Below are 57,671 nucleotides of genomic sequence, written 5' to 3' on the forward strand. Positions count from 1 at the left end.
ATAGTCCTCGCGCGAGACGCGGATCAGGTCGCTGCGCGAATGCAGCGCCGGCCACAGCGCCGAATTGGCAAAGCCTTCGTAGTATCCGCCGTAATGGGCCGCCGGCAGATCCAACGTCGCAATCGCGCCTGTCCCGAGCGCCTCGATCTCGGCGAACGGCTCCTTCTGGTGGCCATCACGCACCCGGCCGGAGGAACCGACCCAGATCGCACCAGAATGTTCCACAACGGGAAGCAATGCCGCCGCAAGGCCGCCCGTCATGGGCTCGTTGGGTTTGCCGCGGGCGACGCGATTTGAAACGACGATCAAGTTCACAGGTCGTCCCCTCCTGTTCATTCCGCCCCATTTAACTGCCGTTCATCAATATGGTTCCTGATCATCGTTTCAACCAATTGAAACCAAAATCGGGCGTGCGCGTTGGAACTGGTTTCGCTCGTGGAACCCAGTCATTTCGCTGCAAAGACAGCGTTTCCGGTCCTGTTGCGCAGCATGCATTGCAGCGCGCAATGGCGCTGCGATGGAAGCCTTTGTGTCTGCGAGATGACGCTGCCTTGGTTTCACCTGGGATCGAGCAGATGTGCAAGGAACGCACGCACATCCGCCGGCGCATCGAAGTGGCCATTCACGCCCATGGCGCGGCGGCCGACCGAGAACGCCAGCCCGTCCATGTCGGGCATGATCGCGAACACGGTCTCATCGGTGACGTCGTCACCGATGAACAGCGGACGACGTCCTTTGAACGGCGCGCGCTTCATCAACTCGCGCACGCCGCTCGCCTTGGTGAATCCGGAATGCTTGATCTCGCAGACGAACTTGCCCGGCAGCACCTCGATCGGCGCATTGGGCAGATCGGCGCGGATCAGTGAGACGGATTCGTAGATCGCCTTCTCCGCATGCGGCGCCAGGCGGTAATGCAGCGCGAGCGAATAGCCCTTGTCCTCGAGCAGGATTCCAGGGCTGAGCTTGGCGATGGCGGCGAGGCGCCGCTTCAGCTCCTTGTCGAGCGGCGGCGCGTGCAGGGCATCCGCTTCACTGTCCACCGCCAGCCGCATCTCCGCGCCATGACCGGCGACGGCGCGGAACACGTCGGGCGCGAAGATCAGGTCGATGTCGTTGAGCGAGCGGCCGCTGACTAGCGCCAGCGCCCCCGAGGTGCGCTCGGTCAAAGCTTTCAGCGTTTCCGACAGGCCCGGCGGCACCCACACCTCGCGCGGCGTCGGCATCAGCTCAAGCAGCGTGCCATCGATGTCGAGCAGAATGGCGATTTCATCGAGATGCGGCACCAACGCATGCGGCACCGGCACCGTTTCCGGCGTCTCGTCGTCATCAGGTATGGTGAGCTTCTGGTCCAACGCCATTTCCGCAAGTTCCGATTTCATCAGTCTACTCCATAAAGGCGAGCGGCCGCGCGATGTGTTCGAGCGATTTGCGCTCGGCGGCGACGGCATAGCGCCACGCCACGATCGCAGCCGCGATCATCAGGACGGCCCCCAGCAGATAGCCGGCGAATACGCTGGTGCGCGATCCCGTGTCGATCAGCGCGCCGAACAGCGCCGGCCCGATCACGCCGCCGATGCCGGTGCCGACCGCATAGAACACCGCGATCGCCAGCGCGCGAACCTCGAGGGGAAAGGTCTCGCTGACGGTGAGATAGGCCGCGCTCGCGGCGGGCGAGGCGAAGAAGAAGATCACCATCCAGGCGATGGTCTGCCCCTGCGCGCTCAGGACACCGATCGAGAACAGATAGCCTGATAGCGCCAGCAACAGGCCCGATGCGCCATAGGTGAACGTGATCATGGTGCGGCGTCCCAGCGTATCGAACAGGCGGCCGAGCAGCAGCGGCCCGAGGAAATTGCCGGCCGCGAACGGCAGCAAGTACCAGCCGACGTGGTCGGCCTTGATGCCGTAGAAATCAGTCAGCACCAGCGCGAAGGTGAAGAAGATGGCGTTGTAGAAGAATGCCTGCGCGCTCATCAGAACGAGGCCGACCAATGCGCGCCGGCGATAGACCGAAAACAAGGTGTGGACCACCTCGGGGATCGGCGTGTGATCGCGCATCTTCAGGCGGATCTTGGTGAAGCGTCCGTCGCTCGTATCCTGGTCGTGCCCGATCACCGACCGCTCGATCCCGTCGACGATGGCATGGGCCTCGTCGGGACGACCATGAATCATCAGCCAGCGCGGACTTTCCGGGATCCACATCCGCATCAAGAGCACGACGAGGCCGAGGGCGGCGCCGATCAGATAGGCCAGGCGCCAGCCGAGATCGGGAGCGAATACTGCGGGATCGAGCAGCACGATGGCCGCCACTGCGCCCATCGCAGCCCCGATCCAGAAGCTGCCGTTGATCACAAGATCGGTCCAGCCGCGATAGCGTGCGGGCACTAACTCCTGGATCGTCGAGTTGATCGCTGTGTACTCGCCGCCGATGCCGGCGCCGGTGAGAAAGCGGAACAGCGCGTAGCTCGCGACATCCCATGACAGCGCGGTTGCGGCCGTTGCCGAGAGATAGAGCGCGAGCGTGATGAAGAACAGCTTCTTGCGGCCGATACGGTCGGTCAGCCAGCCGAAGCCGAGCGCACCGAGCACGGCGCCCGCGAGGTAGGCGGAGTTGGCGATGCCGAGATCGAGATTGGAGAACTGCATCGATGGGCTTTGCTTCAGCGCACCGGAGAGCGCACCCGCAAGCGTCACCTCGAGGCCGTCGAGAATCCAGGTGATGCCCAGCGCGAGCACGACGCGGGTGTGAAAACCGCTCCACGGCAGCGCATCGAGCCGCGAGGGAATGCTGGTCTCGACGATGCGGTCGGTCACGGCCGCCGCCGAGACTACGGGTGCATAGTTCAGCGCTGGGCTCTGCTGCAGTTCCATCGGATTGTTGCGTCTGATCAATGGAAGCGGCCCCGGCTCACATGACGTGGACGGGGTCGATCCGATCATCGGAGTGCGGCATTCTGCCTGCCACCTGCGACAACGTTTGCGAGGGGGCCGGGTTCCCGCGGGAACGCCAGCGAGCACCGCTCGTTTCCGCTGGACCCGCAAGGAGTTGGCGCATGGCTCAGGTCAGAAAGACGACACATTCTCGAAACAGCAGCTCGCGCAAGACGGCACGCAAGGCAAACACCCGGCGGAGCGGGACCGCGCACAAGAGCACCAAACGCGCCACAAGGCGCTGGTCGCAGCGCGTGACGGAGGAGAGCGATGCGCTCGACCTCAAGCAAGGGGTGTTCAAGCTGACCAGCGCGAAGAGGATTGCGGCCTCGCTGAAGCGCTCGGCCGAGCACAGCTCGCGACGCAAGACTGGCGCCTATCGCTCGGCGCTGTCGATGCTGACCTTCTACATCAACCGCGCCGGCAAGACGCTGCCCAAGACGCAGCGCACGCGACTGGAGCGCGCGAAGGTCGAGCTGAAGCGGGCGTTCGGAAGGGAATGAACTCACTCCGCTGTCGTTCCGGACAGCGGAGTGTAAGGCGATAGCGCGGCCCTTCGGGGCCGCGAGCTACAGGAGCAGCGAACCTACGCCGCCCTGATGTTCGCCATGAAGCGGTCGAGCTCGGCGCGAAGGCGGGTGCTTTCGCTCGATAGTGTCTTGGCCGAGTTCAGCACCTCTTCGGAGGCCGAGCCGGTCTCGGCGGCGCCGCGGTTGACCTCGCCGATATCGGTGGCCGCGGTCTGGGTGCCCTGCGCGACGGTCTGGACGCTGCGGGCGATCTCCTGCGTGGCCGCGCCCTGCTGCTCCACCGCGCTCGCGATCGAGGTCGAGATCGACGAGATCTGGCCGATCGTCGCGCCGATCTCCTTGATCGCGGCAACCGATTCGGCGGTGGCGCCCTGCATGCCCGTGATGTGCGAGGAGATCTCGTCGGTCGCCTTCGCGGTCTGGCTTGCCAGCGATTTCACCTCGCTCGCAACCACCGCGAAGCCGCGGCCGGCTTCACCGGCGCGGGCGGCCTCGATGGTGGCGTTGAGCGCGAGCAGATTGGTCTGCTCGGCGATGGCGGTGATCAGCTTGACCACCTCGCCGATCTGCTGGGCGGCATGCGAGAGCTTGCCGATGCGGCCGTCGGTCTCCTTGGCCTGCATCACGGCAGCCTCTGCGATGCGGCTGGAATCGCGCACCTGGCGGCCGATCTCCTCGACCGAAGCCGAGAGCTCTTCGGTCGCGGTCGCGACCGACTGCATGTTGGAGGAGGCTTGCTCGGAGACGCCGGCGACCTGGCTCGACAGGCTCTGCGTGGTCTCGGCGGTGCGGGTCAGCGTCGAGGCGGCCGATTCCAGCTGCACGGCCGAGGCCGAGACGTTGGAGACGATGGCACCCACCGCGCTCTCGAAATCGTCGGCAAAGCGGATCAGTTCGGCGCGGCGGCTTGCGGCCTGCTCGCGGTTCTGCACTTCGCTGGCGGCGGCATCGCGCTCGGCCTTAGCGACGGCCTGGATCTTGAACTCCTCGACCGCGCCGGCCATCTCGCCGATCTCGTCTTTGCGCCCCAGGCCCGGCAACACGACATCGAAATTGCCCGAGGCAAGCTCGCGCATCGCCTTGCACATCGCAATCATCGGCCGCGAGATGCCGGTGCCGAGCAGGAAGGCGAGGACCGCGCCTAACAGCGTGCCGCCGACGGCCAGCATCAGCACCAGCTGCTCGGTCTGCCCGATGGTCGCCGCCGACTCCGAATCCAGCCGCTGCTGCTCGGCGACGAGGTCCGCCTTCATGGCGGTGGCGCCTTGCTGGATCGCGCCGGCCGAGCCGCTCATCTCCGTGACGAGGCCATCGACCAGCTTGGCGTTGGCGATCAACTTCTCCAGCGCCTCGCGATAGGCGCCGAGGATGGACTTGGCCTCCTTCAGGCCAGCGACAATCTTGTCGTCCATGGAATAGACCGCGCCCAGCGAGTTCTCGACGAATTTCAGCCGCGCCAGGGCGCTGTTCGCGATCGCCTGATCGGACGTCAGCACGAACTGGGTGGCTGCAGCGCTTGCGGTCTGGAATTGGGCGTTGACCTGCTTGGTGCCGAACTCGATCGCCTGCGCTTCGGCGTCGGAGGCGTTGTTGCCGATGTCGTCGAGCTTGTACTTCAGGAGATTGGCTTGGCGCTGGAGCTGGTTCTGCACCAGCAGCGCGCTGTCGCGCTTGGCCTGGAGCACCTTGGCGAAGGTGGCGGAGAAGTTGGAGAACTCCTTGGCGAGCTTGCCGAGGCTTTCCTGCCGCGGCGGCTTGGTGGCGGCCTTGACGGCCTGGTCGATGGCATTCTTCAGGCTGGCCTCGGCATCGAGCGCCGCCTTGGCGTCGTCTTCCTTGCCGGTGACGACGAAATATTTGACGGCCGAACGATAGGCGAGCAGCTCGCGATCGATGTTACGCGCGAGATCGGCCTCCGACACGCTGCTGCGGTACGATCCGACCCCGTCGGCGACCCGCTCGAAGCCGAAATAGGAAAACGCCATGCTGCCGGCGGAGATCACCAGGACGGCGGCGAAGCCGAGTATGATCTTTGCGCGGAACTTGAGGGTCGGAAATAGTGCACGCTTCGACGGCGACGCGGTACGCCCGGACATTCCCAACCCCCAGCTCATGTGATTCTGCGGCCCGGAAGCAGCCCTTTCCGAACGTTGCGGAAAATTAGGGCAGAATCCTCAAGGGGTGGTAAATCCGTCCGGGCTTGCGGGGAGCGGCTGCCGTGTTGCGGCTCACCGGAAAACGCCCTACTCTCGATAATTATCAGGCACTTGGCATCAGACCGAGCCTTAAGGGAGAAACGGAGTGGGGCAAACCGATTTTCGGTTTGGCGGTGCGTCTGGCGTTGCCGTGGCCAAGTCGAAGGCCGCGAGCGTCGATGACGCCGTGGCCGAGCTGGCGGCCCAGCTCCCGTCCGACGGGCTGGCGCTGATCCTGGTGTTCCTCTCCCCCAGCTACGACCCCCATCGCTTCATCGCGGAGATCAGCCGCCAATTCGACGACACAGAGGTCTGCGGTTGTACCACCGCGGGCGAGCTTGCCCCCGATGGCTGGGACGAGAACAGCGTCGTGGCGCTGGCGTTCAGCCGCGCCGACTTTTCCGCGGTGGTGCGGCCCATCTTCAACCTCGACAGCTTCCGCGTCGAGGACGGCCGCAGGATCGGCGGCGAGCTCCGGCACGAGCTGTTGCGGGCCACGCCGCAGGTCGAGCGCGGCAGTCCCTTCGGCCTGGTCCTGATCGATGGCCTGTGCCGCCGCGAAGAAGCGGTGATGTCCGCGATCTATGCATCGCTGGACGACATTCCGGTCGTCGGCGGGTCGGCAGGCGACGGGCTGCGCTTCGAGAAGACGTTCGTGTTTTTCGACGGCAAGGCACACAGCAATGCCGCGCTGTTGATCCTGCTGAACACCTCATTGCCGTTCCGCGTCTTCAAGTGCGACAATTTCGAGCCGCAGGCGCAGAAGATGGTGGTGACCGAGGCCGACATCGAAAACCGCATGGTCCGGGAGTTGAACGCAGAGCCTGCCGCGCAAGAATATTCGCGCGTGGTCGGCATCATGGATGCCAAGCTCGATCCGTTCTCCTTCGCCTCGCATCCGGTCCTCGTGCGCGTCGGCGGCGCCTATTACGCACGCTCGATCCAGCGGGTCGAGCCGGACGGCTCCTTGCATTTCTTCTGCGCCATCGACGAGGGCATGGTGCTGACCGCCGCGACCTCGCGAAGCCTGGTCGGCGCGGCCCGCGAGACGTTCGCCGACATCCGCGACCAGATCGGAGACGTCTCGCTCTATATCGGCTTCGAATGCCTGCTCCGCCGGCTCGATGCCGAGCAGCATCAGCTCGCCCGCGACATGTCAGAACTGTACCGGCAGAACCGTGTGATCGGCTTTCACACTTACGGCGAGCAGTTCGGCTCCATGCATGTGAACCAGACCTTCACGGGAGTTGCGATCGGAAGGCGCCCGTCGTGACGGACATGTGGCAGGGCCCCGATGCGGTCGACCAGCTCAGGCGCGAGGCCGCCAAGCTGAGGAAGATCAATGCCGCGCTGATGTCGCGCGTCGAGCGCTCGATGGATCAGCAGCTCAACGCCTTTTCATTGTTCGAAACCGCCATCGCGCTCGACCACAAGGTTCGCGACCGGACGCACCAATTGCGCGAGGCGCTGCATTCGGTCGAGCGTGCCAATGAGGGACTCTACCGCGCCAAGCAGCAGGCAGAGGCGGCAAGCTCGCTGAAATCCTCCGTGCTGATCTCGGTCACCCACGATCTGTTGCAGCCGCTCAACGCGGCGCGCCTGACCCTGTCCGCACTGACGGAGATGATGGAGTCGCAGGAAGCGGGCGTGCTGATCGACCAGGCGAGCCGCTCGCTGGTGATGCTGGAGGACCTGCTGCGCTCGCTGCTGGAGATCGCCAAGCTCGATTCCGGCGCGCTCAAGCCCGACGTGCGCGCGATCGCGCTGGCCCCCCTGTTCGAGCAGCTCCGCAACGAGTTCGAGCCGATCGCCGCGCGGCAAGGCCTGTCCTTGCGCATCCGCCCCTCTCAGCTCGCGGTGATGTCGGATGCGATGATGCTGCGGCGGATCCTGCAGAACCTGCTCGCCAATGCCATTCGCTATACCCGCAGCGGCGGCGTCGTGATCGGATGCCGGCCGCGCAGCGGGCAGATCTGCGTCCAGGTCTCCGACACCGGACCCGGGATCGCGCAGGCGCAGCAGGAGGCGATCTTCCGCGAATTCCAGCGCGGCGATGCCAATACGGCCGACCAGGCCGGCTTCGGACTCGGCCTCTCCATCGTCCGCCGCTTCGCCAGCGAGCTCGGGCACGAGGTGCGGCTGTCGTCACAGCTCGGCAAGGGATCGACCTTCACCCTGGAGCTGGAGCCGGCCGACCTCGCTGAAGTCGCCGACGAGGCGCAGGAGGTCGCGCCCGCCGCGCGGCACTACGATTACAGCGGGCTCGAAGGCGCCAAGATCCTGCTGATCGAGAACGATCCGAACGGCTCGGAGGCGATGGCCGCGCTGCTGGAGGGATGGGGCTGCGACGTCGCGACCACGCGATCGGGTGCGGACGCGCTCGTGCGCCTCAGCGAGCTCGGTGGCGCGCCCGATGTCGTGATCGCCGACCTCCATCTCGACCACGGCGAAAGCGGCCTGTCGGCCATCACCGACGTGCGGGAGCATTTGAAGCTCGACACGCCCGCCATGATCATCACCGCCGACTATTCCGAACAGGCGGCGAAGCAGGCGAGCCTGCAGGGCCTCGAAGTGCTGAAGAAGCCGATCAAGCCGGCCGAGATGCGGGCGCTGCTGTCGTTCCTGCTGAGCTGAAGCGCGGATGATCTTCGCCTCGTCTTCCTTGCGGCGGGGCTATCGGACGTAGCCAAGACAAAAATGTCGAAAACAACCCCATGCAAAGTAGACAGGGGCCTGTCACTCCTCCTCCATCGCCTTGATTAGATTGTCGCGGAGCTTGACGACGCTTTTCTGCAGCCGCGCGAACTCATCGGGCTGTAGTCCGCTCGACTTCACGAGATTCATGTGCATGCCTTTCTCGCGGAGGCGTCGGCCGGCGTCGGTGAGACTGACGCGCACCTGCCGCTCGTCGGCGGGATCGCGCTGGCGGCGCAAATAGCCCGCCGCCTCGAGCTTTTTGAGGATCGGCGTCAGGGTGTTGGATTCCAGGAACATCTTGTCGCCGAGTTCGCTGACGGTTTGGTCGTCCTGCTCCCACAGCGCCACGATCGCGATCCACTGGGGGTAGGTTAGGCCGAGCTCATCGAGGCCCGGCTTGTAGGCTCGTCCGTAGGCGAGGTTGGCCGAATAGATCGCGAAGCACAGGAAATCGTCGAGGCGCCGGTCGCCCTCGGCCGGTTTCGGCTGATTGGTCGTTGAATCATCTCTGGAATCGTCTCTGAATTCGGCTCTGGGACCGTTCTGCAGGCTCATGGGGGTGCCCTTTCCAACACGGACATGTGAAACTCCGCGTGCATATATATCGTGTCCGATTAAATCGAAGGTTGGCATTGAGGCTCCAAGGTACTTTATATCGCGCACACGATTATATCGTAAACGCTATAATTCAGGAGAGAAGCAATGCTTGCCCCCGATGCAAATGAAACCACCCAAGCGCCAACGATCGACATGAAGCTCGAAGTCGTCGTCATCCCTGTTTCGGACGTCGATCGCGCCAAGAAGTTCTATGCGAACCTCGGATGGCGGCTCGATGCCGATTTCGCCGGGCCTGACGACTACCGCGTCATCCAGTTCACACCTCCCGGCTCCCCCTCCTCGGTCATTTTCGGCAAGAACGTGACCGCGGCGGCGCCCGGCTCCGCCCAGGGTCTGTACCTGATCGTCTCCGACATTGAAGCCGCGCGAGACGATCTGCGCGGTCGCGGCGTCGAGGTCAGCGAAGTCTTCCACGCTGAAGGCGACGACCACACCGGACCCGACGAGCCTTATCTGTTCGGGCGCCGTCGGATTGCTGGTCTGGATCCCGCACGCGCCAGCTATCGCTCGTACGTCTCGTTCAACGATCCCGATGGCAACGGCTGGCTGTTCCAGGAGATCACCACGCGATTGCCGGGACGCGTAGAGGCAGCAGGAACAACATTCACCTCCTCGTCCGAGCTCGCGAGCGCGCTCCGACGTGCGGCTAAGGCACACGGTGAGCACGAGAAGCGGAACGGCGGTCAGTACGATGCGAACTGGCCGGAGTGGTACGCCGACTACATCGCTCGCGAGCAAGCCGGCCAGCCGCTACCGGCTTGAACCGCGGCTCGCCTCGTTCCGACGAATGACACCGGATTATCCTGAGGGCGGATCGGCCTGCGAACGCTCCCCCTTCAGGCCGGCGCCTTCGCCGGCCAGGGTCGCGAAATCGATCCGGGACATTTCGACGATGGCCTTGGTGCGGCTGAGCACGTTGAGCTTGCGCAGGATGTCGGAGACGTGGACCTTCACCGTGGTCTCGGAGATGTTCAGCTCGAAGGCGATCTGCTTGTTCTGCAGGCCGCGCTTGAGCATTTCGAGCACGCGCAATTGCTGCGGCGTCAGCTCGTGCAGGCGTTTCAGCAGATCCTGCGCCGGGCCGGCGGCGCGTTGCGGGCGGACGAGCCCGCGATAGGCGGCTGGGACACAGACCGCACCGCGCAGCACCTCGCCGATCGACTGCGCCAGCTCCTGCTTGGAGGACGATTTGAGGATGTAGCCGGAGACGCCGAGCGACAAGGCGCCGGCTATGATCTGCGGATCCTGATGCCCTGATACGATGACGACGGGAATCCTGGGAAAGGCCTTGCGGATGCGGATGATGCCGGAAAGGCCCGTGGTGCCCGGCATCGACAGATCGAGCAGGATGAGGTCGAGCTCGGCAGCCGCCGCGGCCTGCTCGAGCGCACCGTCGATCGACGTCGCCTGAAGGATCTCGGCCGCCGGCGCCGCCATCTGGAGCGCGCCCTCCAAGGCTTCTCGAAACAACGGATGGTCTTCGACGATCAGAAATCGCATCACGCGTGAGCCATTCCCGGTTGATTGGCCAGATGATCGACGGGTTCGACGCCGAAACGAGAATGTCGCAGCCGGACCAGACCGGCTTGATCCAGGTCAAGCGGGACATCGCGCGTCATTGCGGCCGCCCGCGGTCGGCCCGCGCATAAGGCCGGGCCTTGGGATCCGGCAGGTCCACCTTGCCGATCTCGATGATCGCCTTGTTGCGGCTGAACAGGCCGAGTTTGCGCAGAATTTCGGTAATATGCGCCTTCACCGTGGATTCGGCGAGCTGAAGCTCCTGGCCGATCTGCCGGTTCGGATAGCCGCGCCGCAGCAGATCGAGCACGCGAAGCTGCTGCGGCGTGAGCTCGCGCAGCTTGACCTCGAGCGCCTTGCTGGCCTCGGCCCGGCGCCGCTGCGACGTTGCCACGAAATCCTTCGGCACCGACACCGATCCGTTCAGCACGCCCTCGATCGACTGCGCCAGCTCGCGCTTCGACAGCGACTTCGGCAGAAAACCCGCGGCCCCGAGCTCCAGCGCCTCGCGAACGACGCGCTGGTCCTCCTCGCTCGACACGATGGCGACGGGCAGGCGCGGATGGGCCTCGCGCAAGCGCAGAAAGCCGGAGAAGCCGGTCGCATCGGGCAGCAGGAGGTCGAGCAGCGCGAGGTCGATGCCCTCGCCCTGCTCGGCCGTCAGGATGTGAAGGGCGTCCTCGATCGACATCGCTTCGACAATCCGCGCCTCCGGCAAGGCCAGCCGCACCGCATTACCGAGGGCCTCGCGAAACAGCGGATGATCGTCGATGATCAGGAAGCTGGTCATGGCGCCTTCACAGGACTGCACCGCCGAATGCTGCACCGTACGGGCATCCGCCGCCGCAGCGGAAGAGGCGGAACTATCCGGCATCAATCCGGCACCGGGATGGCGCCGGATGAACGCTACCACATCCTCCCGATCGGGTTCGGTCAAGACCGTTCAATCGTTCGATTCGACCTGGACCGTCAGCAGGAAGGAATAGATGCTGTTGACCTGGTCCTCGGTATAGACCTCCTTCCAGGCCGGCATGCCCTTGTTCGGCCGTCCCTCCTGCACGGTGGTCAAATATTTCTCGCGCATCTCGTCGCCGTAGCGGTGACGCAGCAGCCGCAGATCGATCTTGCGCTCGCTCTGGATCGCATCGGGACCGTGGCAGTGGGCGCAGGTTCCGTTGAAGATCTCCTTGCCCGCGCCGACGGCCTCAAGGCCCGGCGCGACCGCATCGCCCTTGGTCTCGGTCGCCACGACATTGGCGACCTGGGCGACGCCGGCTCCACTTCCCGTACCCGTCGTCACCGGCGCTGGCGTCGGCGCTGCGCCGAAGCGAACCGGCGCGCCGCCCGGCAAACCGTATTTCACGGCGAGCTCGCCGATCTTGCCCTGAAGCTGCGGCAACACGGCATTGACGCGGTCGCGCAACTTGGTCGAGGCCTTGGCAAAGCCGATGGCGGCGTCCCATGACAGGCCCTCGCCCTCGGTGAGCTCGATCTGGTAGCGGCCGCCGTAGCTGGTCTTGTTCAGCCAGCCGGCGACCGGGCCCCAGATGAAGGCGACGTCGGCCCGGCCCTGGTCGAGCGCCTGCATGCCCTCCTCAGGCGACAGCACCGTCACTTTCTGGATGTCGTCGCGGCTCGCGAGCAGGTTTTGCGGCGTGCTGGCGAACTGCACGGCGACGCGCTTGCCCTTGAGGCCCTCGATGCCGCCGATCGCCGCGCCCTTCGCAGATTCCTTGGTGGCGACGAGGGCATAGCCCTCTTTGGCGATGGCGTCGGAGAAGATCACGGCCGGGCCCATGAAATCTGCGGACCTGGGCAGCCCGATCATGGCGTCGCATTGCTTGCCGAGCAGCGTGACCCGCACGGTGCGCTTGCCGAAATAGGATTTGTACCAGTCATAGGCGATCGGCCGGCCGAGCGCCTGCGCCAGGGCCTGCCCGATCTCGACATAGAGGCCCGGCTTCGACGAACTGTCGCTGGAGAATGGAAGGTTGGTCGGATCGGCGCAGAGACGGAACGGTTGCGCCTCGTCGGCCTGCAGCGGCGAGGCCGGAACGATCAGCGCCGCGGCGGCACATGCGAGCAGGCCTGCGATGGCGCGATGTCGGCTCGCACCGGTGGCGGAATGATTCGGACGCATCCTCGTCTCCCTTGGCGTTTCGCTTGACGTTTCTCTTGGCGTTGCCGTTGTTGCGCCGGAGCTTGTTGAGCCAGGCGCGGCGGCACCAGGCACCGCCCGATGCCGCAGCTAAAGTCCGGAGAAAGCGCGCGCGTATCCCGTCACCTCGAGGATACGCGCGCGAGTTGTCACTGGACGGAGAACACGAAGAGCGAGCCGCCCTCGGGGGCTGCGGCCGTCATCTTCTTTCCTACCTCGCCCAGGAACGCAGGCAGCGCAGCGGTGCGGCCGACGACGATGGCGACATATTGCTTGCCGTCGACCTGATAGGTCACCGGACCTGCGCCGATGCCGGAGCCGAGATTCTTGCTCCACAGCACCTTGCCGGACTTCGCATCGATGGCACGGAAGTCGCCATGGATGTTGCCGGCAAACACGAGGCCGCCGCCGGTGGTCAGCGTGCCGCCGTTGAAGGGCAGGTCTTCCTTGATCGACCAGACCTTCTTCTGCGCGACCGGATCCCAGGCGACGAGCTCGCCGAGGAAGCCGCCGGGGCCTTCCTTGGTCGGGAATTCGGCGCCGAGATAGAACACGCCGCGCTTGTAAGTGACGTCGCTGACCGACCAGTCCATGCAGACGTTGTTGGACGGGATGTAGACCAGGCCGGTCTGCGGGTTGAACGACATCGGCTGCCAGTTCTTGCCGCCGATCAGGTTCGGGCAGATGTCCTTGGCGGGATGGCCCGGCCCCGGACGCTTGTCGGGATCCTCGACCGCGCGCATCGTGGCGACGTCCCACTTCTTGGCCCAGTTGGAGAACACGTATTTCTCCGCCGACAGCACCTTGCCGGTCTCGCGGTTGGCGACGAAGAAGAAGCCGTTGCGGTCGGCCTTCATCAGCGTCGGAACGGTGCTGCCGCCGATCTTGAGATCCGCGAGCACGGCTTCGTTGACGCCGTCATAGTCCCAGGCGTCGGCCGGCGTGGTCTGGATGTGCCACTTGATCTTGCCGGTGTTGGGATCGAGCGCGAGCGTCGAGGCCGTGTAGAGGTTGGTTAGCTTGCCGAAATTGCCGTCGCCGGTCGAACGCACCGCCGTGTTCCACGGGGCGGGATTGCTGGTGCCCCAATAGACCGTGTCGGTCTTCGGATCGTAGGAGCCGACCAGCCAGGCCGCGCCGCCGCCATGCTGGGCGGAGTCGCCCTTCCAGGAATCGCCGCCGGGCTCGTCCGGCGAAGGAACGGTGTAGGTCTGCCACACCTGCTTGCCGGTGTTGATGTCGAAGGCCAGCAGCGCGCCGCGCACGCCGTATTCGCCGCCGCCGAAACCGGTGATGACCTTGTCGCGCACGACGAGCGGCGGCGAGGTGATGACCGAGCCCTGCTTGTAGTCGACCACCTTCGCCGTCCACAGCGACTTGCCGGTCGCGGCATCGAGCGCGGTCAGCTTGCCGTCGAGGCGGCCGACGAAGATCTTGCCGTCGGCGTAGGAGACGCCGCGGCTGTTCACGTCGCAGCAGGCGTATTGCAGCACGTCCTCGGGAATATCGGGCTCCCAGGTCCATTTGCGCTGCCCCGTCGCCGCATCGAGCGCATAGACGTATTTCGGACCCCACGAGCTCGAAACGTACAGCGTGTTGCCGATGACGATCGGCGAGGATTCGTTCGAACGCAACGACGCCAGCGAGAAGGAGTAAGCGAGGGTCAGCTTCCCGGCGTTCTCGGTGTTGATCTGCTTGAGCGGGCTGAAGCGCGTGTTGCCGTAATCGTGGCCGGCAACGGCCCATTGATTCGAATCGGATTGCGCCTTGAGCACCGAGTCGTTGGCGCGAACGCCCGGTGTAACGGCGGCGAGCATCGCAATCATGGAGATGCCGGCCAAGAAGCCCTTCGTTCCAAAGGTCATGTATTCCCTCCGCGATGTTGTTGTGCACGCCTCGTTGGGCGCCTGAGCGCACTGCGCTCGTGATGCGCAGTTCGCCTGCGAGCCATCGTTCGAAATTACAGCATCGCCGTTTCGCGCTTAGTATAGGCGGAAGGTAGTAGTGCAAATCATCGGCGGCTTTCGCCGCTCATCTTGTTGTCGCGCCTTGCGTCCTGCCCTTGTTTTGCAGCTTGAAATGCGCGTTCGAATGAAGGCGGCATCGCGCATCAATCACGATGATGGCGCTACCACGCCGGCGAGATTTTCGAAGAAGCTCGCGGCGAGTTTTCGCGACGTCGAGTCGATCAATCGCGAGCCGAGCTGTGCGAGCTTGCCGCCGATCTGCGCATCGGCCTCGTAGTGCAGGATGGTGACATCAGGGGCTTCTTCTTCCAGCCTGACCTTCGCGCCGCCCTTGGCAAAGCCGGCGACGCCGCCGGCGCCCTCGCCGACGATGCGATAGCCGTTGGGCGCATCGATATCGGTCAGCCTCACCTTGCCGCTGAACGCCGCCTTCACCGGACCGACCTTCAGCACCACGGTCGCCGTCATCTCGGTCGGCGACGCCATCTCGAGCGATTGGCAGCCGGGAATGCAGCGCCTGAGAATTTCGGGATCGTTGAGCGCAGCCCACACCGTGTCCTTCGACGCCGGGATCCGCTGACTGTCGTTCATCTGCATCGCTTCCACCCTTGTTGCCGTTGCCTGTACGGCTCGACTAGGGGCACGGGCGGCTGCGTTCAATCGCCAGGAAGTACTAGGCGCGCATGGCCCGGCGATTGGCCCGCCGGCCTCGCCCCGGGGCATGATTTCGCTGCATTGCCGTAAGCAAAATCAATGGCTTAAGTCGTCTCGTCCTACTACCAAGATCGCGATTACAAAGGCGGGGGCGCATGCTCCTATTCGCGCAACGAGCACGGCATTAAAGGGAGGAACGACGCACGACCGGGCCTAGGTCCAGGGCAAGCGGCGAGATGACCACGGCACGCGCGACCGGCTCACGCGCCTATTGCGGCGGCAGCGAGCACGCCATCGCAGATGCTAGCTGCGACTTTCCGTGTGTCTCCCACAATGTCGCAGCACGTGATGGCGGCGGCACGAGACGTCGTGGCCGAATCGCAGATCGGCGACCGTCATCACGATGACCCTTCCATGACCGCGGTCAGCAAAAACCCAGTTGCAAAGTTTCGTTTGCGCTGTCTCTAATTAGAACCAATCAAAATAACTTTGGGAGGACTTCAAGTGTCTACAGTCAAACTGACGGTCAACGGCAAGGCCGTTGCTGTCGACGTCGAGGACCGCACGCTGCTGGTCCAGCTCCTGCGCGATCACCTCAACCTGACCGGGACCCATGTCGGCTGCGACACCAGCCAGTGCGGCGCCTGCGTCGTGCACATGGACGGCCGCGCGGTGAAATCCTGCACCATGCTGGCGGGGCAGGCCGACGGCGCCAGCGTCACCACGATCGAGGGCATCGCCAAGGGCGACGAACTGCACCCGATGCAGGCCGCCTTCCGCGACAATCACGGCCTGCAGTGCGGCTATTGCACGCCGGGCATGATCATGTCGGCTATCGACATCGTGCACCGCCATGGTGGACAGCTCGACGAGGCGACCGTTCGCACCGAGCTCGAAGGCAATATCTGCCGCTGCACCGGCTACCACAACATCGTCAAGGCGGTGCTGGACGCCGCCGGCCGCATGAAGGTCTCGCAGGCGGCCGAGTAAGCGGCGGGCCTCGAAACAAGAACAACCGTCGCAGCCGTGGATGGACGGCGCGATCAAGGAAATTTCCGGTCGGGAGGACCAGACATGGGTGTTGAAGGCATCGGCGCACGCGTCGTGCGCAAGGAAGACAAGCGTTTCATTACCGGCAAGGGCCGCTACGTCGACGACATCAAGTTGACGGGGATGACCCATGCCTATTTCATCCGCAGCCCGCACGCGCACGCCAAGGTCAAGAAGATCGACTCGTCCGCGGCGCTGAAGATGCCGGGCGTGGTCGCGGTGCTCACCGGACAGCAGCTGGTCGACGACAAGGTCGGCAACCTGATCTGCGGCTGGGCCATCACCTCCAAGGACGGCAGCCCGATGAAGATGGGCGCATGGCCGGCGATGGCGCCGGAGACGGTGCGCTTCGTCGGACAGGCAATTGCCGTCGTGATCGCCGAAAGCAAAAATCTCGCGCGCGACGCGGCGGAAGCCGTCGTGGTCGACTACGAGGAGCTTCCCGCGGTCGCCGACATGCACGCCGCCATCAAGCCCGGCGCGCCGCAGCTTCATCCTGAGGCGCCCGGCAACCAGGTCTATGATTGGGTGATCGGCGACGAGGGCGCGGTGAATGCCGCCTTCTCGAAAGCCGCCAATGTGGTGAAGCTCGACGTCACCAACAACCGCCTCGCGCCGAATGCGATGGAGCCGCGCGCGGCGATCGCCGATTACGACACCGCGGAGGAGCACTTCACCCTCTATACGACGTCGCAGAACCCGCACGTCGCCCGTCTCGTGCTCTCGGCGTTCTACAACATCGCCCCCGAGCACAAGCTGCGCGTGATCGCCCCCGACGTCGGCGGCGGCTTCGGCTCCAAGATCTTCATCTATCCCGAGGAGATGGTGGCGCTGTGGGCCTCGAAGAAAGTCGGCCGTCCCGTCAAGTGGACCGGCGACCGCACCGAAGCCTTCCTCACCGACGCGCATGGCCGCGATCACATCACCCATGCCGAGATGGCCTTCGACGCCAACAACAAGATCATCGGCCTCAAGGTGAAGACCTACGCCAATTTCGGCGCCTACATGTCGCTGTTCTCGTCCTCGGTGCCGACCTATCTCTACGCGACGCTGCTGTCGGGCCAGTACAACATCCCGGCGATCCATGCCGAGGTGATCGGGGTCTACACCAACACCACGCCGGTCGACGCCTATCGCGGCGCGGGCCGGCCGGAGGCGAGCTATCTGATCGAGCGGTTGATGGAAACGGCGGCGCGGCAGCTGAACGTCGATCCGGCCCAGTTGCGGCGGACCAACTTCATCACCCAGTTCCCGCACCAGACGCCTGTGATCATGGCCTACGACACCGGCGACTTCAACGCTTCCCTCGATGCGGCGATGAAGGCGATCGATTATGCCGGCTTCCCTGCCCGCAAGGCCAAGGCGAAGGCCGACGGCAAGCTGCGCGGCATCGGCGTGTCCTGCTACATCGAGGCCTGCGGCATCGCGCCGTCGAAGGCGGTCGGCAGCCTGGGCGCCGGCGTCGGCCTTTGGGAATCGGCCGAGGTGCGCGTCAACCCGGTCGGCACCATCGAGATCCTCACCGGCTCGCACAGCCACGGCCAGGGTCACGAGACCACCTTCTGCCAGCTCGTCGCGGAGCGCCTGGGCGTTCCGATCAGCCAGGTCTCGATCGTCCATGGCGACACCGACAAGGTGCAGTTCGGCATGGGCACCTACGGCTCGCGCTCGGCGGCCGTCGGCCTCACCGCGATCCTGAAGGCGATGGAGAAGATGGAATCCAAGGCCAAGAAGATCGCCGCGCATGCGCTGGAGGCGTCGGAGGCCGACATCGTCATCGAGAACGGCGAGTTCAAGGTGACAGGCACCGACAAGGCGATCGCCCTGCCGATGGTCGCGCTCGCGGCCTATACGGCGCACAATCTGCCTGACGGGATGGAGCCGGGCCTGAAGGAGAGCGCCTTCTACGACCCGACCAACTTCACCTTCCCGGCCGGCGCCTATATCTGCGAGCTCGAGGTCGATCCCGGCACCGGCAAGACCTCCTTCGTCAACTTCGTCGCGGCCGACGATTTCGGCCGGCTGATCAACCCGATGATCGTCGAAGGCCAGGTCCATGGCGGCCTCGTGCAGGGCATCGGGCAGGCGTTGCTCGAGCATGCGATCTATGATGCCAACGGCCAGCCGGTCACGGCCTCGTTCATGGATTACGCCATGCCGCGCGCCGACGACGTGCCGTCATTCAACCTGTCCCACACCACGACGCTGTGCCCGGGCAATCCCTTGGGCATCAAGGGTTGCGGTGAGGCCGGCGCGATCGGCGCATCGGCGGCCGTGATCAACGCGATCACGGATGCGATCGGCAAGAACAACCTGGAAATGCCCGCAACCCCTGACAGGGTGTGGCGCACGATCCACGCGGCTTAAGGGAGGACCGAAGATGTACCAGACCACCTATCATCGCGCCTCCTCGGTCGACGAGGCCGCCAGCCTGTTCGCCAAAGGCAGCGAGTCGAAGTTCCTCGCCGGCGGCCAGACGCTGCTGCCAGTCATGAAGCAGCGCCTCGCAGGTCCCTCCGACGTCATCGACCTCGGCAGGATCAAGGAGCTGCAGGGTGTCGAGCTGTCGGGCGACACGCTGACCATCAAGGCCGCGACGACCTATTACGACATCATGACGAATGCCGATGTGAAGCAGGCGATCCCCGCGATCGCCTATCTCACCTCGGTGCTCGGCGACCCCGCCGTGCGTTATCGCGGCACGATCGGCGGCTCGATCGCCAACAACGATCCGGCTGCGGATTTCCCGGCGGCGCTGCTCGCGCTCGGCGCCACCGTGAAGACCAACAAGCGGTCGATTGCGGCGGATGATTTCTTTCAGGGCCTGTTCACGACGGCGCTCGAAGACGGCGAGATCATCACCGCCGTGTCATTCCCGGTGCCGGCAAAGGCGGGCTACGAGAAGATGCGGCATCCGGCCTCGCGCTTCGCGCTGACCGGCGTGTTCGTGGCGCAAGCCAAGTCGGGCGAGGTTCGGGTCGCCGCCACCGGCGCCTCGCAAACCGGCGTGATGCGGGTGGGCGCGATCGAGGCGGCGCTGAAGGCGAACTGGTCGCCATCGGCGATCGACAGCGTCAGCATCTCGGCGAACGGATTGCTGGCCGACATCCACGGCACGGCGGAATATCGCGCCAATCTGATCAAGGTGATGGCACAACGCGCGGTCGCTGCTGCGCGCTGACAGTTCGGCTAAAGCGCGATGCGATTAGGATGAATCGTCATCGCGCTTTAGGTTATTGTTCCAGCATGATCCTTTCGGAAAACCGCTACGCACTTTTCCGGATCATGCTGTAGCGTCTCCACGCAAATTTTCCGCGGCGCGCACTTCGGTGCGCGCCGTTTTATTTTGGCCGTGCGGCATGAAAACCGCTTGCCTCGCTGGCGTGAAGGCGAGAAAAGTTAATCGGCCGATTAACTCGCTCAACAGAAGAAACGTCAGAGGCGATTGCCGATCGCCGGCATCCGTCCGCGACCCGAGGAAACAACAACGTGCTCGACAAACCAGCCCCCACCTCCTCCGTCCGCGCTTCCGGCCCACTCTCGGGCTTCCGCATCGTCGAATTCGCCGGCATCGGGCCCGGTCCGTTCGCCTGCATGATGCTGGCCGACATGGGCGCCGACGTCGTCACGCTCGACCGCGTCGGCGCGAAGAAGAGCATGAAGTCGGTGGCCGGGCGCGGCCGCAAGGTGATCGAGCTCGACCTCAAGGACAAGGCGGCGATCGCACAAGTATTGGATCTGCTCGCGAGCGCGGACGCGCTGGTCGAGGGTTTTCGCCCCGGTGTGATGGAGCGGCTCGGGCTCGGGCCAGACGTCGTGCTCGCACGCAACCCGAAGCTGGTCTATGGCCGCATGACCGGCTGGGGCCAGGAAGGCCCGCTCGCCAACGCCGCCGGCCACGACATCAATTACATCTCCATCACCGGCGCGCTCGCCGCGATCGGCACTGAGGAAGCGCCGGTGCCGCCCCTCAATTTGGTCGGCGATTTCGGCGGCGGTGCACTCTATCTCGTCGTCGGCGTGCTCGCCGCACTGCTGGAAGCACAGAAGTCAGGCAAAGGCCAGGTGGTGGACGCGGCGATGTGCGATGGCGCAGCCTCGCTGATGTCGTTCTTCTTCGACATGACCACGATGGGACGCTGGACCGAGCAGCGCAACCAGAACTTCCTCGACGGCGGCGCGCATTTCTACGGCGTCTACGAATGCGCCTGCGGGCACTTCGTCTCGATCGGCTCGATCGAGCCGCAATTCTACGCGCTGCTGCGCGAGCACGCCGGCCTCACCGACGCCGATTTCGACGCGCAGATGGACCGCAAGGCCTGGCCAGCGCTGAAGGAGAAGCTGAAGGCCGTGTTCAAGAGCAAGACGCGCGAGGACTGGTGCAAGATCATGGAAGGCACTGACATTTGCTTCGCGCCGGTGCTGACCATGTCTGAGGCGACACAGCATCCGCACATGGTCGCCCGCAACGTCTTCATCGAGCGTCACGGCGTGAAACAGCCGGCCCCGGCGCCGCGGTTCTCGCGCACGCCCTCGGCCGCGCGCGAGCCGGAGGCGGCGGAGATCGGGGCGGTGATGAAGGCGTGGCAGGCGCCGAAGTAATTTCCGCGGTCACTCCGGGGCGCGCGGAGCGCGAGCCCGGGATCCATAACCACAGTCGCGTAGGGTGGGCAAAGGCGCGAAGCGCCGTGCCCACGTCTTCGCATCAATTGGGCAGGACGTGGGCACGCTTCGCTTTGCCCACCCTACAGCAGTGTGCGTGACGGCCGCGCCTACGCCGCGTCGCCCACCTTCAACACCCCGCGCCGGATCTGGTCCTCCTCGATGGATTCGAACAGGGCCTTGAAATTGCCCTCGCCAAAACCGTCGTCGCCCTTGCGCTGGATGAACTCGAAGAAGATCGGGCCGATCGCGTTGGCCGAGAAGATCTGCAGCAGCACCTTGGTCTGGCCGCCGTCGACCACGCCCTCGCCGTCGATCAGGATGCCGTTCTTCTTGAGCCGCGCGACGTCTTCGCCGTGCTTGGGCAGGCGCGTATCGATCTTCTCGAAATAGGTGTCGGGCGGCGACGGCATGAACGGCAGGCCGGCCTCGCGCAGACCTTCGATGGTGCGGTAGATGTCGCGGCAACCGCAGGCGATGTGCTGGATGCCTTCGCCGCGATAGGTCTGCAGATATTCCTCGATCTGGCCGGAATCGCCGGCGTCCTCGTTGATCGGAATGCGGATCTTGCCGTCGGGGCTGGTCAGCGCGCGCGAGAACAGGCCGGAGGCGCGGCCCTCGATATCGAAGAAGCGGATCTGGCGGAAGTTGAACAGCTTCTCGTAGAACCCGGCCCAGACATTCATGCGGCCGCGATGGACGTTGTGGGTGAGATGGTCGAGATAGAACAGGCCGGCGCCATGCGGCTTGGGATCGCGCGCGCCCAGCCATTCGAACTCGGCGTCATAGGCCGAGCCCTTGGCACCGTAACGATCGACCAGATAAAGCAGGCTGCCGCCGATGCCCTTGATCGCGGGCACATCGAGCGTCTTCTGCGCCGACGACACATCGGCCGGCTCGGCGCCGAGCGCAATCGCGCGGTCATAGGCCGCCTTGGCATCGACGACGCGAAAGGCCATGGACGGCGCACAAGGGCCGTGGGCGGCGACGAACTCATAGCCGTGCGTGCCGGGCTCCTCGTTGACGAGATAGTTGATGTCGCCCTGGCGATAGACCGTGATCTTCTTGGTTCTGTGGCGCGCGACCGGCGCATAGCCCATCAGCTTGAACAAAGCGTGCAAGTCTTGCGGATTGGGATGGGCGTATTCGACGAACTCGAAGCCGTCGGTGCCCATCGGGTTGTCGGCAGTGATCGTGGCCGGCGGTGCATCGTGCGGAAACGGTCCCATGGTGTTCTCCCGAATGGCTGCTGACAGGAACTATCCTTCATGGGCCATGCAATGAGCGTGCAAACGAGACGGGCTTTGGCTATTCTATGCACGATCCGCGCATGAAAGGGATGAAAGACGCATGATTTCTGTTGACGCCTTCGACCTCAGGATTCTCGGCGCGCTCCAGGACGATGGCCGCCTCACCAACCAGGAGCTCGCCGAGCTCGCGGGCCTGTCAGCCTCGCAATGCTCGCGGCGGCGGATGCGGCTGGAGGAGGAGAAGGTGATCGCGGGCTACCACGCCGACCTCTCCAGCGAGGCGCTCGGCTTCGGCGTGATCGCCTTCATCCAGGTCGGGCTCGCGACGCATTCGCCGGACAATTCCAAGCGTTTTCGCGCGCTGGTGAACCGGATCGACGATATCCAAGAGGCGTATTCGCTGACGGGCGATGCCGACTATGTGCTCAAAGCCGTGCTGCGCGATCTCAAGGGCCTGTCCAACCTCGTCAACGACGTGCTGATGCCGCACCAGAGCGTGGCGCATGTGCGCTCCTCGATCGTGCTTGATAGGCTGAAGGAGAGCTCGAAGCTGCCGCTGAAGGAGATCAAGCCCGGCTGAAATCGAGGGAACTATGGCATTCGCGCTGGCAACGCGATCTGCGATGATCGCAGCTCTAGTTGCGGAGGTTCAACATGGCGCTCCAGCTGCGACCGAACTGCGAATATTGCGATTGCGACCTGCCGCCCGACGCGACCAATGCGCGGATCTGCTCCTATGAATGCACGTTCTGCGCGGACTGCGTCGAGACCAAGCTGTTCAATGTCTGCCCGAATTGCGGCGGCGGCTTCGCCCCGCGGCCGATCAGGCCGGCGCAGGAATGGCGGCCGGGCGTATGCATCACCAAGCAGGCGCCGTCCGACAAGCGGGTGCATCTGAAGTACAGCGTCGAGGACGTCGCGGCGCATTGTGCGCGGGTGCGCGACGTGCCGCCGGAGAGCCGGTGATTTGGCCCGCTACTCCGCCGCCACGATCGTTCCCTCGACCTCGCCGAAGCCGACGCGGTAGCCGTTGCCCTGACACCAGCCGCGCATCACGAGGCTGTCGCCGTCCTCCAGGAACGAGCGCTTGGCGCCGCCGGGCAGTTCGACCGGCTCGGTCCCGTTCCAGCTGATCTCGAGCAGGCTGCCGCGCTGGTTCTTCTCCGGGCCGGAGATGGTGCCGCTCCCTAAGAGATCGCCGACATTCATGGCGCAGCCGCTTGAGGCGTGGTGCATCAATTGCTGCACCGAGGACCAGTACATGTATTTGAAGTTGGTGCGGCTGATGCTGGCGGGCGCATTGGCGCCGGCGCCGCGCAAGGAGACGTCGAGCTCGACATCGTAGTTTTGCGGCCTGGTCTGCTTGAGATAATCGAGCGGCACCGGCTGCTGCTCCGGCCCGTTCAGGCGGAACGGCTCCAGCGCCTCGCGCGTCACCACCCAGGGGCTGATCGAGGTCGCGAACGCCTTGGCCAGGAACGGGCCGAGCGGCACATATTCCCATTGCTGGATGTCGCGCGCGCTCCAGTCGTTGAGCAGCACGAAGCCGAAGATCATCTCCTCGGCCTGGCTCTCGGTGAGCATGCCGCCCATCGGCGACGGCTGGCCGATCACGACGCCCATCTCCAGCTCGAAATCGAGCCGCTTGCACGGCGCAAAGCTCGGCAGCTCCACGTTCGGCGGCTTCAGCTGCCCGCGCGGCCGCTTCACCCTGGTGCCGGAGACCACGACGGTGGAGGCGCGGCCGTTATACGCGATCGGCATATGCAGCCAGTTCGGCTGCAGCGCATTGTCCTTGCCGCGGAACATCACGCCGACATTGGTGGCGTGCTCCTTCGACGAATAGAAATCGGTGTAGCCGGAGACGGCGAAGGGCAGATGCAGTCTAACATCGCGCATGGGCACCAGAGCCTGCTTGCGCAGCTCCTCGTTGTCACGCAGCTCCGGATGATCCGCACGCAACAGCTCGCTGATACGTGCGCGGGTGTTGGTCCAGACCTTCGGGCCCAGCGCCATGAAGGGATTGAGCGAGGGACCCGAGAACACGCCGAGCGGCCCGACATCGAGCCGGGACTCCTGCTCGAGCTCCCAGAGATCGAGCACGTAGTTTCCGATCGCGACGCCGACCCGCGGTGTCGGATTGGAAGCGGTCGAGAACACGCCGTAAGGCAGGTTCTGGATCGGGAAGTCCGAGGCCGGATCAACGTCGACGAAGGAGCGGAGGCTGGGGTCGTTGGGGTGGGTTGTCACGTTTGGCTCGGTTCTTTCTTCCTTCTCCCCTTGTGGGAGAAGGTGGCGCGAAGCGCCGGATGAGGGGTTCTGTCCGCGTATCCAAATGTGAGAGGTTCACTCGCGGAGAGAGACCCCTCACCCGTCTCGTCGCTTCGCGACGAGCCACCCTCTCCCACAAGGGGAGAGGGTGAAGAAAACTACGGCTTTGTCGGATCGAAGCGCTTCTCCAGGCCGTTCCAGCAATCGGCGTAATCGTCCTGCAGCGTCGAGGACTTCGCCGCATGCGCGGTGACGCGTTGCGGGTAGCGGGTCTCGAACATGAAGGCCATGGTGCCGGTCAGCTTCACCGGCTTCAATTCGCCGTTGCTGGCGTGCTCGAAGGCGTCGCGGTCGGGGCCGTGCGGCAGCATGCAATTGTGCAGCGAGATGCCGCCGGGGACGAAGCCCTGCGGCTTGGCGTCGTAGACGCCGTAGATCAGGCCCATGAACTCGCTCATGATGTTCATGTGATACCAGGGCGGCCGGAAGGTATTTTCCGCGACCATCCAGCGTTCGGGAAAGATGACGAAATCGATATTCGCGGTGCCCGCCGTCTCCGACGGCGAGGTCAACACCGTGAAGATCGAGGGATCGGGATGGTCGAAGCCGATCGCGCCGACCGGCGAAAAGGTACGCAGATCATACTTGTACGGCGCGTAATTGCCGTGCCAGGCCACGACGTCGATCGGCGAATGCGGCAACGTGGTCTTGAACAGCGAGCCGCCCCATTTCACGTAGAGCTCGGTCGGCGTGTCCTTGTCCTCGTAGTTTGCCACCGGCGTCAGGAAGTCACGCGCATTGGCGAGGCAATTGGCGCCAATCGGCCCGCGCTCCGGCAGCGTGAAGGCGCCGCCATAATTTTCGCAGAGATAGCCGCGCGCCGGGCCGTTCGGAATCTCGACGCGGAACTTGACGCCGCGCGGGATCACCACGATCTCGCCAGGCTCGGCATCGATACGGCCGAACTCGGTGACAAGGCGCAGATTGCCCTGCTGCAGCACGAACATCAGCTCGCCGTCGGCATCGTAGAAATGCTGATCCACCATCGACTTGGTGATGAGGTAGACATGCGCGGCCATGCCGGCCTGCGTATTCACATCCCCCGCCGTCGTCATGGTCTGCACGCCCTGAATGAAGGTGACCTCCTCCTTCGGCAGCGGCGTCGGATCCCAGCGCAGCTGCGCGATCGGCAGGTCGTACTCATGGCACGGCGCCGAACGCCACAAGCCGGCATCGACCTTCTCGAAGCGGCCGGAATGCTTCACGGAAGGCCGGATGCGATAGAGCCAGGAGCGCTCATTGCTGCCGCGCGGCGCGGTGAAGGGCGAGCCCGAGAGCTGCTCGGCATAGAGCCCGTAGGCGCAGCGCTGCGGCGAGTTGCGCCCGATCGGCAACGCGCCCGGCAGCGCCTCGGTCTCGAAAGAGTTGCCGAAGCCGGACATGTAACCCGGCGTCACCTGGGCCGAACTGCGGATGATCTGGTCAGGCGAGGTATTGATGTTCATGACTATCCTCCTCCTTGCAAGGCGGCCCACATTTCCTGATCGCGCTTGTCGGTCCAGATCACGGGGTCGTCGATACCGGACGCTTCGTCGTAAGCGCGCGACACGTTGAACGGCAGACAGTGCTCGTAAATGGCAAAGCTCGAGAATTTCGGATCCATCACCTCGCGCGTCGCCGCCATCGATTCCTTTAAGCTGCGGCCCTTGGCGACCGAGATTTCGGCGGCACCATAGAGCGAGGTGACGAAGTCGCGCGTCATCGCGATGGCCTCGCGCACCGTGGCGGTGCCCTTCAGCGCATCGCCGCGGCCCGGCGCGATCGCCTTCGGATTGAAGTTGCGGATCTCGTTCAGCGTCATCGGCCATTCGCGCAAATGCGCATCGCCGCAATAGCAGGCCGAGTGATATTCGATGAGGTCGCCCGAGAACATCACCTCCGCATCCGGCACCCAGCCGACGATGTCGCCCGAGGTGTGGCCGGCGCCGAGCTGCATCAGGCGCACCTCGCGCTTGCCGAGATAGATCGTCATCTCGCCTTCGAAGGTCAGCGTCGGCCAGGTCAGGCCGGGAATGCTCTGCGCATCCTGGAACAGGCGCGGAAAGCGGCCGTACTCGGAATCCCAATCCTGCTGGCCGCGCTCCGCAATCAGCCGATGAGTTTCCTGCGAGGCGACGATACCTTGGGCGTGATAGGCGGAGGCGCCCAGCACGCGCACGGCGTGATAATGCGACAGCACGACATATTTGATCGGCTTGTCGGTCACCGTGCGGACCCGCTCGATCACCTTGTTCGCCATGGCCGGCGTCGCCTGCGCGTCGAACACGAGGCAGCCATCGTCGCCGACGATCACGCCGGTGTTGGGATCGCCCTCGGCGGTGAAGGCATAGAGATCGGTGCCGATCTCGGAGAAGGTGATCTTCTTCTCGGCGAGATCGCCGGTGGATGCGAAGTTTTTCGCCATCAATTCGTCCTTACCAGGTTATTGTTGCTGCTGTTGTTGCTGCTGACCGTCGATCATGCGGCGCCTGGCCAGTCCGATCGCCTCGCGCAGCACGTCGATGTCGCCGATATGGTTGGCGAGGATCAGAACCAGCGCCGCGTCGAAATCGGCGCTCTGCTCCTCGGTCAGGCCGCGATGCGCCTCGACGATGGCGCGGAAGGCATCGTCGGGGCGTGCGAAGTTCGAACTGGTGGAGAGCGGCATGCCAGACCTCAATACAAACCTTCGGCTCGCGCCAGCGCCGCCGCGATCGCCGAACGCGTCGGATGACGGAAGCGCGCCGCGACATAACCGTCGGGCCTCAGCAGGTAGGCGGCACCCGGCACGGCGCCGTAGCGCTTTGCGATTAGGCCCGAGGGATCGGCAAATTCACCGTCGCCGCCAATGCGGATGCCCTTGATACCATCAGGCGCATCGATCGGCGCGCCATTGCTGAACGACAGCAAGGTGAAATCCGTTCCACCCTTGCGGAAGGCATCCGTCAGATAGATCGGCTCGCCGGCGGACGTTGCGGCGGGCGCGTCGAGCATCGAACCGCCGGGCGGCGGTCCACCCCGCCACGTATCCGCATCAAGCGAGGACAGCGGCGTATCGTAGCTGCACGGCACCGACAGCCGACCGCCATTGACCATGCGCTTGCCGAACTCGGTTTCCTTGGCCAGCGACAGCACCGCCTTGCGCAACCGCGCCTCCTGATGCGAGTTCGGTGCCATGAAGTCGGTCGAGCGGGTGGATTCGCGGATGTTCTCGTCGGCCGCCATGCTGCGCTCGAGATGGTAGCTCTCCAGCAGGCTCGCAGGCGATTTGCCGCGCAGCACGCGGTCGAGCTTCCAGGACAGATTCTCCGCGTCTTCGAGTCCCGAGTTCGCGCCACGCGCACCGAAGGGCGAGACCTGGTGCGCGGAATCGCCGGCAAAAATGACGCGGCCATGGATGAAGCGGTCCATCCGCCGGCACTGGAATTTGTAGAGCGAAATCCACTCGAACTCGAACTTGTCATGGCCGAGCATGCGCGCGATCCGCGGCCGCACGTTTTCCGGCTTCTTCTCGAGGACCGGATCGGCATAGCGATTGAGCTGGAGATCGATGCGCCAGACATCGTCGGGCTGCCGGTGCAGCAGCGCCGAACGCCCGGCATGGAACGGCGGATCGAACCAGAACCAGCGCTCGGTCGGAAATTCCGCGGTCATCTTGACGTCGGCGATCAGGAACTGATCCTCGAAGATCTGGCCGGCGAATTCCGCCCCGACCATCTGCCGCAGCGAGGAGCGCGCGCCGTCGCAGGCGACGACATAGCGCGCATTCAGGCGGTAGGCGCCCTCGGGCGTCTCGATCGTCAGCAGCGCGGATTCGTTGCGCTGCTCGAGCGCTGTCACCTTGTTGCGCCAGCGCAGGTCGATCTCCGGCAGCTCGTTGATGCGATCAACCAGATAGGCCTCGGCGTAATATTGCTGGAGATTGATGAAGGCCGGCCGCTTGTGACCGTCTTCGGGCAGGAGATTGAACTGGTAGAGCTGCGACTCGCCATGGAAGATCCGCCCCACACTCCACACCACGCCCTTCTCGACCATGCGGTCGCCGACGCCGAGCCGGTCCCAATATTCCAGCGAGCGTTTCGAGAAGCAGATCGCGCGCGAGCCCTCGCCGATGCGGTCGGCATCATCGAGCAGCACGACGCGCTGGCCGCGCTGGGCAAGATCGATCGCCAGCGACAACCCGACCGGGCCCGCGCCGACGATCACGACCGGATGCGCCGCGGGGCTCGAGCCGGGGCGGTCCTGATCGGGGTGACGGCGGTAGCCGAACTGGGTCTTGGCTTGAGCGGTCTTAGCTTGAGCGGTCTCGGCGTGAGGGGTATTGGCCGGCGCCATACACGAACCTCGGCTCTGGTCAGGACAGGATCGATCTGCTAGATAGTCTCACGTGCAACTATTTTGGACCGGAGCCGGCCGGCCGTCAACTGGAATTCGGAGGCGCTCTCCTTGGCGAGGACATCCAGCGACATCGCGCTCAAGGCGCGTGCGGCCGACGAGCGGCCAAAGCCGCGGCTCGATTTGTTCAGGTTCGTGCCGTTCCGCCTCAACCGGCTCGCCGCGGAGGTCAGTTCCGCGCTGTCGGTCGAGTATCAGGAACGCCACGGCCTCGACATTCCGGCCTGGCGCGTCATCGCCACGCTCGGCTTCCGCAATGATGCCTGCAGCGCGCAATACATTTCGCAATGCACCCGCACGCACAAATCCACCATCAGCCGCGCAGTGACGGCGCTGCTCAGCGACGGCCTGATCGAGCGGGTCGAGAACGAAGCCGACCGCCGCGAATTCCGCCTGCAACTGACGAAAAAGGGCCGCGCGCTCTACGAGGAGCTGTTCCCGCAATTGCTGCGGCGAGAGGACGAGATCCTCGCCTGCCTCTCGGCGCAGGAGCGCAAGCAGCTCTCGGCCCTGCTCGGCAAGATCGAGCAGAGCCTCGATCTGATCCAGACCAGCGAAGAGGCGGATGCGAAGCAGGCGTATTAGGGCGCCCACCCATAAGGCGCAGACGTCAGCTTTTGGGAGCCCGGTTGAGAAAACTTGGTAGGACCGTGACGGCAGCGAGGTATATAGCGATGCTCCTTGTGGCGTTTGCCGCAACTCGCGCATACGCCGCTGACATAGGTTATCTGGCTCCCCCTGGAGTCGCGGCAAACGAGTTTCCCTCACCGCAGCGTCCTGTCGCACGGATCGTCAGCCCGCGCCGCTCCGCCGAAGAGCGCCGCGACGCCCTCAATGAGGCCGGTCAAATCGCACGCGCTCTTGAACTGAAACCAGGGATGACTGTCGGCGACATTGGAGCAGGCAGTGGCTACCACACGGTCAGGCTCTCGCACCTCGTCGGATCCGCCGGCTCTGTCGTTGCCCAGGACGTCACGCGGGATTACCTCGTCGAACTCGCCAGGCGAACAAAACTTCTGAAGTTGACAAACGTGCAATTCGCGCTCGGCGAACCACACGACCCGCGTCTGCCCGCTTCCTCGCTGGACGCCGCAATCCTTGTGCATATGTATCACGAGATAGCCCAACCCTATGCCTTTCTCTACAATCTTGCGTCCGCCTTGAAGCAAGGTGCGCGGGTCGGAATTGTCGATCTTGAGCTTCCGACGTCGAAGCATGGCACGCCAATTGAGCTCTTGCGCTGCGAGTTGACCGCCGTCGACTATCGCGAGATCGCCACATATAAGCTCGCAGGGGGCGGAGGATACCTGGCGGTATTCTCTCCTCCGGAGCTAGCGGCTCGAAAATCTCCCCACGATATCGTTGCTTGCGGGGATCCTGCCGGTGCTCGTTGACATCGCGCCCGCCTCCCGTCTCAACCCATCCGACGAACTCTACGAGGAGCTGTTCCCGCAATTGCTGCGGCGAGAGGACGAGATCCTCGCCTGCCTCTCGGCGCAGGAGCGCAAGCAGCTCTCGGCCCTGCTCGGCAAGATCGAGCAGAGCCTCGATCTGATCCAGACCAGCGAAGAGGCCGACGCCAAGCAGGCGTATTAGGGCAGGCTGTCGCGAGCGGTTAGTAGATGAGAGGCGAAATGAATAGCCAAGAATTCGTTGAAGCCATCAAGCGCTATGTGAAGGATGCCGCAATCGAAGATACAATAGCCGGTCTGAAGAACCCTCCGGGTAGGAGTGTGCCGCTCCGAGAGCGGGCGTGCTCGGATTGGTACAACGGCCTACGACCGGAAGACGCTGATAACGTTAATCGCGTGATCGCGACATCAGTCCATCAAGCGCTGTTCGGGCTTCTTGCAGTGCTCGATGGCGTACGAACCATTGACGACGAAGCGGGACGGTTCGAGCTGACTTATGTTGGCGCGAAGCGGATCTTGCTCAACGATCAACAGGCCATTGGTCTACACGACCTCCTGAACGCCCCGAACTGAGCTGGTGGGTAGAGCGCCAGCGAAACCCATCCTACGAGCTGTCATTCCGGGGCGCCGCAGAGCGGCGAACCCGGAATGACGGCGACACCATCACCTCGCAAACGACCGCGTCGGCGGCAGATGCAGCGCCCAGGCATCGACCTCATCGCTGGCGCGCGGATAGATCTCGGTCACGATCGGATCGTGGCCGGGGATGAACCTGTCGGGATGGCCGGCGAGGTGCTCGATCGTGTCCCAGCCTTGCGCCATGTCGCCGACATTATAAACGATCGGGAACGGGCTCTTGCGCTGCAGATTGGCGTAATAATGCGCGGCATCTGAGGCCAGCACCACGGCGCCGCGCGCGGTCTCGACCTTCACCACCTGCAAGCCGTCGGAATGGCCGCCGACGCGGTGCACGGTCACGCCGGGAGCAACCTCGCCATCGCCGGAATAGAAGGTGACGCGCTCGCCATAGACGTGGCGCACCATCAGCGTGACATGCTCGACCGAGAACGGGTGGCGCAGCAGGCCGTTGCACATGCAGCGTCCGGTCGCGTAGGCCATCTCGCGCTCCTGCAGATGGAAGCGCGCGTTGGGAAAGCGGTCGAGATTGCCGGCATGGTCGTAATGCAGATGTGTCACGATGACGTCACGAATGGCTGACGCCGAAACGCCGAAACGCTCCAGCGCATCGACGGGATTGAGCGTGAGCTTGCGCGCCCGCGCGCTCGCCTCCTCGGCGTTGAAGCCGGTATCGACCAGAATGTCGCGGCCGTGCCCGCGAATCAGCCAGACGAAATAATCGAGGTCCTGCGCCGCGCTGTCATGCGGGTCGGGCACGAGGAAGTTCATGTGGGGGGTGCGCGGCGACATCGTCGCATAGCGCAGGGCGTAGATCTCGTAGACGTTTCCCATGGGGCTCGCTTTTTTTTAGAGTTGGATCTTGGACGATCGCGCACACCAAGCCACCACCGGCAGGAAAGGTCAAACCCGGAGGCGCGGCTGCAATGTGAGATCGATCACGTCTTCACCCGCCCTGGCTGCGCTAAGGTCCGCCGGACAGCATCGAGGTACCGAGGACCGTCATGATAACCCCATCCATTCCTCTCGCGGCATGCCCATCCGCTGCGGTCCATCATCGGGATAAGGTCGAATCTCCAAGCGGTTGACGCCCTCCGTCCCCGGTTTGATAATGAGGTAAGCGTAAGTTAAGGTCGCCGCGGCGCAAGCTGGAACGGCGCCTTTTGGCTGGACCGCGCTGATTATGAAAATTCGCTTCTTTTTTCTTCTGCCCTTGCTGATCTCGCTCGTCCCGACGGCCCCCTCGCTTGCGGCCGGCGACCGTTTTGCGCTGGTCATCGGCAACGCCAAATATCCGGATGCGGATGCCCCGCTGAAGGAACCGATCAACGATGCGCGCGCCGTCGCCGACGAGCTCAAGCGCGACGGCTTTTCGGTCGAGCTCGGCGAGAATCTGACCGGCGACGCCATGCGCCGCGCCTTCGACAAGCTCTACGGCAAGATCAAGCCGGGCTCGGTCGCGCTGGTGTTCTTCTCAGGTTTCGGCATCCAGTCCGCGCGCCAGAGCTATTTGCTGCCGGTGGATGCGCAGATCTGGACCGAGTCCGACGTGCGCCGCGATGGCTTCAGCCTCGAGACGGTCCTCGGCGAGCTCAACACCCGCGGCGCCGGCGTCAAGATCGCGCTGGTCGATGCGTCCAGGCGCAACCCGTTCGAGCGCCGGTTCCGCAGCTTCTCAGCGGGCCTGACCCCGGTGATCGCCCCGAACGGCACGCTGGTGATGTACTCGGCGGCACTGGCCTCGGTGGTCTCGGACGCCGGCGGCGACCGCAGCCTGTTCGTTCAGGAGCTGCTGAAGGAAATCCGCGTTCCCGACCTGATGGCCGAGGAGACGCTGAACCGCACCAAGATGGGCGTCACCCGCGCCTCGCGCGGCGAGCAGGTGCCGTGGATTTCCTCGTCATTGGCCGAAGATTTCTCGTTCATTCCGGGCGCCGGCGGATCGCGTCCGGCAACGCCGCCGCCCGCGCCTCCCGCCGCGCCGGCCGTCGTCGCCAACAACCCGCCGCCCGCCCCTCCCGCACCGCCGACACCACCGCCGCCGCCGAAGCCGGCCGACAGCGCGGCTGCGGCTCCCGCTCCTGCGCCTCCGCCACCTGCGGCTCCAGTCGCGGCGCCGGCACCGGCGCCCGCGCCTGCTCCCACGCCGAGGCCGCAGATCGAGGCCGCCCTGCCCCCGCCGCCACCGCCGGTGAAGCCGGTTGATCCCGTTCCTGCGCCGAGCACGGACGGTGGGCCGAGCGCTGCCGCCCTGGCTGACGATCCCACGATCAAGAGCCTGACTGCCAAGATTGCCGCCAACCCTGACGACGTGAACGCGCTGTACCGCCGCGGCCAGGTTTATGCCAGCAAGGGCGCCTACAGCCTCGCCATCAAGGATTTCGACGACACCCTCCGGATCAATTCGAAGGACGTCGAGGCCCTCAACAACCGCTGCTGGACCCGCACCGTGGTCGGCGACCTCCAGGCCGCGCTGAAGGATTGCAACGAGGCGCTGCGGCTGCGGCCGAACTTCGTCGATGCACTGGACAGCCGCGGGCTCGTCAATCTCAAGTCGGGCGCGGTGAAGAATGCGATCGCCGATTTCGACGCGGCCCTGAAGATCAACCCGCGCCTGACGTCCTCGCTCTACGGACGCGGCCTTGCCAAGCAACGCAACGGCTCGGCCCAGGAGGGGGCGCTGGACATCGCCAATGCTAAGGCGATGGATCCGAACATCGTTCAGGAATTCGCAAGCTACGGAGTGCGCTAGTATTTTTTTGAGTCGGGCCCCCGTCCAAGGCTCGAACCTTGAACAGCCCTGGGAAGACCAATGGGCGGATGCCGCAACAGGCTTTTTCGGGGGCGTGTTGCTTGAATTTTGAGAGCACGTGAGCTGGCTGCGCAGGAGGGACTGGGAATGAGATCGGCTGCAAATTGGCTTACCGCGATTCTGTCCATCATCACCGTCGGCGCCGCGCTGTCGCTGCCGACCTCGGCCGCATATGCGGGCGATGACGGCAACAGCAAGAATGTCACCGAGGACGAGATCGTCCGCGCGCTGGCGCCGGCGCCGAAGAAGCCCTTGACGCGCGGCCTCTCGATCGGTCCGCAGACCGCCCCTGCACCGAGCGCGACCGACTCCAAGCTGATCCAGTCGGTGCGCGGCCGCTCGACGCGTTCGCTGTCGTCGACCGAGCGCGAGGAAATCGCCTTGGCCGCCAAGGACAAGCCGAACATCGATCTCGAGATCACGTTCGACTACAACTCCGCCAATATCAGCGCCAAGTCGCTGCCCTCGGTGCAGGCGCTCGGCCGCGCCTTGACCAGCCCGGATCTGAAGGGCTCGACCTTCGTGGTCGCCGGTCATACCGACGCCGCCGGCGGCGAAGCCTACAACCAGGACCTCTCGGAGCGTCGCGCCGATTCGATCAAGCGCTACCTGGTCGAGAAGTACAGCATCTCCGCGACCGATCTCGTCACCGTCGGCTACGGCAAGAGCAAGCTCAAGGACCCGAACCAGCCGCTGGCGGAGGCCAACCGGCGCGTGCAGGTCGTCAACATGGAAAACAAGACCACCGCATCGAAGTGAGCACGACGAATCCATTGCCAGTGACAAGTCGTGATGTCGTGTAAGGTCTCGTTTCCAAAGCGCGTCCCGCAGCCTTGCGGGACGCCGCTTCATGTCAGAAAAGCGCTCCGTTTGGGCCTCGCGCGGATGGCCGTGAGCCAGGTCAGGATGATCCGGCGATGAATTTGACTGAATACCTCAAGCCGGCCGGAACCGTGCTGTTCGTCGCCGCGCTCGGCATCGGCTATTATCTGTTCGAGCATCGCAAGCGTCCCGAGCCGAAGGAGACGCAAAGCGAGGCGCTCGTCATCGTGACGAAGTCAACCAATGCCTGCTTCTCCGATCTGGTGCGGGTGACCGGTTTCTTCGTACCGCGCCGCGAGGCGGTGGTCGTTGCCGATCAGGAAGGCTCCAGGGTCACCGACCTCCTGGTCACCGAGGGCACGATCGTCGCCGACAATCAGGAGCTAGCGCGCCTGACCGCGCCGCCGCAGATTCCGGGCCAGCCGCAGCGGCCCGGCCCGCAAGGCCCGATCTCGCTGAAAGCCCCCGCGCCGGGCCTTGTCACCGAAGTCCGCACCATCGTCGGCGCGCCGGCCTCGCCGCAGGCCGGTCCGATGTTCCGCATCGCCGTCAACAACGAGATCGAGCTCGACGCCCAGGTTCCGGCGGTGCACATGTCCAAGCTCACCTCCGGCGCCACCGTGCGGATCAGCCGCGACGATGCGCCCGACCTGATCGGGCGGGTCCGGCTGGTTGCACCCGAGATCGACCGCGCCACGCAACTCGGGCGGGTCCGCATCAGCGTCGCCAACAACCCCTCGCTCAAGGTCGGCGTGTTCGCTCGCGCCTCGATCGACGCCAAGCGAAGCTGCGGCGTCTCGATCCCGAAGACCGCGATCGATCACCTCACGGTGCAGGTCGTCAAGGGCAATGTCGTCGAGACACGCAAGGTGCGGGTCGGATTGTCGTCCGACAGCGCGACGGAAATCCTGGAAGGGCTGCAGGTCGGCGAAATCGTCGTGGCCGACGCCGGCTCTTCGCTCCATGACGGCGACCAGATCAAGACCATGTTCGCCGATGAACTCGATCGCACGCGGGTACGCTGATGGCTCTCAATATCTCGGCATGGTCGATCCGCAATCCGCTGCCGTCGATCGTCTTCTCCATCATCCTGCTGGTGCTGGGTTGGGTGTCCTTCACCAAGCTTGCGATCACACGGCTGCCCTCGGCCGACATCCCCGTGATCTCGGTGGCGGTGTCGCAGTTCGGCGCCGCACCGGCCGAACTGGAATCCCAGGTCACCAAGACGGTTGAAGACGCGGTCTCCGGCGTCGAGGGCGTCAGGCACATCACCTCGTCGATCACCGACGGCCTGTCGGTCACCACGATCCAGTTCGCGCTCGAGACCAACACCGATCGCGCGCTCAACGACGTCAAGGACGCGGTGACGCGCGTGCGCTCCAACCTGCCGCAGAACGTCACCGAGCCGCTGATCCAGCGCGTCGACGTCATCGGCCTGCCGATCGTGACTTATGCCGCGATCTCGCCCGGCAAGACGCCGGAGCAGCTCTCCTATTTCGTCGACGACGTGGTCAAGCGCGCGCTGCAGGGCGTGCGCGGCGTCGCCCAGGTCGAGCGCATCGGCGGCGTCGAGCGCGAGATCCTGGTCTCGCTGGATCCCGATCGCCTGCAGGCGATGGGCCTGACCGCGGTCAATGTCAGCCAGAGCCTGCGCGGCACCAATGTCGACGTCGCCGGCGGCCGCGCCGAGATCGGCAAGAACGACCAGGCGATCCGCACGCTCGCCGGCGCCAAGACGCTTGGCGATCTCGCCGGCACCATGATCCCGCTGTTCGGCGGCGGCGAGGTCCGGCTCGACGATCTCGGCACCGTCACCGACACCATCGCCGACCGCCGCACCTTCGCCCGCTTCAACGGCGAGCCGGTGGTCGCGCTCGGCATCAAGCGCTCCAAGGGCGCCAGCGACGTGAAGGTGGCCGAGGCCGTGCAGAAGCGCATCGACGCGCTGAAAGCGGCCTATCCCGACGTCGACCTGAAGGTGATCGACACCTCGGTCGAATACACCAACGGCAATTACCACGCGGCGATCTCGACCCTTTTCGAAGGCGCCATCCTCGCCGTGATCATCGTGCTCTTGTTCCTGCGCGACCTGCGCGCCACCATCATCGCCGCGATCTCGCTGCCGCTGTCGATCTTCCCGGCGTTCTGGGCGATGGACCTGCTCGGCTTCTCGCTGAACCTCGTCAGCTTCCTCGCCATCACGCTCTCGACGGGCATTCTTGTCGACGATGCCATCGTCGAAATCGAGAACATCGTCCGGCACATGAACATGGGCAAGTCGCCCTACCGGGCCGCGCTCGAGGCCGCCGACGAGATCGGCCTCGCCGTCATCGCGATCTCGCTGACCATCATCGCCATCTTCGCGCCCGCGAGCTTCATGTCGGGCATTGCCGGACAGTTCTTCAAGCAGTTCGGCATCACCGTCTCGGTGCAGGTGTTCTTCTCGCTGCTCGCCGCGCGCTTCGTCACGCCGGTGCTGGCCGCCTATTTCCTCAAGCACAGTACGCACGAGGAGCCGCCGCCCGGTCCCATCCTGCGCTCCTATCATCGCATCGTTGCCTGGTCGGTGAAGCACTACTTCATCACGGTGCTGATCGGGCTCGGCGTCTTCGCCGCCTCGATCTGGAGCATCACGCTGCTGCCGCAGGGCTTCCTGCCGGCCCAGGACAGCGCGCGCTCGCTGCTTGCGCTCGAGCTGCCGCCGGGCACCCAGCTCGCCTACACCGAGAAGGTCACCGAGGACATCGTCGCGCGCCTGCGCAAGCGGCCCGAGGTCAAGAGCATCTTCGTCGACGGCGGCCGCGTCCCGCCGGGCACCCAGGAGGTGCGCCGCGCCGCCCTGATCATCAATTACACACCCAAGGACAGCCGCGACATCACCCAGCGCGAGCTCGAATTCTCCATCAGCCAGGAGCTGGAGAACGTTCCCGATATCCGCTTCTGGTTCCTGGACGAGAACGGCCTGCGCGCGATCTCGCTGGTGGTGACAGGCGTCGACCCCAACATCGTCAACAACGTCGCGAGCGAGCTTGCGACGCAGATGAAGCGCATTCCCACCATCGCCAACGTCATCTCCGAAACTTCGCTGGAGCGCCCCGAACTGCGCATCGAGCCGCGCGCCGATCTCGCCGCACGGCTCGGCGTCTCCACCGAAAGCCTGTCGCAGACCATCCGTGTCGCCACCATCGGCGACGTCGGACCGGCACTCGCCAAGTTCGACGTCGGCGACCGCCTGGTGCCGATCCGCGTGCAGCTCGAGGACGCCGCCCGCGGCGATCTGAAGACGCTGGAGCAGCTCCGCGTGCCGCTCGGCGAGCGCGGCGAGAAGGGCGGCGTGCCGCTTTCGGTCATCGCCGACGTCAAGCTCGACCAGGGTCCGACCAGCATCGGCCGCTACGATCGCGAACGGCAGGCGACCGTTGCCGCCGACCTCGTCGGCTCCGCCGCGCTCGGCGATGCCACCAAGAAGATCTACGACCTGCCGGTCATGAAGACCCTGCCGAAGGGCGTGAAGGTCTCGCCCTCGGGCGATGCCGAAAGCCTGAACGAATTGTCCGAGGGTTTTGCGACCGCCATCACGGCGGGGCTGATGATGGTCTATGCGGTGCTGGTGCTGCTGTTCGGCACCTTCCTGCAGCCGATCACCATCCTGTTCTCGCTGCCGCTCTCGATCGGCGGCGCGATCGCGGCCCTGCTCGTCACCGGCAAGCAGCTCACCACGCCGGTGTGGATCGGCATCCTGATGCTGATGGGCATCGTCACCAAGAACGCGATCATGCTGGTGGAATTCGCCATCGAGTCCATCAAGGCCGGCACGCCGCGCGAAGAGGCCATGATCGACGCCGGCATGAAGCGCGCCCGTCCGATCGTGATGACCACGATCGCCATGGCCGCGGGCATGATGCCGAGCGCCCTGGCCGTCGGCGCCGGCGGCGAATTCCGCTCGCCGATGGCGCTCGCGGTGATCGGCGGCCTGATCTTCTCGACCCTCCTGTCGCTGGTGTTCGTGCCCGCGATGTTCATGGTGATGGACGATTTCGGCGCCCTGATCTGGCGCTTCGCCAAGCGGCTGATCGTGCACAGCGAGGATGCGGAGACGGACCATCATGGGGCTGCGGAGGCGGAAGCCAGGCCGGCGGTGACGAGCGTCGCACGGCCCGCGGCGGAGTAGGGTCCACGCCAGCTTGGAAGCCCACGGTGGCGCAAGTCGTTTGCGTCCGCTAGCCTATGGCATGGCCTTCGCGCGCATCACGATGGACCCTGCCGTCTGCACTGGCAAAGCTTGCATTCGCGGGCTGCGTTTTCCGGTTGCGCGGCTGCTCGGCCTGCTGGCGGCCGGCGAGACGCGCGAATCGATCCTCAATGAATATCGGTATTTCGAGCGCGAAGACATCGATGAGGCATTGCGATACGCGGCGTTCCTCGCCGAGGATCTAGCCGTCGATCTGTCTCCACCCGCCGAGCAAGAGTGAAACTGCTCGCCCTACTCGTTTCGCGCGATCGCGGTCAGCTTGGTCATGTTCCGCAGCAGGATCCGGCCGCGCTGGAGATCGAGGATCGCTTCCTTGCGCCAGGCCTGGAGCTGGCGGTTGACGCTTTCGCGGGCGGCGCCGACGAAGACGCCGAGTTGCTCCTGCGAGATATGGACCTCGGAACCGAAATCGGCGGCGAGCGCGCAGAGCCGCCGCGCCAGCCGCACCGGCAGCGGCTGCAGCATGGATTCTTCCATGCGCTCGCTCTGCCAGCGGATGCGCTGGCACAGCAGCGCGATGATTTTGATCGCGACCTTGGGCTCGCGCTCGAGGAAGCCGAGGAAGTCTTCGCGCCGCAGCACGAACAATTCGCTGGCCTCGCCCGCGGTCGCGTCCGCCGTCCGGTTCTGGCCGTCCAGCACCGCGACCTCGCCGAACAGGTCGCCCGGCCCCATGAAGTTCAGCGTCAGCCGGCTGCCGTCGGCGGCGCCGGTCTCGATGCGGACCTGGCCGCGGCGCACGCCGAACAGCGCATTGCCGGGATCGCCCTTCTGGAACAGCACCTCGCCGCTGGCCAAATGCTGGGTGTGGCAGAGATTAGACAGCCGCTGGAGCTCGTCTGCGCCAAGATCGGCGAACATCGGATTCATCTTCAGGATGACCGCAAATTCGGCCTGCTTGCTCATGTCAATGTCCTTGTGAACGTCCTGGTCATCGTCTCTTGGCAAATCGTCTTGGCAAATCGCTTGAAACCATCAACTTCAGGATCGCGTAAAACAGCGCCGGAGAAGTGTGTCATAAGTCACATAACTTTGCAGCACCCCCTGACTATTTTTACGCGCTTGGAGCCGCTTCCCGTCCGGGGATAAACTCCGGGCGCAAAGGACGGGTGATCGGCCGGGTTCGGCGCGGATTGTCCGTCGCTGGAAAGTCGACATGAGAGCATTGAAATTCGTCGGCGGGGCTTTGGCCGCCGTCATCGTCGTGATCGCACTTCTGCTCGTGGTCGGGATCCCCTCGGGCTTCCTGACCTCGACGATCGCCTCGCGCCTCGAGAGTGCGACCGGCTATCGGCTGTCGATCGACGGCACCACCAAGATCAGCCTATGGCCGACGCTGAACGTCACGCTGAACGACCTCACGCTGGCCGACCCCAAGGACCGCAGCGGCATCACGCGCCTGACGATCGATCGCGTGCAGGCCGACATGTCGCTCGCGAGCGTGTGGTCCGGCAGGCCCGAGATCAGCGAGCTCGTCGTCACCCGTCCCGTGCTCTACCAGCCGCTGCTCCGCGAACGCCTGCCGAATGCAGCCGCGCCTGCGAAGCCGCTCGCGCTCGACACCAAAGGCGCCACCATCGACCGCATCAAGGTCACCGACGGCGAAGTGGCATTCTCGCGCCTGCGCGACCGTGTCGAGGGCCGCATCAGCGCCATCAACGCCGACGCGACCCTGGACCGCGACCGCAAGGTCAATATCACCGGCACCGCGCGCGTCGGCGATCACCCGACCAAGTTCGACATCAAGGCGGCCTCGCCGGCCGAACGGCCGGCGTTTCATGTGGATTTCGCCATCGATATGCCCAGCGTGCTGAAGTCCCAGCTCACCGGCCAGGCCGAGATGCGGCTGAGCGGCAATGTCGTGATGATCAACGGCGTGAACGGCAGGCTCGGCGATGGCGCCTTCAATGGCTGGGCTTCCGTCGACATCGCGAGCAAGCCGCTGGTCAAGGTCGATCTCGACTTCCAGCGGCTCGCCATGCCGCTGGCGAAATCGCCGGAAAGCGTGTCCGGGCAGCCCTGGAGCAACGCGCCGATCGACGTGGCCGGGCTCAACTATGTCGATGCGCAAGTGCGGATCTCCGCCAACGAGGCCGTGATCGGCGATGCGCGCATTGCGCCGCTGGCGCTCGACGCCAAGCTCGCCGGCGGCGTGCTGAAGGCCGGCACGGCCAATCTCGGCGCCTATGGCGGCCAGGTCTCGGGCGAGGTGATCCTGGACGCGACGACCGGCGCGCCGAGCTTTGCCATGCATTCCGACCTCGTCGGCGTGCGCGCGCTGCCGCTGCTCCAGGGCCTTGCCGAGTTCGATCGCATCGACGGCAAGCTGCAGGCCAAGCTCGCCCTGCGCAGCGCCGGCAACAGCCAGCGCGCGCTGATGGCGAACATGCAAGGGACGGCCTTCGTCAATTTCCAGGACGGCGCGATCCGCGGCATCAATGTCGCGCAGATGATCCGCTCGCTGACGACGAGCACGCTCTCCGGCTGGCAAGGAAACCAGAATGGAAACCAGAACGGAAACCAGGACCCGAGCCAGGAGCAGAGCACGGATCTGTCGCAGCTCTCGGCCTCCTTCCGCATCGACAAGGGTCAGGCGGTGACGACCGATCTCAACCTGATCGGGCCGCTGGTGCGCGTCACCGGCGCCGGCACCATCGCGCTCGACACCAAGATGATGGGCTTTCGCGTCGAGCCGAAGCTCGTGATGACGACCGAAGGCCAGGGCCGCACCTCCGAGCCGGTCGGCTTCGGCATTCCCGTGATGATCCAGGGCTCCTGGTCGCAGCCGCGGATCTATCCCGACATGGCCGGCATGCTGGACAATCCCGACGCCGCCTATGCCAAGCTGCGCGAGATGGGCAAGGGCCTGTTCGGCCCCGACGGCGCCGGGCTCGGCAACATCCTGGGCAGCCTCGGCCTTGGTGGCACCGTCGCGCCGGGCGGCAATGCCAATCCGCAAGGCCAGCAACCGGGGCAGAACAATCTGCTTGGCGGCCCGCTCGGGGAGGCGATCGGCAATCTGATCCAGCAGGGTCTCTCCAGCGGCGCGGGGAGCGGCACTGGCACCGGCACCGGGCGCAACCGCAGCCTGCCGGCAACGCCCTCGACGCCGGCGCCGCAGGCCTCCCCTGCGGCCCCCGCCCTGGAGGATCCGCCGGCCGCGCAGCAGGACAGTCAGCCAATGAACGACGTGCTGCGGCAGCTCTTCAACCGCTAAGCTCCCTCCTTCGAACGGATCGGGCTGCGACCATCGCCGCCCGTCCACCTGCCCAGGAGGCCACAGGGGGTAACCACACCGGCCGGTCCCCGGCCGCGCGACGGCCCTTCGGTCCAAATTGTGGTAGAACGGCTTGGAAGGGCCTGTACGGCCCATAGCGCGCAGCGTCAGTGGCGGCGCGAGAGGATCGGGATGGCAGGAGCGAACGACAAGACACGATCTCTGCGCGAGGGCCTGTTCGCCAAATACGTCGTCTCTCTCGTCGGCCTCGTCGTGTTCGTCCTTGCCGTCAACGGGGCGATGGAGACCTGGATCTCCTACCGCGCGACGCGGACACAGCTGACCGACGGCCTGGAGGACAAGGCGCAGGCGGCCGCCCGGCGCATCGAGCAGGCGATTTCCGAGCTCGACCGCCAGATCAGCTGGGTGACGCGCGCGAGCCAGGACACGCTGGAGAAGCGCCGCGCCGACTATGCCTCTCTGCTGCACCAGGTCTCGGTCGTCAACCAGCTGTTCCAGCTCAACGGCGACGGCCGCGAGGTGCTGCGCGTCTCCAGGCAATCGACCACGACCGGCGGCAATGCCGACCTCTCCCGCGACGTGCGCTTCACCGACGCCGTCGCCCGCGGCGTCACCTACGCGCCGGCCTGGTTCGCCGACCAGACGCCGTTGATGTCGATCTCGGTGGCGCATTCCGGCTTCAATGCCGGCGTCACCGTGGCCGAGATCGACCTCGGTTTCCTCTCCGACTTCCTGTCCGACGCGCAAGTAGGCAAGGCCGCCTTCGCCTATGTCGTCGATCCGCGCGGCCGGGTGCTGGCGACGTCATCGAAAGGGCCCGAGATCGGCAAGGACCTCTCCAAACTGCCGCAGGTGGCGGCCGCGATCGCGCCCGGCCACGAAGCCGAGACGTCGGGCACCGACTTCAACGGCCATGCGGTGATGAGCGCCGCGAGCATCGTGCCGAAGCTCGGCTGGAGCGTGCTGTTCGAGCAGCCGACCACGCAGGCCCTGATGCCGATCCGCGACCAGCTGGTGCGCATCGCGCTTCTGATCGGCATGGGCCTGATGGTCGCGATCCTCGCCGGCACGCTGCTCGCCCGCCGCATGATCATCCCGATCACGGCGCTGCGCGACGGTGCGCATAAGCTCGGCGAAGGCGATTTCAGCCACCGCATCGACGTGCACACCTCCGACGAGCTGGAAGACCTCGCCGGGCAGTTCAACCGCATGGCCGACCAGATCCAGGAGACCTATTCGAACCTGGAGAGCAAGGTCGAGGAGCGCACCCGCGATCTCGCGCAGTCGATCCACGAGCTCAAGGTGCTGGAGGAGGTCGGCCGCGCGGTGGCCTCCTCGCTCGATCTCAACGCGGTGCTTGCAACCATCGCCGCCCGCGCCATCGAGATCACCCGTGCCGACGCGGTGCTGATCTACGGCTTCGACGCCGAAGCGCGCCGCTTCAACCTGGTCGAGGCCAACGGCATCGACAAATCCGCCGAGGGCGCGCATGTCACCATCGCGCAAGGCGGCAACATCCTGAGCGATGCCGCCGACAGCGGCGCGCCGATCGCGCTGGCCGAGCTTGGCGATGCCGCCGAGCAGCCGCTGCGCGAGGCCGCGCTCGCGGCCGGCTTCAACTCGGTGCTGGTGGTGCCGCTGATCGACCAGCAGGGCACGCTGGGCTCGCTCGTGGTGCTGCGCCGCGCCACCGGGGCGTTCGCGCCCAGCATCATCGGCCTGATGCGCACCTTCGCCAACCAGGCCGTGCTGGCGATGCGCAATGCGCAGCTGTTTACCGAGGTCGACCACAAGAGCCACGCGCTGGAGGCGGCGAACACGACCGTGCGCGCGCAAGCCGACAAGCTCCGCGAGCAGACCGAGCAGCTCAAGGACTGGAACAAGTCGCTGGAGGAGCGAGTCAGGACCCAGCTCGGCGAGATCGAGCGCATCCGCAAGCTCGAGCGTTTCCTGGCGCCGCAGGTGGCGCAGCTGATCGCCTCCTCCGACAGCCCCGAGGGGTTGCTCACCAGCCAACGCCGCGAGGTCACGGTGGTGTTCTGCGACCTGCGCGGCTTCACCGCGTTCACGGAAGCGACCGAGCCGGAAGAGGCGATGAACGTGCTGCGCGAATATCACGCCGCGCTCGGCCAGCTGATCTTCAAGTACGAGGGCACGCTCGACAAATATGCCGGCGACGGCGTGATGATCCTGTTCAACGCGCCGATCCAGTTCGAGGACCACACCAAGCGCGCTGTGAAGATGGCGGTGGAGATGCGCGACACGATCGGCCCCCTGACCGAGCGCTGGCGCAACCGCGGTCATAGCCTCGGCTTCGGCATCGGCGTCGCGCTCGGCTATGCCACGCTCGGCCAGGTCGGCTTCGAGCAGCGGCTGGAATATGCCGCGATCGGCAGCGTCACCAACCTCGCCTCCCGCCTCTGCAGCGAAGCCAAGCCCAACCAGATCGTGGTCAGCCGCCGCGTCTACGGCATGGTCGAGCCTTTCGTCGAAGCCCGCGCCCTCGACGATCTCCAGCTCAAGGGCTTCAATCACCCCGTGCTGGCGATGGAGATCCTGAGCTGGCGCGAGGAGGTGGAGAACGTGGTGGATGCGGCGGCGGTGCGGCGAAGGGGGTAGCCGCAAACAAAACTGCGAAAACAACCCCATGCACAGTAGGCAGGGGCTTTGGGATCAATGACTTACGGCAGGCCTCGGCCGCGTGCCGCGCAATTTGACACGTCGGGCAAAACACCGACAGATTGGCAGCATCCCAGCCCCCTCTCACGAACCACATCCCTCCTCCCCGCGACCAACCCTCGCCTCAACGGCGAGGCTGATTTCGTGGGAGACACCCCGTGACGCTTGCCCTGCCTTCGCGTGCCTATGATTTGCAGATGCTGGACCGGCCCGCGGATCGCGCGCGTGATCAGGGCTGGGTGTTTGGGCTGCCGCCGGGCATTGCATCCGAGCAATGGCCGCTCGATCCCGTCACCGGCTATCCCTTGATGCACGGCTTCACGCTAAAGCTGCCGGAGGATTACCGGGTGCATGGCGCGGACATCGTCGCGTTGTCGTTCTTCGCCACGGCGCCCGATCACAATGACGGCGGCGCGCCCGACGATCCCGAGATTCGCGAGGCGGTGCTGGCGCGGCCGTCGCATCCGCGGCTGTCGCGCATGACCGACATTCTCGACTACGCCTATGCCGCGCTGCTCTTGACGCAGGCCGAATATGACGGCGCGTTCGCGACGCCGCCGGCGCCGCTTGCGCTGGCAACAGTGGAGCGGCCGCGCTGGCTCGATGTCGGCGGCGCCAGCGCCTTCTTCGAGGCCGCACCTAGCTACGCCAAGAAGAATGTTTGCAGCCCGCCGCGCGCCGATCTCAGCGAGACGCGCGCGATCGCGCTGTCGCCGCGCGCTGATGATCCCAACGCCGGCAAGGGCCCGCAGGATGAGCACGTGCGCGAAAATCCGCCGACCGGCTATCAGCCATATTACTACTATGTCGGCGGCAAGCCGGGCCGCGACAATTTCCGCCTGCACGACTGGGCCAAGGATCACGCCCACAACCACCTCGGCGGCACCATGCGGCCCTGCCAGGCCGTGCCGGAGATGAGCCCGTTCTATATCGAGTTCGAGGAATATTTCGGCGGCTACAATTTCGGCGGCGGCAACGCGCAGCTCGACTTCAAGGACATGAAGTTCGACTGGGCGTGCGGGTGATCATGGAAGCCGCGCAAGGATCCGGACTTTGCGATGATGCGAGCGTTCACGGAGCCATGCCGAGGAACGGATTGACGATGGTGAGCCCGCCGATGCTGCGGCCGCGCTGAAGGTCCCAGAATCACCGCTGTCAAAGAACGCGATCACCGCTCGTTCGCCTCGTCCCGATCGAATTTGTAGCCGGCGGGCAAGGCCGCCCAATTGCGCGCCTCCATGTTCTCGATCGCACGCCGACGCTGCTCCGCCTTGGTCTCGATTTCGATCGCGCCTTTGCGAGTGGCCACGATATCGATTTCGTCGCCCTCCTTGAGGCCGAGTTCATCAACTAGCGCTTTGGGCAGGCGCACTGCGAGGCTGTTGCCCCATTTGGAAACCAGCACCAGCACCCTCCGTGATGTGCATCCCTATCTGCAGATCATAGGGAGATATGATGGCATTCCAAGCTGGCGTCCCCTCACGCCCCTCGCTTTGGCCCGATCGCCTCGAATCCGGCCTTTTGCTCGTCGCTGAGATCGGCCTGGAAATCGTCGAGCGCGTCGGCGATGGCGCCGACGGCTTGCAGCATGGTCTGCAGCCGCGCCTTCACGGCGGCGAGGCGGGCCTGCGCCGTTGCAGCGGGTTCTGTCGGACAGGCGCTGAGCGTCTGCATGGTGCGGAGCGTGGTGTCCTGCAGCACCTCGAAGCGGGCGCGGGCGACCTCGTCGAGGTGGAGCGTGGCCGCGATGTCGGCGGCGGGCCATTGCTGCTGGAGCAGTTGCTCGTATTGGCGCTGCGCGTTCCCGTCGGAAATAGGATCGTAGTCCGCCTGGCAGGCCTTGGCCGCCTGTGCGTCCTTGGATGCGTCCTTGCCCGCGTTCTTGTCAGCGTTTTTGGACTGGTAGGACGCCAGCGCGGCGCGACGCTCATTGGCTAAGGCGTTGAGCCGGGCTTTCTGGTCGTCATTGAGCAGGCCGACGAATTTCGACAACGGCGCTTCCATGGTGTCGATGGCCTTGATCATGGCCTCGACACGCTCGCGCATCAGGCCGAGGCGCTCCGCCGCATTCCCTGGCGTTTGCGCCGGGCAGGCGGTGCGGATGGTGTCGCGCGCGGCATTCCAGGCGGATGAGAGCTCGTCGAGCGCGGTGCGCTGAGCTTCGTTCGGTGCAACGGCGCTCGCGATGCGCTCGACCGGCAGGCCGCCGGTGTCGCTGGCCTCGCACAGCGTCTCCGCGGTCGGGACCTTTCGCGCGCGACGGCCTTGCGGCACGGTGTAGGCGGCAAGCTCGGTGGCGGCATAGGGCGTGAACAGCGCGGCATAGATATCGCCGTAGCCGTAGAGCGAGAGGCTGGTGGTGTCGCCGAAGACGATCGCATTGGTGAGATCGTCATGGGCGAACGGCCAGAACACCGGGCCGACCCAGCCATAGCTGCCATCGGGATGACGCCACCAGCCCTGCGGGCGGCGGCCGCCTTGCCAGCCCGCCAGCGCAGCCTGCGCCGTGAGGGCCGCACGCATCACGTAAGGGTTCGACAGCTGGCTGCGGTCGGCCCCGCGCGGGTCCTGCGACCTCAGCGCCGCGGAGCGGTAGCGGCCGCCGCGCACCGCCATGCGGGAATGGCGCAGGCGCGACAGGCCGATCACGTGGCCGACGGCGAAGCGCGCAACCCCGACCGGACCGCCGCGCAAGCCGAACTGCGCCTCGGCTCTGTCAGGCAGCAGCACTGCTGCAACCACCATGATCGCGCCAGCCAGCGCCAATCCCATGCGTCCCGGCATGATCGTTGACCTGACGACCAATTTGGCCAGGTCTTGTTTGGCCACGACTTGTTTGGCCACGACTTGTACGGCCACGTCTTGGCCCTCCCACCCGCGCCAAGTGCGCAATGCGTCGCATCACGAAGACGCGCGAGGGAACCGAATGTTCCAGAGAGACACAGGACAATGCGTCGCAACGCGCCGGCCGTGCCGTGTCACTCCGCCTTTTGCGGCATCACGAAGGTCTGGCCGGGATAGATCAAGTTGGGATTCTGGATCTTGTCGCGGTTGGCGTTGAAGATCACGGCGTAGCGGGAACCGTCGCCGTAAGCGAGCCGGCTGAGCGCCCACAGGCTATCGCCGCGGGCGATGATCCGGCTGCCGCCGGCCTCGGCCGGCGCGGCGGTGAGCGCCTCCGCCGGCGAGGCCGATGCAACCACGGTGGCCCTCGGCGCCTGCGCGAAGGCCTTGGGTTTCGGCGCGCCGATCAGTTTCGGCCGGGCCGCTTGCTTCTCAGGCACCGACGCCAGCCGCGGCGAGGCCGACGGCAGCGCGGCGACGACATCCGATTTGTCGTCGGGCTTCTCGGCCGGCTTGGCCTCCTGCTTCGCAACCGGCGGCATGCGCACGGGCGGCGGCGCCGCCGCGGCGATTGTGACCGGCATGGTCCGGCCGGATTCGGTGACCGTGCCGTCCGGCGCCCTGGCGCGGAGCGTCAGGTCATATGAGCCGGCCGGCAGCTGCGGCGGGGTCATCACGAATTGGCCCGAGGCGTCGGCGACCACGGTGTCGAGCGGCTTGCCGTCGCGCAGCAGCTCGACCCGCGCACCCGGCGTGGCGCGGCCGGCAATCACCGCCGCCTCGCCGTGATCGTCGATGCGGGCGACGTCGAAACGGGGGCCGGCATCTGCAGCCGGCGCCGGCGGCTTGACCGGCACGAGGTCACCGAGCGCGGCCACCTGCTTCTGGGTCTCGGCCAGCGCGCCCGCCTTCGGCTCGGGTGCAGGCGGCGCGCTGTCGACGAACTTCGGCTGTTCCGGCTTCAGCTCTGGCTTGGATTCAGGCTTGGACTCAGGCTTGGACTCAGGCTTGAATTCCACCTTGGGCTCGACCTTGGCTTCAAGCTTGGGCTCGACCTTAGCTCCGACCTGGGGTTCGACCTTGGCCTCCGGCTTGGCGGCGACGGTGACCTTCGTCCCATCAGGCAGCAGGCGGCGCAGCTCAGTCGGGCCGATCACCAGCGCGGTGCCGACCAGCGCGAGCAGACAGAAGGCAATAAAGGCCTTGGAGGCGGTGATCATTTGAAAAGGACCTTGGGTGGCAAATCAGCCGAGGCCGGCAAGGTGCGCCGATTTGGCTGCCGCAGCAAGACTGTCGATAGGATTATGCTTCCGTCCAGGCGCGCGGGATGAACCGGCGCGACCACGCGGGTGTCCAAGTATCAAGGCCGCCTGGCGGCATTCTTCAAGGGAATTCCTCCCGTGACCGTATTCTCCCGTGCCGCGGGATCCCTAGCGGTTGCTCTGACGCTGGCCGCTGCACCCGCTTTGGCCGCCTCCGGCCCGCCGCCCGGCTTCACGCTTTCCGACGATGCCGATCTCGCCTTCACCTCGCCCGACGGCGCCACCAGGCTCGAGCAGTATATGAAGGAGGGCGAGGATTTCGACATCAAGTGGCAGGTCTGGGCGCGACGCGGCGGGGAGATGCGCGAGTTGAAGCCCGAGCAAGGCTATCCGGCCGGCTTCCGTTTCACGGCCGACTCGCAATGGCTGGTGCGGATGCAGAAGACCGGCTCGGGCGAGCAGAACCTCTTCCTCTATCATTTCGAGAACGGCAGCTTCGTCAACGCGACCAAGACGTCGCTCGGCGATCTGGCCTGGGCCTACTTCCGCAGCCGGCCCGACACCAAGAGCATGAAGCTCGACTATCACATCACGGCGAATCTGGTGAAGGGCACCGAAGATGCGTATCGCTGGCTCGGCGTCGACTGGACCAACAACCGCTATCTCCTGATCTCGCTGTCGGGCGAGACGGACAAGCATCCGAAGAACGTCGCGGTGAAGGGCCTTGCGGATTGGAAATGCCGCTATGATCTCGAGACCGGCAAATTCGATGTGCCGAAGATGTTCGCCAAGGGCAACGCGGAAGCCTTGAAGTGGAAAATCAGGCGCTGAAGGTCCTGCGGTCTCGCCGCGGTCTCCTGTACGATGGAACCAACCCTCTGATTCCATTCCGATTCATATTTTCCTAACCGTCAATGGTAACCCGGTCTTGTCGGTTTTGCTGCATCTTGCATCCCACGGGAGGGCTGGATGGGCGCATCGATCCGATGGACCGCGCGAACGCGCGCGTTGCTCCGCCGTTGGCGCGGAGCGCCGCTGACGTGGCTGATCGCCGGCGGCTTCGTGCTGATGCTTGCGACCGCCATCGGCACCGCGCTCACGGTCGACCGTTTCCGGCAGAATGCCATCGAGAGCGGTCGCGACAGCCTTGAAAACGCCGTCCGCATGCTCGCCCGGCATTTCGACCGGCAGTTCGAGGACTTTGCGGTGCTGCAGAAGAGCATCATCGCCGAGCTCGAGAGCCACGGCATCCAGTCCGCCGAAATCTTCCGCAGCGAGATGGGCACGCTCGCCGTGCATGAGGTGCTGCGCGCGAAAGCCAGCGGCTGGTCCGACGTCGCCGGCGCCAATGTGTTCGATTCCAGGGGCGTGCTGATCAACTCGTCGCGGCAATGGCCGGTCGCCGATATCTCGATCGCCGATCGCGGCTATTTCGCCCGTCTCAAGGACGATCCGGCCGCACAGGAGGAGGTGGAGGTCGTGCCCGGCCGGTTCGGCAACGGACCGGCGATCGTGTTCGCGCGGCGCATCTCCGGCCCGCACGGCGAATTCCTCGGGCTGGTCTCGCGCGCGATCACGCCCGAGCAGCTCGAATCCTTCTTCGCCTCGACCGGGCTCGGCGAGGATTCCTCGATCGCGATGCACCACCAGAACGGCCAGCTGCTCGCCCGCATTCCACACGTCGAAGCGATGATCGGGCAGAACTTCCGCACCGGCACGCCGGAGCAAATGGCGGTGTTCGAGCGCACCTTCGTCACCACCCAGCTCGCAAGCCCGATCGACGGCAAGGACCGCATCGTCGCCTCGCGCCTGCTCACCGGCGAGCCGCTGGTCGTGGTCGCGACCAAGTCGCTCGATGCGACGCTGGCGACCTGGCGCACACAGACGAAATTCTTCGTCACCATTGCCGCGCTGTCGATCGGCCTGTTGGTGCTCACGCTGTTTCTGATCTTCCGCCAGGTGACGCACCGCCTGTCGCTCGAGAAGCAGCGGCTCGACACCGCGATGAACACGATGACGCAAGGCCTGTTGATGTTCGATCAGGACGAGCGGCTGATCGTCTGCAACCGCCGCTACATCGAGATGTACGGGCTCTCTGTCGCCGTGGTGAAGCCCGGCGTCCACTTCCGCGACGTGATCCGGCACCGCCGGGACACCGGCTCGTTCGAGGGCGACGTCGAGGCCTATTGCGACGACATCCTGAGCAATGTCGGCCGCACCAAGAGCGCGATCGTCGAAACCGCCGACGGCCGCCTGATCGAGATCAAGAACCAGCCGGCCGCTGCCGGCGGCTGGCTCGCCACCCATGACGACGTCACCGAGCGCATCCGCGCCGACGAGCGCATCGCCCATCTGGCGCATTACGACGCCCTCACCGATCTGCCCAACCGCGTGCTGCTGCGCGGGCATCTGGAACGCCGCGTCGCCGAGCTCGCGCAAGGCAAGCCATTCGCGATCCTCTATATCGACGTCGACGAGTTCAAGGGCGTCAACGATTCGCTCGGACACGAGGTCGGCGACGAACTGCTGCGCCAGGTGGCGAACCGCCTGCGCGCCTGCGTCAGCGGCAACGACATGGTCGCGCGGCTGGGCGGCGACGAATTCGCCATCGTCAAGGCCGGCACCTCCGATCCGGCCGAGCTGACGGCACTGGCGGAAACCATCCTCAAGGCGTTGCGCGCACCGGTGGATTGCAGGGGGCACGAGGTTCCGACCGATGCCAGCATCGGCATCGCCGTCGCGCCCGATCACGGCGACAATCTCGACGATCTGCTCAAGCGCGCCGATCTGGCGATGTATGCGGCGAAGTCGGAAGGCCGCCGCACCTTCCGCCTGTTCGTGCCCGAATACGACGCCAAGGCGCGGCAGCGCCGCCAGCTCGAGCTCGATCTGCGCCAGGCGCTCGCACGCGGCGAGTTCGAGGTGCACTACCAGCCGCTGGTCGACCTCACCGCCAATGTCGTCACCGGCTGCGAGGCCTTGCTGCGCTGGCGCCATCCCGAGCGCGGCATGGTTTCGCCGGCGGAGTTCATCCCGGTCGCCGAAGACACCGGCCTGATCGGCGAGATCGGCGAATGGGTGCTGAAGCAAGCCTGCGTCGAGGCTGCCTCGTGGCCGGGACGGATTCACATCGCGGTCAACGTGTCGCCGGTCCAGTTCCGCTCGCGCACGCTGGCGCTCAAGGTCGCCGCCGCCCTCGCGGAGTCCGGGCTCGCGCCGGGCCGGCTCGAGCTCGAGATCACCGAGACGGTGCTGATCCGCGACGACGAGGAGGCGCTGGCGATCCTGCAGCAGCTGCGCGAGCTCGGCGTGCGCATCGCGCTCGACGATTTCGGCACCGGCTATTCGTCGCTCAGCTATCTGCACCGCTTCCCGTTCGACAAGATCAAGATCGACCGCAGCTTCATCAGTGACATCGGTCAGTCCGAGGACTCCTCGCCGATCGTGCAGGCCGTGGTGCGCATGGCCGCCGCGCGCCATATGGCGACCACCGCCGAAGGCGTCGAGACCGAAGCGCAAGCCGAGGTGCTGCGCCAGCTCGGCTGCAGCCAGATGCAGGGCTGGCTGTTCAGCCCGGCGGTACCGGCGACGAAGCTGAAGCAGCTGCTGGCGGCGCAGGCGGTCGCGGCCTAGCCGGCGACGCCACGTCTGGCCCGGATGTCCGCTGCGAGGAAAGCGGCGCCGCTGAGTGTTTGGTTCGAGGTCGTGCGGCGATTTGACAATCAGCGACCGACAGCTATCAATTCATTGAATTCTGCGCACCTGGCTCGTCGAAATGGTGAGCCGCCGATCCGCCTCATTTTCGAGACGCGGGCAAGAAACGCTCAAAATACCGATGGTTTGCCTCCATTGGCCGCCGCAACGAAGAGTCGCATTGAGTCCCAATCCAAGCGCAAACCACAGGCATTTTGGAGCCGCTCAGCGCAATTTGAACCAGGGATTTCCGCATGCCGAATGATGGGTCGAGGACGGGGACGGAGCGTCTGAGACACTGGCTTGAAAGCGTTGGGCTCAGCCAATACACGGACCTCTTCGTCCGCCATCGCATCGATCTCGACATCCTGCCCCACCTGACCGAACCGGATCTGGCACAGATTGGACTGCCGCTCGGAGACCGCAAGCGGCTTCAGCGTGCAACGGCGTCCCTTTCCGGAATGGCCGCGCCAGCCGCGGGCCACACATTGCCCGCTACGGCAATCGTTGCGGAACGTCGCCAGCTCACCACGATGTTCTGCGACATGGTCGATTCCACCGCGCTCTCCGCACAGTTCGATCCCGAGGACGTGCGTGACATGATCGCGAGCTTTCGCGAAACCTGCGTGGGTGTGGTCAAACACTATGAAGGATTTGCCGCCCGCTTCGTCGGCGACGGCATCCTGGTCTATTTCGGCTACCCGAAGGCGCATGAGGACGATGCCGAGCGAGCGGTGCGGGCTGGTCTCGAGATCGTGCGGACATTGTCGACCGCGCCTGCGATCGAGCCGCTGAGTGCGCTCAACCAAGCGCCCGCCGTCCGGATCGGCATCGCGACGGGACTGGTGGTCGTGGGCGACTTGGTCGGCCAGGGGACCGAGGAGCGCGATTCCGCGGTCGGCGAGACCGTCAATCTGGCGGCGCGATTGCAGGGCCTGGCGCCGCCGAACGGGGTGGTTATCTCGTCGTCGACGCAGTCGCTGTTGAAGGGAAAGTTCGACTATCGCAATCTCGGGGTCCATGCACTCAAGGGCATAGCCGGAAGAACACAGGCGTGGCATGTGGTACGGCCGTCGCGCGTGGAGACCCGCTTTGCCGCAGCCATCGGCTCCCGGCTGACGCCACTCGTCAATCGCGACGACGAGATCACGGTTCTGCTCGGCCGCTGGGAGCAGGCCAAGGCGGGCGACGGCCAAGTCGTGGTGCTGTTCGGGGAGCCGGGCATTGGCAAGTCGCGCATCGTCCAGGAAATCTTCGTGCGGATTGCGGGGGATCGGCACGGGCATGTCTCGTTCCAGTGTTCGCCCTACTACAGCTCGACGGCGTTCCATCCCTTCATCGAGCAGCTCAAATTTGCCCTGGGCCTCGACCGCGACGATGCTTCGGCCTCGTCTCTGTCGAGTCTCGAGCGGACCGTTGCGGCCGCGCATGGCGACATCGAGCAGATGACGCCGCTCTTTGCGGCGCTGCTGTCGATCCCGACCGGAGGTCGCTATCCTCCGCTCGATCTGTCGCCGCAGCAGCAAAAGGACGCCATCGTCTCCGCCCTCATCAATCATCTCCTGGGCCTCGCGCACGATCAGCCGCTGGTGATCGCCTTCGAGGACGCCCATTGGATCGATCCGACATCCCGGGAGGTCATCGATCTGCTGGTGGAGCGGGTCCAGTACACGCCCATTCTCGTCGTCATCACCTGCCGTTCCGAATTCAAGCCGAGCTGGAGCGCTCACTCTCACATCACGACGCTGGTGCTGAACAGGCTGAGCCGGCAGCAGCGGACGACCTTGGTCGAGCGGGTTGCCGGCAGCCGCAAAATGCCGAAGGAAGTCGTCGAGGACATCATCGTCAAGACCGACGGCGTGCCGCTGTTCGTCGAGGAGCTGACCAAAGCCGTTCTCGAAAGCGACCTTCTGACCGAGGAACGCGGAAACTATGTGCTCTCCGGTTCGTGGCGACCGCTGGCAATCCCGGCGACGCTGATGGATTCGCTGATGGCGCGTCTGGATCGGCTGGGCCCGTTCAAGAGGGTCGCACAGATCGGAGCCACCATCGGCCGGCAGTTCTCTTACGAGATGCTGAACGCTGTCGCCTCCGTACCAGCCGACCAGATCGAGGCGGCGCTCGATCGCCTGGAGGAGGCAGGGCTGATCGTCCGGCTGGGCCATCCGCCGGATGCGCTCTACTCGTTCAAGCACGTGATGATCCAGGATGCAGCGCATGCGAGCCTGTTGCGCAGCGAGAGGAGACGGCTCCACGCGCGGATCGCGTCGGTGCTGGCTCAGAACTATCCGGAAAAGACCGAGCGCGAGCCGGAGCTTCTCGCCTATCATCTGACCGAATCCGATCAAAGCCAGCCGGCTGCAGCTTCCTGGATCAAGGCCGGCAGGCACGCCGCAAGGTTGGGAGCCTATTTGGAAGCGATCGGCCACCTGCGCCGTGGCCTAGCGGTCGTCCTCGGCAGTCCCGAGATGCCCGACCGCGATGAAATGGAGCTGGAGCTTCGCATTGCGCTGGGTAACGCGCTGATCGCTGCCAAAGGTTACGGCACACAGGAGGTGGAAGACAATTTTGCCCGAGGCCTCGAGCTCGGACGGCAGCTCGATGATGAAGACAAGGTGCTAGCGGCGATAAGAGGCCTTTGGATGCACCACTTCATTCGGGCTGACCTGACCAAGGCGCACGGTCTGAGTGCCGCACTCCTGAAATTCGCCAAACGGGAACGTCCGAGCGAGTTGCTGTCGAAGCAGACCCTGTACCTCGTGGAGGCCCACAGGTCGATCGCGGCGACCATGCTTTACCGCGGGCGGTTTCTGGCGGCGCAACATCATCTTCGTCGCTCCATCGAACTCGATGATCCGGTTCTGCATCGCGGTTCGGCGGAAAGGCTCCTCAATCCAGGCGTCATGTCGATGTCGTACCTCGGATACCTGCTATGGTTCCTGGGGCAGCCCGACACCGCGCGGCAGCACAGCGAGCAGGCGATTTCCGATGCCGAGCAAATGCGCCATCCTTTTACGCTGGCATTCGCGCAAGTGTTTGGCGCGTACCTTTGTCAGCATCTGCGCGACGTCACGGGCACCAGAGATTATGCCAGCCGCGCGATGACCATTTCATCGCAACACGGCTTTCTGCATTGGAAGCAGCAGGCCACCATTCTGCATGGATGGGCGCTGACCGAGCTCGGGGACATGGATGCAGGTCTGAGCGAAATGCGCACGGGCGTCGAGGGTTATGAGGCGCAGAATTCCTGGCTCGCCAGTTGCTGGTTCAGATGCCTCCTCGCGCAAGGCTATGCGAGGGCCGGTCTGTCGGAAGCGGCCTTGCGCGCGCTCGATGGTGCCTTGACGGTCGCGAAGAGGACGGGCGATCACTTCTATCTGGCGGAGATCTACCGCCTGCAAGGGGAGTTCATCCGGGCCCATGCCGGACCAGCGGCCGACTCCGAGGAATTGTTCGTGCAGTCGCTGGAAGTCGCGCGCGGACAGAATGCCCGCTCGTGGGAGCTGCGGACAGCCGTCAGCCTAGCCCGCCTCTGGCGAGATTCCGACAAGCTTGAGCAGGCGGTGGACCTGCTTGTGCCTGTTGTCGGCAGGCTCCGTGAAGGGCTCGTCACGCCGGACGTGAAAGAAGCCATCGCGCTAGCAAACGAGCTCGATATGCTGTCATCCAGAGATCAGCCATGGATCGCGCGAATCAATTCGATCCGACAGTGCCCGTGACCGGCATCGACATGCGACAGCGCACGCCGCCCGGCTCGAAAGCGAGATCGAACTCGCCGCCGAGGTCCGCCTCGACACAGCGCTCCATCAGCCGCGTGCCGAAGCCGCGGCGCATGGGCGGCGTGACTTTCGGGCCGCCGGATTCCACCCATTCATAATCGAGAATGGTGCCGTGCCCGGCATTCCGCAGGCTCCATCGCATCAAGAGCGTCCCATCCGGCGCCGACAAGGCACCGTACTTCGTCGCGTTGGTCAGGAGCTCGTTGAGAACCATCGTAAAGCTGAGCGCCGAGCGCGCATTGAGCGCGACGGGTGGACCTTCCATCCTGATCCGGCCATCCTCCGCAACAGCCGCCGTGATGTCCTCGACGAGCCGCTGGAGCGGAGCGTCCTGCCACTTGCGCTCGGTCAAGAGATCATGCGCACGAGAGAGCGCCAGCAACCGGCCCTCGAAGGTTCGATTGAAGTCGTCCAGACTGCTGGTATGGCGCGCGGTCTGGCCGGCGAGCGATTGCACCATCGCCAGGGTATTCTTGACGCGATGATTGAGCTCATCAATCAGGAGGGTTTGCGCCATTTCCGCGCGCTTGCGTTCGGTGATGTCGACCAGCATGTTGACTGCACCGATCAGCCTGCCCCCCGAATCGAATAGCGGCGTCGGATAGGGAATGAACGGCACGCGCGTGCCGTCCGGTCGCTCCGCGACAGCCTCCACTCCACGCACGGGCCGACCCTCCCGGAGCGCGATCGCCATCGGACATTGGTCGTGCGGCAGAGGCGTGCCGTCGGGCCAATAGAGCTTCCAGGTCACGCACCATTCGTCGCCGGGCAGCGGCGTGCGCCCGGCCATCTCGACGGCGGTCTTGTTGTAGAAGGTGATGCGGCCGTTTGCGTCGGTGGTGTAGAGTGCGGCGGGCAGCGCCTCGAGCAGATCGCGCATATGCTGCTCGCTCTCGCGAATCCGATCCTGCAATCGCTTGGCTTCCGTGACGTCGTGACTGACGCGAACGCCGTAGCGGAAGCGTCCCGCGCTGTCCGTGACCGAAGAGCTGAAGATCTCGAGATAACGCACGCTGCCGTCGGGGCGCAGGGCGCGCTTGCGGCAGGTGTAGCTTGGAATCTCGCCACGGACCTGTTGCTCATAGAGGGCAAGATCCGCGGCGCAATCGTCGGGATGAGTATAGTCGGAAAAGCTCATCCCCAGCAGCTCCTCACGGGATCTCCCGGTGATCTCGCTCAGATAATCGTTGACCCGGAGCAGCCGCCCATGTTCATCGGCCTCGGCGATGCCGACCTTGGCCGCTTGGTAGGTTGCAGCGAGGCGAGTCTCGCTCGCCTCGCGCGCCAGCTCGGCCACGCGCAGCCCG

The 57,671-nt window shown here is 65.0% G+C and carries 46 protein-coding genes and 1 pseudogene (2 of these 47 cut by a window edge); 25 read left to right on the plus strand and 22 right to left on the minus strand.

The annotated features are described in order from the left end of the window. From GA0061099_RS24265 to GA0061099_RS24275, 3 genes are all read right to left on the minus strand, one after another. Positions 1-315: the start of a trehalose-6-phosphate synthase gene (locus GA0061099_RS24265; protein ID WP_036016051.1), read on the minus strand. It extends 1,149 nt beyond the left edge of the window; the window shows 315 of its 1,464 coding nt (coding positions 1-315); it begins with the start codon at positions 313-315; its stop codon lies off the left edge, out of view. A gap of 242 nt (positions 316-557) precedes the next feature. Continuing rightward, positions 558-1,379, minus strand: coding sequence for a trehalose-phosphatase (gene otsB / locus GA0061099_RS24270; protein WP_036016048.1), 822 nt, complete (start codon positions 1,377-1,379; stop codon positions 558-560). A gap of 4 nt (positions 1,380-1,383) precedes the next feature. Next, a complete protein-coding gene (locus GA0061099_RS24275; RefSeq protein WP_036026149.1) occupies positions 1,384-2,871 on the minus strand; it encodes an MFS transporter in 1,488 nt (495 codons plus the stop codon). 182 nt (positions 2,872-3,053) lie between these two features. Between GA0061099_RS24275 and GA0061099_RS24280 the strand changes: the two genes are divergently transcribed. After that, positions 3,054-3,434 (plus strand): DUF3175 domain-containing protein, encoded by a 381-nt coding sequence (locus GA0061099_RS24280; RefSeq protein WP_063822471.1) that lies wholly within the window; start codon positions 3,054-3,056, stop codon positions 3,432-3,434. Between the two features lie 83 nt (positions 3,435-3,517). On the opposite strand, the gene GA0061099_RS24285 is transcribed toward GA0061099_RS24280, so the two are convergent. Continuing rightward, entirely contained in the window at positions 3,518-5,557 is a 2,040-nt protein-coding gene (locus GA0061099_RS24285; protein ID WP_074448075.1) for a methyl-accepting chemotaxis protein, read from the minus strand. A gap of 205 nt (positions 5,558-5,762) precedes the next feature. Here GA0061099_RS24285 and GA0061099_RS24290 point away from each other — a divergent pair, with 205 nt between their 5' ends. Together GA0061099_RS24290 and GA0061099_RS24295 are read left to right on the plus strand one after the other, a co-directional pair. Beyond that, the gene (locus tag GA0061099_RS24290; RefSeq protein ID WP_036031395.1) at positions 5,763-6,929 is read left to right on the plus strand and encodes an FIST N-terminal domain-containing protein; all 1,167 of its coding nucleotides are present in this window, start codon (positions 5,763-5,765) and stop codon (positions 6,927-6,929) included. 5 nt (positions 6,930-6,934) lie between these two features. Beyond that, positions 6,935-8,290 (plus strand): hybrid sensor histidine kinase/response regulator, encoded by a 1,356-nt coding sequence (locus GA0061099_RS24295; protein ID WP_036031393.1) that lies wholly within the window; start codon positions 6,935-6,937, stop codon positions 8,288-8,290. Positions 8,291-8,392: 102 nt separating this feature from the next. Here GA0061099_RS24295 and GA0061099_RS24300 read toward each other — a convergent pair whose 3' ends face one another. Then, complete coding sequence (locus tag GA0061099_RS24300; RefSeq protein ID WP_036031390.1) at positions 8,393-8,908, minus strand: MarR family winged helix-turn-helix transcriptional regulator; 516 nt, start codon at positions 8,906-8,908, stop codon at positions 8,393-8,395. Positions 8,909-9,055: 147 nt separating this feature from the next. Here GA0061099_RS24300 and GA0061099_RS24305 point away from each other — a divergent pair, with 147 nt between their 5' ends. After that, a complete protein-coding gene (locus GA0061099_RS24305) occupies positions 9,056-9,733 on the plus strand; it encodes a VOC family protein (protein ID WP_036031387.1) in 678 nt (225 codons plus the stop codon). A gap of 36 nt (positions 9,734-9,769) precedes the next feature. On the opposite strand, the gene GA0061099_RS24310 is transcribed toward GA0061099_RS24305, so the two are convergent. The 5 genes from GA0061099_RS24310 to GA0061099_RS24330 form a co-directional block, all read right to left on the minus strand. Further along, complete coding sequence (locus GA0061099_RS24310) at positions 9,770-10,471, minus strand: response regulator (RefSeq protein ID WP_050996263.1); 702 nt, start codon at positions 10,469-10,471, stop codon at positions 9,770-9,772. Positions 10,472-10,586: 115 nt separating this feature from the next. Beyond that, positions 10,587-11,279 (minus strand): response regulator, encoded by a 693-nt coding sequence (locus GA0061099_RS24315; RefSeq protein ID WP_036016149.1) that lies wholly within the window; start codon positions 11,277-11,279, stop codon positions 10,587-10,589. 153 nt (positions 11,280-11,432) lie between these two features. Next, positions 11,433-12,629 (minus strand): c-type cytochrome, encoded by a 1,197-nt coding sequence (locus tag GA0061099_RS24320; protein WP_036031385.1) that lies wholly within the window; start codon positions 12,627-12,629, stop codon positions 11,433-11,435. Between the two features lie 167 nt (positions 12,630-12,796). After that, positions 12,797-14,512, minus strand: coding sequence for a PQQ-dependent methanol/ethanol family dehydrogenase (locus tag GA0061099_RS24325; RefSeq protein ID WP_063822491.1), 1,716 nt, complete (start codon positions 14,510-14,512; stop codon positions 12,797-12,799). Positions 14,513-14,761: 249 nt separating this feature from the next. Continuing rightward, positions 14,762-15,211 carry an SRPBCC family protein gene (locus GA0061099_RS24330; protein WP_036031382.1) on the minus strand — a complete coding sequence of 150 codons (450 nt, stop codon included), beginning with the start codon at positions 15,209-15,211 and terminating at the stop codon, positions 14,762-14,764. A 561-nt stretch (positions 15,212-15,772) separates the two neighbouring features. Between GA0061099_RS24330 and GA0061099_RS24335 the strand changes: the two genes are divergently transcribed. The 4 genes from GA0061099_RS24335 to GA0061099_RS24350 all read left to right on the plus strand — a co-directional run bounded on the left by GA0061099_RS24335 (position 15,773) and on the right by GA0061099_RS24350 (position 20,920). Then, positions 15,773-16,258: a (2Fe-2S)-binding protein gene (locus GA0061099_RS24335; protein WP_036016131.1), complete on the plus strand. Its 486-nt coding sequence runs from the start codon at positions 15,773-15,775 to the stop codon at positions 16,256-16,258. A gap of 84 nt (positions 16,259-16,342) precedes the next feature. Beyond that, entirely contained in the window at positions 16,343-18,685 is a 2,343-nt protein-coding gene (locus tag GA0061099_RS24340) for a xanthine dehydrogenase family protein molybdopterin-binding subunit (RefSeq protein ID WP_036031379.1), read from the plus strand. A gap of 13 nt (positions 18,686-18,698) precedes the next feature. Further along, a complete protein-coding gene (locus tag GA0061099_RS24345; protein ID WP_036031377.1) occupies positions 18,699-19,499 on the plus strand; it encodes an FAD binding domain-containing protein in 801 nt (266 codons plus the stop codon). A 308-nt stretch (positions 19,500-19,807) separates the two neighbouring features. After that, entirely contained in the window at positions 19,808-20,920 is a 1,113-nt protein-coding gene (locus GA0061099_RS24350; RefSeq protein WP_036031374.1) for a CaiB/BaiF CoA transferase family protein, read from the plus strand. A 170-nt stretch (positions 20,921-21,090) separates the two neighbouring features. Here the strand turns inward: GA0061099_RS24350 and hppD are convergent, their stop codons facing one another. Then, complete coding sequence (gene hppD, locus GA0061099_RS24355; RefSeq protein WP_036031371.1) at positions 21,091-22,209, minus strand: 4-hydroxyphenylpyruvate dioxygenase; 1,119 nt, start codon at positions 22,207-22,209, stop codon at positions 21,091-21,093. Between the two features lie 121 nt (positions 22,210-22,330). On the opposite strand from hppD, the gene GA0061099_RS24360 reads away from it, so the two are divergent. Both GA0061099_RS24360 and GA0061099_RS24365 read left to right on the plus strand, forming a co-directional pair. After that, the gene (locus GA0061099_RS24360; RefSeq protein ID WP_036031368.1) at positions 22,331-22,810 is read left to right on the plus strand and encodes an Lrp/AsnC family transcriptional regulator; all 480 of its coding nucleotides are present in this window, start codon (positions 22,331-22,333) and stop codon (positions 22,808-22,810) included. A 74-nt stretch (positions 22,811-22,884) separates the two neighbouring features. Beyond that, the gene (locus GA0061099_RS24365) at positions 22,885-23,196 is read left to right on the plus strand and encodes a DUF1272 domain-containing protein (RefSeq protein ID WP_036031366.1); all 312 of its coding nucleotides are present in this window, start codon (positions 22,885-22,887) and stop codon (positions 23,194-23,196) included. 9 nt (positions 23,197-23,205) lie between these two features. On the opposite strand, the gene fahA is transcribed toward GA0061099_RS24365, so the two are convergent. From fahA to GA0061099_RS24390, 5 genes are all read right to left on the minus strand, one after another. Continuing rightward, a complete protein-coding gene (gene fahA / locus GA0061099_RS24370; RefSeq protein ID WP_036031363.1) occupies positions 23,206-24,480 on the minus strand; it encodes a fumarylacetoacetase in 1,275 nt (424 codons plus the stop codon). 179 nt (positions 24,481-24,659) lie between these two features. Next, the gene (hmgA, locus tag GA0061099_RS24375; RefSeq protein WP_036031361.1) at positions 24,660-26,006 is read right to left on the minus strand and encodes a homogentisate 1,2-dioxygenase; all 1,347 of its coding nucleotides are present in this window, start codon (positions 26,004-26,006) and stop codon (positions 24,660-24,662) included. Positions 26,007-26,008: 2 nt separating this feature from the next. Next, entirely contained in the window at positions 26,009-26,965 is a 957-nt protein-coding gene (locus GA0061099_RS24380; protein WP_036031359.1) for an MBL fold metallo-hydrolase, read from the minus strand. 18 nt (positions 26,966-26,983) lie between these two features. Then, positions 26,984-27,208: a DUF2783 domain-containing protein gene (locus tag GA0061099_RS24385; RefSeq protein WP_018646238.1), complete on the minus strand. Its 225-nt coding sequence runs from the start codon at positions 27,206-27,208 to the stop codon at positions 26,984-26,986. Positions 27,209-27,216: 8 nt separating this feature from the next. Further along, positions 27,217-28,875, minus strand: a complete 1,659-nt coding sequence (locus GA0061099_RS24390; RefSeq protein ID WP_036031355.1) for an FAD-dependent oxidoreductase — start codon at positions 28,873-28,875, stop codon at positions 27,217-27,219. Between the two features lie 111 nt (positions 28,876-28,986). Here GA0061099_RS24390 and GA0061099_RS24395 point away from each other — a divergent pair, with 111 nt between their 5' ends. The 4 genes and pseudogenes from GA0061099_RS24395 (at position 28,987) to GA0061099_RS24410 (ending at position 30,920) form a co-directional block, all read left to right on the plus strand. Beyond that, positions 28,987-29,520 carry a MarR family winged helix-turn-helix transcriptional regulator gene (locus tag GA0061099_RS24395; RefSeq protein WP_074448086.1) on the plus strand — a complete coding sequence of 178 codons (534 nt, stop codon included), beginning with the start codon at positions 28,987-28,989 and terminating at the stop codon, positions 29,518-29,520. An 89-nt stretch (positions 29,521-29,609) separates the two neighbouring features. Further along, on the plus strand, positions 29,610-30,329 hold the full coding sequence (locus tag GA0061099_RS24400) for a class I SAM-dependent methyltransferase (RefSeq protein ID WP_036016344.1): 720 nt from the start codon (positions 29,610-29,612) through the stop codon (positions 30,327-30,329). Positions 30,330-30,366: 37 nt separating this feature from the next. Continuing rightward, positions 30,367-30,531, plus strand: a pseudogene (locus tag GA0061099_RS24405) (MarR family winged helix-turn-helix transcriptional regulator); the annotation flags it as partial. 38 nt (positions 30,532-30,569) lie between these two features. Beyond that, a complete protein-coding gene (locus GA0061099_RS24410) occupies positions 30,570-30,920 on the plus strand; it encodes a hypothetical protein (protein WP_036030648.1) in 351 nt (116 codons plus the stop codon). Between the two features lie 90 nt (positions 30,921-31,010). Here GA0061099_RS24410 and GA0061099_RS24415 read toward each other — a convergent pair whose 3' ends face one another. Then, on the minus strand, positions 31,011-31,817 hold the full coding sequence (locus GA0061099_RS24415; protein WP_036030645.1) for an N-acyl homoserine lactonase family protein: 807 nt from the start codon (positions 31,815-31,817) through the stop codon (positions 31,011-31,013). 349 nt (positions 31,818-32,166) lie between these two features. Here GA0061099_RS24415 and GA0061099_RS24420 point away from each other — a divergent pair, with 349 nt between their 5' ends. The 5 genes from GA0061099_RS24420 to GA0061099_RS24440 all read left to right on the plus strand — a co-directional run bounded on the left by GA0061099_RS24420 (position 32,167) and on the right by GA0061099_RS24440 (position 39,089). Next, entirely contained in the window at positions 32,167-33,735 is a 1,569-nt protein-coding gene (locus tag GA0061099_RS24420; protein WP_074448076.1) for a caspase family protein, read from the plus strand. Positions 33,736-33,882: 147 nt separating this feature from the next. Continuing rightward, positions 33,883-34,554 carry an OmpA family protein gene (locus GA0061099_RS24425; RefSeq protein ID WP_036015976.1) on the plus strand — a complete coding sequence of 224 codons (672 nt, stop codon included), beginning with the start codon at positions 33,883-33,885 and terminating at the stop codon, positions 34,552-34,554. Between the two features lie 158 nt (positions 34,555-34,712). Further along, positions 34,713-35,642, plus strand: coding sequence for an RND family efflux transporter (locus tag GA0061099_RS24430; protein WP_036015974.1), 930 nt, complete (start codon positions 34,713-34,715; stop codon positions 35,640-35,642). Continuing rightward, the gene (locus GA0061099_RS24435) at positions 35,642-38,788 is read left to right on the plus strand and encodes an efflux RND transporter permease subunit (protein WP_036030634.1); all 3,147 of its coding nucleotides are present in this window, start codon (positions 35,642-35,644) and stop codon (positions 38,786-38,788) included. Before GA0061099_RS24430 ends, GA0061099_RS24435 begins: the two co-directional genes overlap by 1 nt. A 61-nt stretch (positions 38,789-38,849) precedes the next feature. Then, positions 38,850-39,089, plus strand: coding sequence for a DUF433 domain-containing protein (locus GA0061099_RS24440; protein WP_036030630.1), 240 nt, complete (start codon positions 38,850-38,852; stop codon positions 39,087-39,089). A gap of 11 nt (positions 39,090-39,100) precedes the next feature. On the opposite strand, the gene GA0061099_RS24445 is transcribed toward GA0061099_RS24440, so the two are convergent. After that, positions 39,101-39,775, minus strand: a complete 675-nt coding sequence (locus GA0061099_RS24445; RefSeq protein WP_036044931.1) for a Crp/Fnr family transcriptional regulator — start codon at positions 39,773-39,775, stop codon at positions 39,101-39,103. A gap of 250 nt (positions 39,776-40,025) precedes the next feature. Between GA0061099_RS24445 and GA0061099_RS24450 the strand changes: the two genes are divergently transcribed. The 3 genes from GA0061099_RS24450 (at position 40,026) to GA0061099_RS24460 (ending at position 45,811) form a co-directional block, all read left to right on the plus strand. Beyond that, positions 40,026-42,086, plus strand: a complete 2,061-nt coding sequence (locus tag GA0061099_RS24450; protein WP_036030615.1) for an AsmA family protein — start codon at positions 40,026-40,028, stop codon at positions 42,084-42,086. 192 nt (positions 42,087-42,278) lie between these two features. Further along, positions 42,279-44,726, plus strand: coding sequence for an adenylate/guanylate cyclase domain-containing protein (locus GA0061099_RS24455; protein ID WP_036030612.1), 2,448 nt, complete (start codon positions 42,279-42,281; stop codon positions 44,724-44,726). A gap of 218 nt (positions 44,727-44,944) precedes the next feature. Beyond that, positions 44,945-45,811, plus strand: coding sequence for a hypothetical protein (locus tag GA0061099_RS24460; protein ID WP_036030609.1), 867 nt, complete (start codon positions 44,945-44,947; stop codon positions 45,809-45,811). Positions 45,812-45,954: 143 nt separating this feature from the next. Here GA0061099_RS24460 and GA0061099_RS24465 read toward each other — a convergent pair whose 3' ends face one another. The 3 genes from GA0061099_RS24465 to GA0061099_RS24475 all read right to left on the minus strand — a co-directional run bounded on the left by GA0061099_RS24465 (position 45,955) and on the right by GA0061099_RS24475 (position 48,850). Further along, positions 45,955-46,191, minus strand: a complete 237-nt coding sequence (locus GA0061099_RS24465; RefSeq protein ID WP_036015962.1) for an AbrB/MazE/SpoVT family DNA-binding domain-containing protein — start codon at positions 46,189-46,191, stop codon at positions 45,955-45,957. Positions 46,192-46,265: 74 nt separating this feature from the next. Beyond that, complete coding sequence (locus GA0061099_RS24470; RefSeq protein ID WP_050996208.1) at positions 46,266-47,570, minus strand: Spy/CpxP family protein refolding chaperone; 1,305 nt, start codon at positions 47,568-47,570, stop codon at positions 46,266-46,268. Between the two features lie 194 nt (positions 47,571-47,764). Then, on the minus strand, positions 47,765-48,850 hold the full coding sequence (locus GA0061099_RS24475) for a LysM peptidoglycan-binding domain-containing protein (RefSeq protein ID WP_074448077.1): 1,086 nt from the start codon (positions 48,848-48,850) through the stop codon (positions 47,765-47,767). Positions 48,851-49,030: 180 nt separating this feature from the next. Between GA0061099_RS24475 and GA0061099_RS24480 the strand changes: the two genes are divergently transcribed. The 3 genes from GA0061099_RS24480 to GA0061099_RS24490 all read left to right on the plus strand — a co-directional run bounded on the left by GA0061099_RS24480 (position 49,031) and on the right by GA0061099_RS24490 (position 56,304). After that, positions 49,031-49,723 (plus strand): hypothetical protein, encoded by a 693-nt coding sequence (locus tag GA0061099_RS24480; protein WP_036030602.1) that lies wholly within the window; start codon positions 49,031-49,033, stop codon positions 49,721-49,723. A gap of 138 nt (positions 49,724-49,861) precedes the next feature. Further along, positions 49,862-52,525, plus strand: coding sequence for a bifunctional diguanylate cyclase/phosphodiesterase (locus tag GA0061099_RS24485; protein WP_036030598.1), 2,664 nt, complete (start codon positions 49,862-49,864; stop codon positions 52,523-52,525). A gap of 314 nt (positions 52,526-52,839) precedes the next feature. Further along, a complete protein-coding gene (locus tag GA0061099_RS24490) occupies positions 52,840-56,304 on the plus strand; it encodes an ATP-binding protein (protein WP_036030595.1) in 3,465 nt (1,154 codons plus the stop codon). On the opposite strand, the gene GA0061099_RS24495 is transcribed toward GA0061099_RS24490, so the two are convergent. Beyond that, a protein-coding gene (locus GA0061099_RS24495; protein ID WP_036030593.1) for a PAS domain-containing sensor histidine kinase crosses the window boundary here: on the minus strand, positions 56,279-57,671 show its 3' portion. It continues 788 nt past the right edge of the window; 1,393 of the gene's 2,181 nt are visible here — the last part of the coding sequence; its start codon lies beyond the right edge, outside the window; it ends in the stop codon at positions 56,279-56,281. The genes GA0061099_RS24490 and GA0061099_RS24495 overlap by 26 nt on opposite strands.

Source organism: Bradyrhizobium yuanmingense (genome assembly GCF_900094575.1).
In the GTDB taxonomy this organism is placed as follows: Bacteria; Pseudomonadota; Alphaproteobacteria; order Rhizobiales; family Xanthobacteraceae; genus Bradyrhizobium; species Bradyrhizobium yuanmingense.

Excerpts from the sequence above, each read along its gene's own strand:
- otsB (WP_036016048.1), bottom strand. The coding sequence starts at position 1,379 with ATGAAATCGGAACTTGCGGAAATGGCGTTGGACCAGAAGCTCACCATA.
- GA0061099_RS24275 (WP_036026149.1), bottom strand. The coding sequence starts at position 2,871 with ATGGAACTGCAGCAGAGCCCAGCGCTGAACTATGCACCCGTAGTCTCG.
- GA0061099_RS24280 (WP_063822471.1), top strand. The coding sequence starts at position 3,054 with ATGGCTCAGGTCAGAAAGACGACACATTCTCGAAACAGCAGCTCGCGC.
- GA0061099_RS24285 (WP_074448075.1), bottom strand. The coding sequence starts at position 5,557 with ATGTCCGGGCGTACCGCGTCGCCGTCGAAGCGTGCACTATTTCCGACC.
- GA0061099_RS24295 (WP_036031393.1), top strand. The coding sequence starts at position 6,935 with ATGTGGCAGGGCCCCGATGCGGTCGACCAGCTCAGGCGCGAGGCCGCC.
- GA0061099_RS24300 (WP_036031390.1), bottom strand. The coding sequence starts at position 8,908 with ATGAGCCTGCAGAACGGTCCCAGAGCCGAATTCAGAGACGATTCCAGA.
- GA0061099_RS24305 (WP_036031387.1), top strand. The coding sequence starts at position 9,056 with ATGCTTGCCCCCGATGCAAATGAAACCACCCAAGCGCCAACGATCGAC.
- GA0061099_RS24310 (WP_050996263.1), bottom strand. The coding sequence starts at position 10,471 with ATGCGATTTCTGATCGTCGAAGACCATCCGTTGTTTCGAGAAGCCTTG.
- GA0061099_RS24315 (WP_036016149.1), bottom strand. The coding sequence starts at position 11,279 with ATGACCAGCTTCCTGATCATCGACGATCATCCGCTGTTTCGCGAGGCC.
- GA0061099_RS24320 (WP_036031385.1), bottom strand. The coding sequence starts at position 12,629 with ATGCGTCCGAATCATTCCGCCACCGGTGCGAGCCGACATCGCGCCATC.
- GA0061099_RS24325 (WP_063822491.1), bottom strand. The coding sequence starts at position 14,512 with ATGACCTTTGGAACGAAGGGCTTCTTGGCCGGCATCTCCATGATTGCG.
- GA0061099_RS24330 (WP_036031382.1), bottom strand. The coding sequence starts at position 15,211 with ATGCAGATGAACGACAGTCAGCGGATCCCGGCGTCGAAGGACACGGTG.
- GA0061099_RS24340 (WP_036031379.1), top strand. The coding sequence starts at position 16,343 with ATGGGTGTTGAAGGCATCGGCGCACGCGTCGTGCGCAAGGAAGACAAG.
- GA0061099_RS24345 (WP_036031377.1), top strand. The coding sequence starts at position 18,699 with ATGTACCAGACCACCTATCATCGCGCCTCCTCGGTCGACGAGGCCGCC.
- hppD (WP_036031371.1), bottom strand. The coding sequence starts at position 22,209 with ATGGGACCGTTTCCGCACGATGCACCGCCGGCCACGATCACTGCCGAC.
- GA0061099_RS24360 (WP_036031368.1), top strand. The coding sequence starts at position 22,331 with ATGATTTCTGTTGACGCCTTCGACCTCAGGATTCTCGGCGCGCTCCAG.
- GA0061099_RS24365 (WP_036031366.1), top strand. The coding sequence starts at position 22,885 with ATGGCGCTCCAGCTGCGACCGAACTGCGAATATTGCGATTGCGACCTG.
- hmgA (WP_036031361.1), bottom strand. The coding sequence starts at position 26,006 with ATGAACATCAATACCTCGCCTGACCAGATCATCCGCAGTTCGGCCCAG.
- GA0061099_RS24380 (WP_036031359.1), bottom strand. The coding sequence starts at position 26,965 with ATGGCGAAAAACTTCGCATCCACCGGCGATCTCGCCGAGAAGAAGATC.
- GA0061099_RS24385 (WP_018646238.1), bottom strand. The coding sequence starts at position 27,208 with ATGCCGCTCTCCACCAGTTCGAACTTCGCACGCCCCGACGATGCCTTC.
- GA0061099_RS24390 (WP_036031355.1), bottom strand. The coding sequence starts at position 28,875 with ATGGCGCCGGCCAATACCCCTCACGCCGAGACCGCTCAAGCTAAGACC.
- GA0061099_RS24400 (WP_036016344.1), top strand. The coding sequence starts at position 29,610 with ATGCTCCTTGTGGCGTTTGCCGCAACTCGCGCATACGCCGCTGACATA.
- GA0061099_RS24410 (WP_036030648.1), top strand. The coding sequence starts at position 30,570 with ATGAATAGCCAAGAATTCGTTGAAGCCATCAAGCGCTATGTGAAGGAT.
- GA0061099_RS24415 (WP_036030645.1), bottom strand. The coding sequence starts at position 31,817 with ATGGGAAACGTCTACGAGATCTACGCCCTGCGCTATGCGACGATGTCG.
- GA0061099_RS24420 (WP_074448076.1), top strand. The coding sequence starts at position 32,167 with ATGAAAATTCGCTTCTTTTTTCTTCTGCCCTTGCTGATCTCGCTCGTC.
- GA0061099_RS24425 (WP_036015976.1), top strand. The coding sequence starts at position 33,883 with ATGAGATCGGCTGCAAATTGGCTTACCGCGATTCTGTCCATCATCACC.
- GA0061099_RS24430 (WP_036015974.1), top strand. The coding sequence starts at position 34,713 with ATGAATTTGACTGAATACCTCAAGCCGGCCGGAACCGTGCTGTTCGTC.
- GA0061099_RS24435 (WP_036030634.1), top strand. The coding sequence starts at position 35,642 with ATGGCTCTCAATATCTCGGCATGGTCGATCCGCAATCCGCTGCCGTCG.
- GA0061099_RS24440 (WP_036030630.1), top strand. The coding sequence starts at position 38,850 with ATGGCCTTCGCGCGCATCACGATGGACCCTGCCGTCTGCACTGGCAAA.
- GA0061099_RS24445 (WP_036044931.1), bottom strand. The coding sequence starts at position 39,775 with ATGAGCAAGCAGGCCGAATTTGCGGTCATCCTGAAGATGAATCCGATG.
- GA0061099_RS24450 (WP_036030615.1), top strand. The coding sequence starts at position 40,026 with ATGAGAGCATTGAAATTCGTCGGCGGGGCTTTGGCCGCCGTCATCGTC.
- GA0061099_RS24455 (WP_036030612.1), top strand. The coding sequence starts at position 42,279 with ATGGCAGGAGCGAACGACAAGACACGATCTCTGCGCGAGGGCCTGTTC.
- GA0061099_RS24470 (WP_050996208.1), bottom strand. The coding sequence starts at position 47,570 with ATGCCGGGACGCATGGGATTGGCGCTGGCTGGCGCGATCATGGTGGTT.
- GA0061099_RS24475 (WP_074448077.1), bottom strand. The coding sequence starts at position 48,850 with ATGATCACCGCCTCCAAGGCCTTTATTGCCTTCTGTCTGCTCGCGCTG.
- GA0061099_RS24485 (WP_036030598.1), top strand. The coding sequence starts at position 49,862 with ATGGGCGCATCGATCCGATGGACCGCGCGAACGCGCGCGTTGCTCCGC.
- GA0061099_RS24490 (WP_036030595.1), top strand. The coding sequence starts at position 52,840 with ATGCCGAATGATGGGTCGAGGACGGGGACGGAGCGTCTGAGACACTGG.